This is a genomic window from Pantoea sp. RIT413, assembly GCF_003057675.2.
GTDB classification, from domain to species: domain Bacteria; phylum Pseudomonadota; class Gammaproteobacteria; order Enterobacterales; family Enterobacteriaceae; genus Pantoea; species Pantoea eucrina.
Genome location: NZ_QBJB02000015.1, coordinates 1 through 57,671, shown reverse-complemented (window position 1 = coordinate 57,671; position 57,671 = coordinate 1). Strand labels below are relative to the sequence as shown.

Here is a 57,671-nt window from a genome sequence, read left to right as displayed (position 1 = left end):
CCCTGTACCGTACCGCTGTTACTCAGCGCACCGCCGCGGAGCGTGACAGCTTTTTCTGCCAGCAGCCTGCCGCTGTTATTCAGGTTCTGTGCGTCAATCTGCGCTGCACCCTGAGACAGCAGATCGCCCTGATTATTCAGATCTCCGCTGACCGATGCCGTGAGGTCACTGCTGCTGAGCAGCGATCCCTGATGCTGCCAGCTTCCTGCGCTGACATGCGTGCTTTTACCCTGCAGCGTACCGGAAGTCTCCAGCGTGCCCGCACTCAGCAGCAGGTCTCCCCCGCTCAAAGCCTGACCGCCTGCGGACTGTTGCAGATGGTCAGTCGCCTGCGCATCCAGCGCCGTCGTACCCTGCCACAGTCCCTGATTGTTCAGCGCATCACCGCGAAGCGTGAGGCTGTCTGCCATCACCTTTCCGCTGTTCGTCAGGCTACCGGCTGTCACGCTGGCGTGTCCACCGGAGAGCAGGCTGCCGCTATTGTCCAGCAGCGTATCTGTGGTGCCGCTGAGGGAAGCGATGCCGTTGATCGTGCCCCGGGTGGAGAGTGAGGTGAAGTGATAGCCGAGGTGTTGACCCTGCCACACGCCTGCATTGCTGGCCGCCCCGCCCCTGAGGGAGAACGCATCACCGCTGATAAGCTGCCCATGGAGAAGGTTATCAAACTGGCTAAACTCTGCGGTCAGCAGCGAATCACCCTGCAACAGACCCTGGTTCTGCAGCTTTACCCCTGTGGTTTTTACCTGCTGTGCGGCGATAGTGCCTGCGTTATTCAGGGTGTTAGCCTGAATAACTGCCTGTTGCTGTGCCAGCAGTAGCCCATCCGCATCGTTATCAAGTGAACCATCCAGCATTGCGCTCAGATTTGTAGCTGTAATGCGGCCTTTATTAGTGACGCGCTGCCCGGTCAGACTCAGATCACCCGCCACCTGCAGCAGGCCGGCATTGGTGAGTGTCACTGGCGCAAATGAGAGGGAATCACCGGTGATCAATTTACCCGTAGCGGTATTGGTGACGTTCGCGCTGCTGAGCGAGAGCGCGCTGTTACCCTGAAGCAGGCCTGAGTTAGTCAGCTGTGGCGAGGTGATGTCCAGGCGGTCTGCTGCCAGCGTACCGCCGTTACTGAGTTCGCTGCTAAGCAGGTTTAGCGCCTGTTCGCTTATCAGCGTACCGCTGTTATCCAGCACGCCATTCACGCTGGCGCTAAGCTGGCTGGCTGCCCGGCTGCTGCCAGCGTTTTGCCAGTTTTCCAGTTTCAGGTCGAGCTGGTCCGCCTGAATACTGCCCTGATTGTTCAGCGCTGAGCCCCGGATGTCTGCTTTGCCTGCCGTCAGCAGCTGTCCGTTTTCCTGATTGACGAGCGTAGCGCCCTGTAATGCGAGGGCATCGGTACCCTGTATCAGCCCGCCGTTGACCAGATCGCCCTTCAGCGTTAGCGCCTGTGCAAGCAGCCAGCCGCTGTTGTCGGCGTTTCCCGTAATCTCAATGTGCTGCTGGCCCACTATTTTACCGCTGTTAGCGAGCGTGCTGGCAGCAATCGTTGCGTCGCCTTCACTCAGCGCACTACCGCTGTTCTGCCAGTCGCCTGCCCTCAGGTCAAGCTGCTGACCCTGCATCTGCCCGCGATTATCCAGCCGGTCCTGCTTCAGCGTCAGCTGCCCCCCACTCAGCACCGTGCCGCTGTTCGTCAGCTGCTCTCCTGTTGCCTGCAGCGTCTCTTTACCCTGCAGCAGGCCGCTGTTCCCGGCGGTGGTACTGCTGATATCAAGCTGACTGGCGGCTATCTGTCCGGCGTTGAAAAGCGTGCCACTGTTTAGCTGCATGGCGTTATCCGCCAGCAGCACTCCTCCCTGCTGATTACTGACGCTACCGTTGTCTGCGGTAAGGCTGGCAGCGCTGATTTCTCCGGCGTTGATAAGGCTGCCGCCGCTCAGTGTCAGGGCCGCACCGCTGGAGATCAGCCCGGCGTTATTCAGCTCCGGCAGATCGAGCCCGAAGCTGTTATCTGAGCTGACGATGCCCTTTGCCTGATTTGTGAGGCGCTGACCGCTGAAGCGGAGCGCCGTTGTCCCCTGAAGCAGGCCATTATTAATGGTTTCGCCGCTGTTTACGTCCAGTGCCTGCTGACCGAAAATAGTGCCGGTATTGGTCAGGCTGCCGGTCGTTAAGGTGCCTTCCGCCAGGCTCAGCGCTTTCCCGCTGTTCAGCCAGCGATCTGCATTAACATTAAGCCGCTGGCCCTGAAGTGAACCGGCGTTGCTGAGCGCAGCGGTATCCAGCATCAGCTGGTCTTCACTGAGCACGCTCCCGCTGTTGGTAAACTGCTGGCTCTCTGTCTGCAGCATCTCTTTGGCCTGCAGCGTACCGCTGTTATTAATGGCGTCGCTGCTGAGGGTAAGGCGAAGAGCCGCTAATTTCCCGCTGTTGGTCAATTCCTGGTTATTCAGCTGCAGCGTTTGTCCGGCAAGTAGCGAGCCATCCGCGTTATTCAGGATTGTATTATTCAGCGCAGTAAGATTCCCGGCGTTGATCTCACCTGAGTTTGTCAGGCGCTGACCGCTCAGCGTCAGCGTGGTGCCACTGCTGATCAGCCCGCTGTTGTTCAGCGTCGGAAGATTCAGTGAAAAGGCGTTATCAGAGCTCAGGGTGCCGCCGTTGAGATTGTTCAGGCTGTCGCCGCTGAAGCTTAATGCACCGGTTCCCTGCAGCAGCCCGCTGTTTTCAGTCTGCGCGCTGCTGATATTCAGTGCCGGTGCAGAGAGCACGCCCTGGTTAAGAAGTCTGTCGCTCACCGCTATCAGGCTGCGGGTCGCGGCGACGCTTGCCTCCTTGTGATTCTGTAAGCTATCCGCTTTTACCTTAATAGCACTTGCGGCCAGCGCGCCGCTGTTGTCCAGCTGCCGGGTATCAGCGGTAAGGCTGTCAGCCGCGGTAAACTGACCGCTGTTACTGATTTGGTTCTGAGCCTGAAGCTGAATGTTACGAGCGGCGTTGGCGCGGGTAGATTGATTCGCTGTCAGAGTAGATCCCTTCAGCCGGATATCGCCGCCCGCCGTCAGGGTGGTGCCGTTGCTGGTCAGGTGACCTTTAGCGGTTACGGCGATACCGGCGTCGCTGACAAGAGTACCCTGCCCCAGCGTGGCATCCTGCTGTGCACTGACGGTGATTTGCCCGGTGGCTTTGTTATCACCATTGAGCGCAACCGATGCGCCACTGGCCGTCAGGGCGCCGCTGCTCAGGCTGTTACTGAGCGTCAGCTTACCGTTTGTATCCAGCCTGATATCACCCTGCTTCGCAGCCAGATTGCCGAGGTTGATCCCCACGCCTTTCTCGCCCGACACCAGATGAATACGATTGGCATACATGCCGCCGAGCGCGCCGGTATCGACCGCGACCGACGGTGCGGGACCCTCTCCGGCTATCGGAGTGACGGAGCCGTCTGCGCCAACGCGGTTGGCCCCCACGGTGACGGAGAGATCCTTTGCGTAGATCCCGGCGTTGATTTCGGTCGCGCGCGCGACGATCGCTACCGCGTCGGCGCTGCTGCCGTCCAGCCCTTTGCCCTCAACGATGACCGATCCTTTCGTCACCTCCAGCGCGGAGAGCTTGCCGCTGACATCAAGTTGCGGCTTGCCGGTGGTAAGCGTAACGTTCGGCGTGTTGATAAAGCCGCAGCCGTTACAGGTGATGCCGTACGGGTTAGCCACCATGACGTTGGCAGCCTTACCCGCGACTTCGGTATAGCCCCGCAGCTGCGAGCGGCTGGCGCCCGTGACCTCATTGATAATCGCCTGCGCTTCATGGCCCGCTTTCAGATGAGGGTTATTCTGGATCAGCCCGCCAAGCTGCGTCCGGTTGAGCTGGCCGGTGGCGTTGTTGAGGATCACGCCTTCCTGGCCAACGTTGTACTGCTGATACTGATTGTGCGAGATACCGGCGCCGTTTGGTGTGGCAATGTTGACAACCGGCACACCGTTACCTGCTTTGTCCATCTGCGTGCCTGGCGTCACCGGGGTGATTTGCGCGGCTACAGCCGGCAGCACGGGTTGCATGGCCACCAGAGAGCAGATGAGATAGCTCAGTACACGACGGGCGAGGGAAACGGGTTGGCGATCGTCCATAATCTTAGCCTCTTAGAAAACCAGCCCGACGCGGGCGTAAATGCTGACGCGATCCGGCTGCAGATGGCCGGGATAGCTGAGCGGAATGCCCAGGGTGTACTGGGTATAGAAAAAACGGTTGCGGGTGCTGATACCCGCCGCGCTGCCCCACAGCGTGCCGGTGAACTCGCGGTTCTGCGCATCGCTCTTCAGCCAGCCGCCGTCGATTGCCGCCAGCGCGCTGACTTCGCCAATGACCGGCAGCGTGAACAGGTTGTAGTTCAGTTCGTTACGCAGATACCCCCCGGTGTCGCCGGAGAGATACTGCTCCTTAAAGCCGCGCACCGAACTTTCACCGCCGAGCGTCAGGCGCTCGCTGGCGTATAGCCGGTCAGGCGACCACTGACTGTAAACGCTGCTCAGCCACCACAGGCGGTTCGTTAGCGGACGCTGAAAGCTGCCGCTGAGGCTCCACTTGCGAAATTGCGCTTTCGGCAGGTCGCCGGTTTTGCCCGCATCACTTTCAGCGTCAAACCACGACATGCCGCGACTGAACGACGGGTTAAGCGTGGCCACGCCGCCAAAGATTTTCTGCGTATGATCCAGACCCGCCTGCAGGCTGGTGATTTTCCGGCTGCTGCCGGTGAGCAGCGTGTTATTGAGGAAGTTGTGGCTGCTGTAGTGGTTCAGTCCAAACCGGACGCCGGTTTTGATCTCGCCGTTGCGGAAAAGTACCCAGGAGCCGTTCAGGCGGTGTGCGACGTTGTCACCGTTGCTCAGCCAGGTGAAATCATTGTTGATGAAGCTGCTGTGATAGCTGCTCCAGCTGTAGCTATAGTCAAGCAGGCCATAGCCGTACGGTACGCTGAAGCCTGTCTGCAGACTCTGCGCATCGCGCCACTGGCTGAAGGCGCTGCTGCGCGCGCCGCTGATAAACCAGCGATCGGCGAGACCCAGCAGGTTATTGCCGGTAAGCGAGGCGTTTATCTGACCGGTACCGGTGCTTTTCTGTCCGCTGTTGTCAAAACCCAGCGAGGTACTGAGTGGAAATTCCGGCTTAGCCGTGAGGTTCACCACCGAATAACCTGCTTCAGGAGAGGGCTGAATTTCGATCTGCACCGGCATTGCGCGCACGCGGTTGATCTGCTCCATGCCCTGCTCAATATCGCGCAGATTGAGTATCTTTCCTTTCAGGCCGGGAAAAGCCATTAACAGCGCACGTGGGTGCTCACCGTCCAGGCGTATATCGTCGAGCTTCCCTTCCAGCACCGGAATAACCAGCTCACCGGAAGATAAATCCTGCTCAGTTAAAAACGCTCTGCTGGTAATATAACCGCGCTGCATATACCAGTCAGAAATTGAGTGGACCAGAGAATTAATATTGGTTAAGTTCAGGCAGCGATGGATATAGGGGGCGGTGATATTCTGCTGCTGGCTCTGCGATAATAAAGACGCGTTACGGATAACGATATGATGAACAGGGAAGCACGGACCGGATGTGCCTGACTCCCCGGCTGGGGCGGCCAGAGGCGACACCGCGTTCCACAGCGCATCGCGCTGATGCTGATCCTGCTGTAAACGTTGCTGCTGCTGATTCTGGATATAATCACGGTCGCCCGGATTCAACGGTGCCGCTGCTGCTGAAGCAGTTAATAAGCTGACGCTCAGCGCCAGTACCATCCCTGTATGTGCCATTATAAAGACTTAAGTTAAAGTGATTGTCTGTTTCCTGTCAGTTTGCCTGCACAGAATATCACCTTAACAATCAGAAAGTTCCTGATGGCGCTATAAAACGAGAATGCAATCGTAATATTACTTAAAGCATCGTTCCGGTCTGGCCTAACTCAAATATAAAGAGAGATATTTGCGAGTGCGGATGCAATCGGGAGTGTTTTCCAGATATATCGTCTTTTTCTCATTAGCGTTTGCACTGTGATTAAACGTAAACCTGCTCTGATTGGTTAATAAAACCGTATCAGGAGCCCGCTTAAAGAGAGCAGATATAGCTTATTTCGCCCGGTGCAGGGTGGAATGCGTAATTACCATTGCTAATCTAATGCTATCGAATTCTCTCACTGGCAGGATGATACACATCGCTGCGTTCGCGCTTTCCGACTGCGATGATCAGCTGATCGTCGATCACCTGATAAACCAGCCGGAACCCCGACGTTTGCAGTTTGATTTTATCCCGCGCAGTCTGGCAGATGCGCTATGGGGGTTATCGCAACACTTCTTCAGCTTTTTCGCAAACTGTTGCCTCTGCTCCGATCACAAGCGCCGCTATGCGTGACGCAGCCGGAGTGTGGCCGGCAGCACTCTGCGGTTACTGGCAGGCTCATCGCCAGCAATCAGCGCGCTCAGCAACGCAAAGCACTCCTGCGCCAGTCGCGGTACATCCTGTTCGACGGTATCAATCGCTACTGACAGTGAATCATAGAGATAGTGGTCATCAAAACTGGCGATGCGGATGTTGCTGTTGAGCAGATGATGCTGGCTCATGTAACGCAGCACCCCTTCCATCAAGCCGCAGGCGGCGGTGAAGATCGCCTGTGGCGGACGACCGAGTCGGGCGCAGAGCGCGGCAAACATCTCATAACCGCTGCTGGGGTGATAGTTACCATGAATAATCCACTCCGGTCGGGGCGTGACGCCCGCCAGCTCCAGCCCCTGCAGAAAGCCGGCAAGGCGATCGCGCGTCGGAGAGAGGCGCGCCTGACCGCCAAGGAAATAGATCTCTTCCGGATTAGCGCGCGCCAGTTGCGCCACTAATTCGGCAGTAGGCGTAACCGCATCCGTGATCACCAGCGGCAGCTGCGTATCATTCATATAGCGGTCAAACAGTACGACCGGCAGCTGTTCGCTGAGTTTTACATAGTCGCTGTCGCCGGACATGCTGGAGGCGACAATCAGCCCGTCCACCTGGCGGGCGACCAGGTTATCCACGACAACCCGCTCCTGGCCGGCATTTTCATCCGTACAGGAGATCAGCAGCTGTAGTCCCGCTTCGCGGCAAAGGTTTTCCAGTGCGTCTGAGAATACGGCAAAACCGTGATTGGTGATCTCCGGCACCACCAGACCCAGCGTATGGCTGCGATTATCGCGCAGCAGACGCGCATGAATACTGGCCTGATAATGATGCTCACGGGCCAGGGAGAGCACGCGCTCGCGCGTCTCTTTGGCGACGCGCAGCTCTTTACCCCGGCCGTTCAGCACCAGGCTGGCGGTCGCTTTCGAGACGCCAGCCAGCGCGGCGATATCGGTAATGGTTACGCGTTTGGTTTTTCTCACGTCATGGCATCAGTCAGGTAAACAATAACTTATTGTACCACGCAGCGTCGCAGCGGCCAGTAGCGCGCGGTAACTTCTGTGTCCCCGATCAGCCTGAGTTGCGCCTCCGCTGCCGGAAAATAGCGGCTGCTCATCACGCCCTCGCCTTCGTTGATAAAAATCTCTACGCTGGAGTGGTCGCATAAAATCTGCAGCTGCGTCACTGCTCCCCGCCAGTAGCGATAGTGCCACTCCCCGTTCGACAGGCTGCGACGCGCAAGACGCAGTCCGCTGCTATGCCACTCCAGCAGCAGCGTGTTGGCAAAATCAAGCGTGATACCGCCCGTACCGGTCAGCTCCAGCTCAAGCCGTCGCGCGGCAATAAAGGGGGCATCTGCAGCCAGACCCTGAAAAGCGTGCTCCTCACCGCGCAGCGCCTGCAGCTCAGCTACCGGCCGCTGGTAGAGTTTGCCGTCACGCGTTCCCAGCTCGCGGATACAGGTCATCTGGTGGATCCAGCCGCGGGCGATAGTAGGCTGATATCTCTCTTCACCGTCCGGCACCCCCATCCATGCTACCAGCAGGCGACGGCCATCGGCGGTCAGTGTGGTCTGCGGTGCGTAGAACTCAAAGCCGGCATCCAGCTCATGAAAGTCGCCGTGCGTAAAGCGGGCGGTGTCATAGTCCAGATCGCCTGCCAGCCATGCACTGGGATGCGCATTGAGAAAACGCTGTTCTTCAGGCGTGATCCCCTGCGGACAGCAGATAAGAAACGTACTGTCGCCCAGCGTGAAGAGATCGGGGCACTCCCACATATATCCTGCCGCACCCAGCCCGTTAAGGCCGCTGCCGGCAATCTCCCCGAGCCTGTGCCACGTGTGCATATCGTCAGAGCGCAGCAGCAGAACTTTGCCCTGCAGCGCATTGTCCTGTGCCCCCAGCACCATGTACCAGCTCTCACCATGCCGCCACACTTTTGGATCGCGGACGTGTCCGGTATACCCTTCAGGCAGCGCAATAACGGGTCCCAGCTTATCGAAACCTCCAGCTTCATTCTGTACCGCCAGGCACTGCCACGCGGTACGGCTGCCATCGTCAAACTTCACATTACCGGTGTAAACCAGCGTGAGCGCACCGTGATTGTCCACGGCGCTGCCGGAGTAGCAGCCGCTGCGGTCATACTCTTCATCCGGCATCAGCGCGATCGGCTCATGCTGCCACTGCAGCAGGTCCGCTGAACTCCAGTGCCCCCAGCATTTATGCTGATGCTGGCAGCTCAGCGGGTTCCATTGGTAGAAGAGGTGATAGCGTCCGTTAATGTGGATAAAGCCGTTAGGGTCGTTCAGCAAACCCGTTACAGGCGCAAGATGCCAGCCGGGATAGTGCGCATCGTTTAGCGCGCGCGGCTGACCGCGCATGACCGCCTGCAGGATAGCGGGGAACAGGTTTAATGAGGCCATTATTCTGCGTCCGTTTTGTATTTAAGCAGGTAAGAGATAACAAAGGCTGCGCTGAAAGCGATCACCATACCAATGGCGTAATTGAGCAGCGAGCTGGCCTGCACAATCGCCATGCCCGGAATACCGGTCAGGCCTACAGCCGTCATATAAACATGCACCGAGACAACCCATGCACCTCCCAGCGCACCGCCAATCAGCCCCGCTACGAAAGGTTTCATAAAGCGCAGGTTGATACCAAAAATGGCTGCTTCGGTAATCCCCAGCAGCGCCGAGAAGCCGGAGGGAAGCGCGATAGCTTTAATCTTAATATCTTTTGATTTTAACCATACCGCCAGGCACGCCCCGCCCTGTGCGACGTTAGCCATCGCCCAGATCGGCAGCAGGAAATTCACGCCGATAGACGGGTTGCCCAGCAGCCCCGCTTCAATAGCGTGAAAGCTGTGGTGTACGCCGGTGATCACAATGACAGAGTAGAGACCGCCAAACAGTAATCCCGCCAGCCAGCCGGCGTGGGCGATCAGCGTGCTCAGGACAAAGGAGATCCCGTCACCCAGCGCGCGCCCGGCCGGACCGATAATCAGCAGCGCTACAAAACCGGAGATAATCACCGTCAGGAATGGCGTCAGGATCAGATCCAGCGCGTCGGGGATCACCCGGCGTAGCTGTTTCTCCAGTACGCTCATGAACCATACCGCCAGCAGTACCGGGAACACCGTGCCCTGATAGCCAATCATCGCGACTTCGATACCAAAGAAGTTCATGGTATGGAAACCAGCCGCCACGCCCCAGGCGTTGGTCAGCGCCGGATGCGTCAGGATCCCGCCCAGCGTCGCCCCGAGAAACGGATTGCCGCCAAACTCACGTGCGGCAGTGAATCCGATCAGGATTGGCAGAATGATGAATGCCGCTGAGCTGCACATATCCAGCATGATATAGAGTGCATTTTCCGGATTAACCCAGCCGTAGGTTTTCACCATGCCGAGCAGCCCCATCAGCAGACCTGAGGCGACAATGGCCGGAATAATCGGAACAAAAATATTCGACAGCAGACGCGCAATACGCTGAAAAGGATTGAGTTTACGTGCAGCGATATCTGCTGCTTCTGACTTACTGGTTTCGCTGATGCCGGCTTCGCGGATAAAGGCAGCATACACCTTATTCACCACGCCGGTGCCAAAAATGACCTGCAGCTGTCCGGCATTGCGGAAGCACCCTTTTACGCCATCGAGTTTACCGATCGCGGCGGTATCTGCTTTGGCATCATCCACCAGTACCAGACGCAGACGGGTAGCGCAGTGCGCCGCGCTGGCAATATTTTCCCGGCCTCCCAGCAGCGGCAGCAGCGCGCGGGAGATCTGTACAACATCCATAGTAACCTCTGTTTTTCGTTGTTATGCCTGCCAGAATGTGGCCCCCGCAGGGGCCGGAGAATCAGAACCAGGTTTCCATCTGCACGCCAAAGTTCCACTCGCCGCCAGCTTTAAAGCCGCTGCTGCCAAAGGCGTCATCGCCCGCATAGTTATCCAGACGGTGATCCCAGTCCATCCAGCTGGCAAACAGACGGATTTCAGGGCGCTTGAGGAAGTCGCCGACGTCGCTGGCTTTCAGCGTCGGCGCTACGGTGAGCTTGTAAAAATTGCCACTCACGGCATTGCGGCTGTTGTAGCCTTCAGGCCGCAGATCCATGTACTGATATGAGCCTTCATACTGCATCTCAAAGTTCTGCGTGAATTCCTGAATCAGGCGCAGGTTCGCGGTCGCCCATTCATAGCTGTCGCCTTTGACGTAGCGATCTTTGCTGCTCTGTGCCAGCAGTGCTGGCGCAATATGCCAGCCGCCGCCCAGCGGCGTAATGCCGTAGCTTGCGAGGCGCCAGGTATCGGCTTCCGGCAGCAGCGCACCGTCAGATCCCAGCGTTTTCACTTCCGCGCCCAGACCGTGGCCGTAGAGCAGGGCCGTTTTAGCCGAGCCTTCGCGCAGGCCGTAGAAAGTATCGTTATGGATGCCCGCTAATACGTGCACGCCGGTGTTAGCCGCGTCGCTTTTCACGCGATTTCCTTCGATATCGGTGCGCTGGTCATTATCTTTAGCGCGCATGCCGCTGAGCATCAGCTGCAGCGGTCCGGTGAAGTTATTCAGTGAAAGAATGTAGTTCTGCGCGGTGTTTTCATTATTTTCGATATCACCAAAGGTACGTCCGTAAAGTGACAGGTTACTGCGTGTGGTTTCGCCCCACTTCATGTCGTAGATCCCGGCACCGGTACCCGCAAGAAACACGACGTCGGAGTCGATCCAGTGAATATCAAAGTTATCGCGATCGAAGCGTTTACCCGCCCAGACGGTAGAGTCTTTGAAAGCGCCGGAGAAAGTGGGCAGCTGCCCCAGCTCAACAAATGCCTGACGCAGGTTGAGATCGCTGCTGGCCGCTGTCCAGTCATTGTAAGTACGCTGCCCGTCCGCCAGCATCGCTTTAAAGCGGGTGGTGGCCCCGTTTGCCAGCGTCTGTTTGTGCTCCAGATTCAGTTCAACATAGGTGTCAGGCTCGTTGCCCAGCCGGCCCACATGTCCTCCGGTCTCGCCAGCCGGCGTAACGGTCGGACCACCCTGCGTTTTGGCCGCTGAACTGTTCATCAGCAGGCCGGAGCGGGCATAACCATGAAACTCAAATCCGCTATCCTCGCTGCCTGTCGTCGCGGGTGCGGCTTTTGCCGTACGCTGTTCAACCCGGGCAATCGCCGTCTGATTTTTCTGCTGGGCGGTGGCCAGCATTTGTGCCTGTTTTTCTGCTGCTTTTGCGCGGGTTTCTGCAAGGTCAGCACGCTGTTCTGCCGCCGCGAGACGTTTTTCCATTGCTGCAAGACGCGCTTCAATACTGCTCATATCGGTGGCGGACCACGCTGTTCCTGAACTTAATAAGGCGCTGAGGGTAAGGGCGAGGATGCTTTTTTTCATGGTATGGCGTCCCTGAGAGGTAGCTATTATCAGATATTGTTTTTTGCTAAACCGGTTTAGTAGCTGAATCCTGATGAACTTTGTTACTGTGCGCAACTGATTTTGCTAAACCGTTTTAAGTGATGTGAAGTACATCGCAAAATAGCGCAGGAAAACGCAAAGGGACGTCTCAGGTGGGTAATACATGGGGGAGAGAGAAGCAGGAGAAAGAGGGAAAAAAGAGCAGAGCCAGGCTCTGCTCCATGCGGTTACTCTTTAGCAATCGGCGTCTGATCGACAGTGACTTTTTCATCGCCCTGAATCTGCCCGATACGCTGTTCCGTTTTGCTGACGGCGTCAGCATCTTTCAGCAGCGTGTAAGTCAGCTCAAACGTGGTGCTCTGGCCCGGCTGTAGCTGCTTAACCCTGCCCTGCTCTTTTTCAATGGTGACCGGATAGGCATAGCTGGTACCGGGTTCAATACCGGTAACGTAGCCCTGTTTAAGCGTGTCGGTGTTTTTCCACATGGTCAGCACCGGCAGCTGGCGGGTATCAAACTCGATTGATGCCCCTTTATCGCCTTTGCTGTTAACCACTGCCGCCAGCGTTTTTCCGTTGCTGTCCGCTTTCGGCACCAGGTTAAATACCATCTCATCAAAATCTCTGGCGGGCGCATCATAGACGTTCCAGCTATTCAGCCCTTTCTGCGCGTAGTCGTTAAAAGGCGAGACAGATTTCAGCGGTGCGATAAAGCGGGCATCTTTCTCCAGAATCGGCGTGCCGAAATTGCTGTGATAGATGATCTGATAATCCTGCGGATAATCGCCGTGGTTGGTTAACACATCATGCAGTGTGAAGGCATCTGTACCCGGCACGTAACGCAGCTCTGTCCAGGTGGCGAGGTTCGATTTTTTGAACGTATGCTCTTTCAGCAGGCCGCGAATGCGGATTTCATGCGGGGCTTTATCATCCACGGTGACTTCAACCTGCGAAGCGGGTGTGTTGCCCGCTTTACCGTGCAGCGTATAGATGCGGCCATCTTTAGTGACCGGATGCCCGGTCCACTCATAGCCGCAGCGCACCATCATTTCATTAAAGCCATCAAGCCAGCCGAGACCGTTGCGGCTCTCCAGATTGATATAGGCCGGGTTGACCACTTCATCTACCGGCGAATCCCAGCCCAGACGCACGCCGTGTCCCCTGACGTACAGTAAATCCATTCCGCGCGTCGGGCTGAGCGCGATGGTCAGGCCCTCCGGACTGGTAATCGTAATGACTTTCGAACCTTCCTGTTTGCCGCCATGCAGCACTTTTTGTTCGATGCTGAACGGCTGGCCGCCCAGCTTCAGCGTTTTGCTGTCGATGTGCCAGTTTCCCTTCTCTGTACCTGCTTCAGCATCCGTCAGCACCCATGTCTGTGCTGCTGCCTGAACGCTGATCCCCGCCATGACCACACCGGCCAATAATGCTAATTTCATAATGATGCATCCTTTGCTGAATTGATTTAGCTAATGTCAGCTAAGCGTACAAACATGAAAAAAATGAAACCGTGAGGTGCTTCACTTCGGTCGGTTATGCCGTCAGCAATCTTAATAAAGTTGGCTTAGATCACGTTTTATAATGCTCAAACGGCGTTTTTGGCAGTTCAGAGAGCAAAGTTGAGCCGGAAAATCCGGCATTGGCTTTAATCGTTTCAGCTTTAAGGTGGGCTAAAGGAACGTGCGCTGGCTGACTCTCAGCAACGGGAGCAGCCCTGTCACGGAATAGTGTCGTTTACGGAAGGAAGTTTCGATGTAACGAACAGGCAGGTTTAGTAGTGATAGCGGCAGGATGCTATCAGCAGGGCATCATCGCTAACGGCATAGACAAGCCGATGTTCAGTTGTGATCCTCCGGGACCAGAACCCTGCAAGATTATGCTTTAGGGGTTCGGGCTTTCCCTTCCCCTCAAAAGGCGTCCTGCTGGCATCCTTGATGAGTTCATTTATTTTTTTTACCGTTTTTTTATCCGTATCCTGCCAGTAAAGATAATCTTCCCATGCTTCAGCAGACCATGTCAGTTTCACTCAATGACTTCCCTCTCCATACCGTTACCACTTTTAAGGCTTTCAATTGAGTCCATAAGTCTGCGTGCATTTTTCGGAGACCGAAGCAGGTATGCAGTCTCTTCAAGTGAATTGTACTCCTCAAGTGACATCAATACGCATGATTCACCATTCTGACGGGTAATAAGCACCGGGGCTCTGTCCTCAACCGTTTGCAGCATCGTTGCAGACAGATTCTGTCTTGCTTCACTGTAGCTTATTGCTTTCATATGAACCTCCAATCATTGTACTTATTATTGTACAGGGATTTTTATAAGGAAGAAAGTCAGTGAACAAAGCATTCAACGCTGCCCCCCGGTTTGCCCTGACATCAGCCCTGTAACCCATTCCTCACTGCAATCTTCAATTCCTTCTCCCGGCACGGTGCTAATGGCCTTCAAGCCCCCTTAATCAGGCAAGCTGCTGCTGCAGCTGATCAAGATAAGGCAGCGCGGTCATTGCGCCTTTCGCCGTGGTTGCCAGCCCGCCGCAGATCTGCGCGCGCTCCAGACACTCTCTGAGCTGCACGTCATCCTGCGGCAAACCCTGTCCGGCTAAATGCCACAGCAGCCCGGCAACAAAAGCGTCTCCGGCGCCGGTCGTATCTACACTGACAACCGGGCGCGTCGGATAGTGCTGCAGCGTGCCACGGGACCATGCCTGCACGCCCTGGCGCCCCTGGGTAACCAGAATAAGCCTGATAGCATATTGCTCAGCCAGCTGCTGCATACCTGCCGCGATATCGCTGGTGTTACAGATAAAGGTCAGCTCTTCTTCTGAAAGCTTTACTACGTCAGCAAGAGCCAGCGCACGGGCAAGCGCGTCGCGCAGCTCCGCTTCATCTGCCCATAAATCGTGCCGGATGTTGGGGTCAAAACTCACAAAGCCGCCCGCTTCATGCAGTTGCTGCATCGCCGTCAGCGTGGTGTTTCGTGAGGGATCTCTGAGCAGTGCAATCGAACAGCAGTGCAGCCATTCGCCCGCCCGGAAAGCTGGCAGCTCGTGCGTTTCGATAAACAGATCTGCTGAAGGACGCACCATAAAAGTAAAGTTGCGCTCACCGTCTGCGTCCAGCGCCACCACGACAACCGAGGTGCGCTGCGTGTTATCTGGCTGCATAAACTCGGTGTTTACCTGCTCGGCATTAAGCGTATCAATCAGGAACGTGCCAAAGGGATCGCCGCCTACTTTACCAATAAAGCCGCTGTTGCCCTGAAGCCTGGCGATACCCACCGCCACATTGGCGGGCGCACCGCCGGGACACTGAATCAATCTGTTATCACACTCCGGCAGCAGATCCACAACTGCATCGCCCAGACACCATACCCGTTTGACCATTTCACTTCTCCTGATCGCAAGCTAAATCGGTTTAGCAATAACATATTATTATGCACAAACGGAGAGGGTTAGAAAGGTTCAGGCCACTATTTTGCGAAAGTGTGCGGGTGATACCAGATTTTATGGGTGCAGAAGTTGATGGGCAGAGTGTTCAGAGGGTGGCTGAAAGCTAGCCGACAGGTACAACCCGGCAGCCAGCCGGGTTGTAAAACTTTATCAGGCTGCAGTCAGCAATGTGCGATCGGGGCCGCTTAGCATCACCGGTTTATCGTTGCGCAGTTTTTCACGATAGTTCCACTGCATCAGCTGCGAGATCCCTGCTCCACACCACATCATATGGTGATCGTGCCGATAAATTGAGGTGGCCGGCAACCCGGTCACATTCTCGGAAATCTCGACCCGGCAGCCCTGCCCGGTCAGGCGAATAGCTTCCAGCCAGATTTCGGTTGCGTCTGTCACGCTGATAGCTTCCAGAAAAACAGGGACAGTTTTACGACGCTCCGATGCACGCATGATACAGCGTGCGTGAAAAACCACGGCATCATGAAAGCGTGATTGCTTTATAACCGAATCTGCGCTGTTATCACTGCGCAACAGCAGGTTCAGCGGCTTCAGATAAGCGTTAACAAAATCATCACCGCTGTAGTCGCTGCCCATCTGTCGCATGCGCGCCTGCAAGGTACTATCCGGGCTGTCGCGCAGCTGGTCCGTCATCTCTTCCTGCCGGCATTGCCAGCGATTTTGCGGCAGCGGTGACCTGCCCTGCAGAAAGGCGTAAACTTCAGGCAGCGTGCTGCCGGTAGCCGTCAGGTCCAGCACGCTATAGATACGCGTTAGCTGTCCGCTGGTGTATTCACCATTATGCTGTGGCCGGGTAATCAGGCCTGCGCGCTTCCAGTTGCGTAAGGTGGCGGGTAAAAGGCCGGTGAGGTCGCAGATGGCCTCGACAGAATATAAACTCATTACAGGTCCCCCGATATCGGGTGTGGGTCAGCAGCTCAGAACGCTGCCGACGAACCCCTATTGTGCGCTTAGTTATCCGCAATTGATACCGTATTGACATTGATTTGCATAAAACTTGCAGCGTTCTGACTGTAAACCGCAGCGGCAGGAAAAACGCTCTGCCGTACCTTATCGCAGAATACGTTTTTGCTTTGCTGCATCCAGCCAGTCACGAAACTCCACCAGCAGCCAGTCGTAAAGCTGCTCATCGCTGATATTTCCGACATCATCAACCGGAAAAAAATGTGTATTGTCGATCAGGCGATCGGTAAAGGTATCCAGACGCTCCAGCACGCCATAATTATTGCCACCCAGGCCTAAGAATTTATAAAAAACTGGCAGTGTGGCGGACTCTCTGAGTTTCTCTTTGATAAGGCGTGTTTTATTGATGCCGCCATCGGTAATAAAGACCACATACACCGGTAGTGTGGCGTCGCGATAGGTATTGTTAATCGCTTCCAGTACCGGTGGCTCATTGTTCGTGCCGCCCAGACCCGGCAGGATTTCCCACATCGTCCGCCTGCCGTCGTTGCGAATACGATCGATGTAACCCTCAAGGTTATCCAGTGACACATCCTCGTACTGACGAAATTTTTCGCCAAACGCCCAGACCGGCATGCTGCCGTCATCATCAAACTGCACGGCCAGCGCCGCTACCCGCTCCAGCACCTTCTGCACATTACCGCGCTTAAACTGTGCCGTCATGGAGCCTGACGCATCCAGCACAAAGGCGACCTGCGCTTTAACTTCTGAGAGCCGGTGTTTCTCCAGACTGACGCGGATTGGTTTTGCCAGGCTGACCAGTTGCGGCAGTTTTTCAAGCTTCTTCTCCAGGCTAACCGCGGGTACTGATGCGATCACAGGTTCTGCTACATCCACGCCAAAATGCAGCGCCAGCGGATGAAGGCCTCCATCAAATCCCTGCCCGACCGCTCGCAGTTTCCACTGTTCGTTATGACGATAGAGATGGCAGACAATCAGGGCTTTCTCGCGTCGATCGCCGGGTGCGATATCGTAGCGATGTTCACCACACTGCAGAGTAAGCTGCTGTAAACCCCCTACTGTATCGCTGCCATCGATAACCAGCGTAACAGCAATACGCATGACGGCAGCGGGTAGCGCGTGAAGCTGAATCTGAAAACGCGCCTCTCCGGCATGGCTGTGCATGACAATACTGCGGTTTTCGTTATGCGGCTGGTTGAAAAAAATCATCGACGAATCACCGAGGACTTTTTCATTTGCGCCGAGCAAAAACGCTGAAGCATCAATGTCGCTGCTGAATCCAGGCCTGGTTTTCCAGGTCAGGCAGAGTTCAGGACACGTGCTATTAAGAGCAATATTCTGTCCGGTGGTCAGTTCCATATTTCACTCCCTGTGGGTGGTTAACAGACAAAAAAAAGCCCCTTCACGGGGAAGAGGCTCTTTTGCAGCAGTCCGTTACACGGATACGCCGTGCTGAGCTGCCAGCGCTTTCAGGCCGCCGGCAAAGCCCTGGCCCACCGCTTTAAATTTCCACTCACCGTTGTGACGATAGAGCTCGCCGAAGACCATGGCCGTTTCGGTGCTGGCATCTTCTGACAGATCGTAACGGGCGATTTCGCTGTTGTTGTCTTCGTTAACAATACGGATGTAGGCATTAGAGACCATACCGAAGTTCTGCTTACGCGCTTCCGCATCGTAGATGGTTACCGCAAAAACGGCTTTCTGCACGTCGGCGGGCACGGTAGCCAGCGAAATTTTTACCTGCTCATCGTCACCCTCGCCTTCACCGGTGCGGTTGTCGCCCTGATGCGCGACAGAGCCGTCCGGGCTGGTGGCGTTGTTGAAGAACACGAAGTGCTGATCGGATAACACTTTGCCGTCTGCGCCGACCAGAAAGACCGATGCATCCAGGTCAAACGCCTGACCATCGGTGACGCGTGAGTCCCAGCCCAGACCAGCAATCGCTTTGGTCATGGTTGGGGCTTCTTTGGACAGGTTTACGTTACCGCCTTTTGTCAGATTAACTGCCATGGTGAAATCCTCTTTGCTTGTGGCTGATGCCCGGCCAGACCGGGCAGATAATGGGTATGTGACTGCGGATCAGGACGCGTTGATACCATACTGCGCGCAGACTGAGGCCAGGCCGCCTGCATAGCCCTGACCAACGGCGCGGAATTTCCACTCGCCCGCGTGGCGATAGAGCTCGCCAAACAGCATTGCGGTTTCCGTGCTGGCATCTTCAGACAGATCGTAACGCGCGGCTTCCACGTTGCTGTCGTTGTTGACCAGACGGATAAAGGCGTTTGCCACCTGCCCGAATGACTGGCGGCGGGTTGCGGCATCATGAATGGTGACCACAAAAACAATTTTGGTCACGTCCTGCGGTACGCGGTCCAGTTCAACGATCAGCGATTCGTCATCCCCGTCACCTTCACCGGTACGGTTGTCACCGGTATGGGTCACGGAACCATCAGCCGATTTCAGATTGTTGTAAAAAATGAAGTCGTGATCGCCACGCACTTTGCCTGCATCGGTGAGCAGAAAAGCGGAGGCGTCAAGGTCAAAATCCTGACCGTCAGTGGAGCGGGTATCCCAGCCCAGACCAATTTTCACATTTTTCAGTGAAGGGTCGACTTTTGCCAGGGAGACGTTGCCGCCTTTAGAGAGAGTCACTGCCATGTTATTTTCCTCACGTCGTGCATACGCTGTATGCGGTATTCAATAGCGCGGCCGGGCCGCGCCCTGACTTACTCTGCCTGCTCTTCTTTTTTACCCGGGAACAGCAGGCTCGCGATAATCCCCAGTGCCAGCACGCCCAATACAACATAGAGGCTGGTGGTTGCGCCGATAGCGTAACCGTGATGGAAGAAGTGCTCGGTCGCGTTCAGGCCCAGCTTGAAGGCGATAAAGAACAGCAGCACGATCACCGCTTTTTCCAGATGCACCAGATACTGCTTCAGTCCTTCCAGCACGAAATAGAGTGTACGCAGACCAAGGATAGCGAACATCATGGCGCTGTACACAATCAGCGGCTCGCGGCTGACGGCGATCACGGCCGGCACCGAGTCGAACGCAAACATCACATCTGAAAGTTCAACCACAGCTAAACAGAGCAGCATCGGCGTAGCGTAGCGGGCCGCTTTGCTTACGCGACCTACCTGCACATCCGCGTTCTCCGGCTTAGCGAGTTCAGCATCGACCTCTTTCTGGCTCAGCACAAAGGCGCTGCCTTTGAGTTTTGGCCAGATCGGATAGAAACGTTTCACCATGCGGTAAGCGAAATGCTGAGAGTAATCTTCGATCTCATCATCGTCGTCGCCGCTTTTCAGCATCATCACCGCGGTCCAGCCTACGATAACGGCAAATACCACTTCCACCCACGGACCGAGCGCCAGCAGGCCGGTACCGATGGCAACAAAAACGCCGCGGAACACGATGGCACCGATAATGCCCCAGTAGAGTACGCGGTGACGGTAGTTATTAGGAATGGCAAACCAGGAGAAGATCGCCATCATGACAAACAGGTTGTCTACCGACAGGACTTTTTCCAGCGCATAGCCGGTCACAAACAGGCTGGCCACTTCCGCGCCGTGATGGACATACAGGAAGCCTGCAAAGGCCAGCGCCATCAGGATCCAGAATACTGACCAGCCCGCCGCGCTTTTCAGCGAAATAGGTTTGTCATGCCGGTGCATGAACAGGTCGATAAAAATAGCTCCGACAGAGAGCAGTAAAAACACCGCTACCGTTTCAATCGGAAACCCGATATGGGTCGATTCCATCTATTAGCTCCAGAAAAGTCAGTAACGGTTACAGGCCAAATTCAGCGGGCTGAAAGCCCAGCGCCTGAATAATTTCGCGGGCGTTAGCCTGCTCAGTGGCGTCAAAGTCACCGTCGCTTTTGGCCACGGCAATACCCACCCGGACCGCAAGCTGCGCCTGTTCCGGTTTATTTTTTAAGGCGAGGATATATTTCATTGTCTCACCCTTGCCCACTTCCATATCGAAAGAGAATGAGGTCACCAGCTTTTCAAAAAACTGGATCACCTCATTGGTATCAAAAATACTCAGCTCCGGAGAGGCGCGCAGAAATCCCATCATTTTCTGCTTCTCTTCGCTGCTGACGCCGTCGCTGGCAACAGCAATACGGGCACAGACGGCCACGGTGCCTTCGAGAAAGGCGCGGTTTTTGTAGCGGCTTACCTGTTTTGTCAGCTCGTCGCGGCCGGCGTTAAATTTGTCTTTAAGAGAGTTAAAAAAGCTCATAATTACTCCTGATTACTTGGAACCGGCGCGCCAGTTAAAGCCCCAGCCAAACGCCTGATCGAGTTCCTGATGGCCGCTGAAATAGCGGTTGATACGCTCTACGCGGATTGCGCCGTTGTCGTTAATCAGACGGGCAATCGCACACATGTTTTGCCGGTTGTTGCCTTCAGTAAGCGCGGTTTCCACCGGCGGCTGTCCCGGAACCTGAATGGTCACCATGCCGTCAGTGTTTTCCCAGCTCGGCACACCTTCATAGATAAAGGTAAAGATCAGGACTTCTTTGATCTGCTTCCATTCGCTGCCGTTGATATGGATCCACTCACCGTCGCTGACGGCGCCGGTACGGTCATCGCCCTTCAGCTCAACGAAGGGTTCGCTGCGGAAGCTGCCAAATTTGTTGCCCAGCGCCTGTACGATAGTGCGATAGCCATCTTTCAGCTCCACAAACGCAGCCAGATCAAGGTCAACACCTTTGTTATTGTTAAAGATGCCCTTCAGGAAACCGCCGCCGCTGTTGCCGGCAGCGCGCTGGTTCCAGTTCAGGTTGACGCGGATCTGACCATAGTCATCCTTTTTCGTCAGGCTGATGGAGGGCTTCTCTTTTGTCAGACTGACTTTGCTCAGATTTACGACGGGCTGTGGTGCTGGTGCCGGAGCCGGTGCGGGCGCAGCGCTGCTCTCATCCACTTCTATACCAAAGTGTTCAGCCAGCGGCTGCAGGCCGCCGTTAAAGCCCTGAGAGACAAAGCGGAACTTCCATTCGCCGTTACGACGATAAAGCTCGCCCAGGATCAGCGCAGCCTCACTGCGTCCGGTGGTATCAACATCACACTGCACCAGCACGCTTCCGCCGGCTTCGACCTGAATGGCGAGACGCGCCAGTGACGCAACGGTTTTGCCGGCATCACAGGTGGCGGTAAAGGCTATTTTCTGCACATCGATTTTCAGCGTTGCCAGATTAACGGTAAACATGGTTTCGTTGCCGGACGCGGAAAGACGCACTGTACTGTCATCATTTTCGCGCTGACCATAAAACACCATGTCCGAATCGCCGCGCACTTTGCCGTTGTCATAGAGACGAAACGCTGAGATATCGACCGGTACGCCAGAGGAGACACGCACCACCAGCGATTGATTAGGTACGGGGGCATTGCCCCCTGGCGTCAGGTTCATCAGTAGAGTACCGCCTGAATATCGGGGATCATGTCCTGAATGGTGCGGGCACGCGAAGCGTTGCCGTGCGCAGTAAAGTTCCACTCGCCGCCGCTGCGGCGCAGTGAAGCTATTACGACCGCCGTATGCGAGCCCTGCTCGGTCAGGGTAAATTTCGCCAGCTCTTTGCCCTGCTGATCAACAACGCGACAGAAGGCATTCGCTACATCGTTGAAGGTTTGCCCGGTAAAGCTGTTTACCGTCAGCACCAGGCTTTCAATGCTGGCTGGCAGACGCGACAGATCGGCTTTGATCACCTCATCATCGCCGTCGCCTTCGCCAGTACGGTTATCGCCGCTGTGGACTATTGAACCATCATTTGAACGAAGCTGGCGGAACCAGACGGTGTCCACCACGCCACCGTGCGCGTCAAGCAGCACGCAGCTGGCATCAAGATCAATGCTATCGCCCCCGCCGAGAAGTTTGCCAAAGAGTCCTTTCTTTTTGGCAGGATCCCAGCCGAGTCCGAACTGAATTTGAGAAATCGCACTGCTGGATTTCGCCAGCGAAATTGTCTGATTCTTACTTAAAGATACCATCACTTCTCCTTAATGAGTGGTTAGCTGCTGCAGTAAAAACGCCGATCAATTTAACAGCTCAGCAATCATAACATGAGTTTTATCCTGCGCAAGAAAACAATCATCATATGATTACTTTCAGTTGTGAATGTAATGTTTTATAAAGAATTATCTATTTTTATTGGTAAGGCGGTAACTGTCATTAATCTGTAAATGAAGCGAGGTGCTTTATTAGTTTATTCAATCATAATATGATTGCCTGAATGTTCTGGCGTTCACCTGACGGCGCCAGCAGGCCCTGCGCTGCAAAAATAAGGAATACAACACGATGAGTCAGCCGGATGCGATCTGGTTTATGGAAGGGGTTTCTTCCCAAAAAGATATTCTTGCGCTGGTGGCGCAGGCGCGACGTGCGGGCCGGCATGATTTCGTGCTGATTGCCTCTCACCGCTCCTCCCGCCCGGAAATTCTGGCGGAAGCAGATGTTGCTTATCTGGAACCTGAGGATGACGGTGCCCTATTCGCTTTTATCCGGCATGTCTGTCAGCAGCACCGGGTACGTGCCATCCACGCCGGCAAACGCGGAGCGTTGCTGGAGCAGCAGCGAACGGCTATTGAAGCGCTGGGTGTCAGGCTGGTAACAGGCGCTCGCGAGCGCGCCACCTTTACGCTCGCTGATAACAAAACCCGTTTTAGCGCGGAGATGAGCGCGCACGGTCTGCCTGCCGTACCTTCAATTGAAGTGCGCACGCCGGATGAGGTAGCGGCTGCAATAGCGCAGGTTGAGGCGCAGGGCCATCGACCCTGTATCAAACCGGTGCACGGCATCTATGGCATGGGGTTCTGGGTGCTGCGACGCGATGCGCATACCCTGAGCTTTTTTAACAACCCGGACAGCCGCCAGATCCATCCTGACGTGCTTATTGAGAGCCTGCGTCGTGCACAGCAGGCCGGTGAGTCGCTGCCGCTGCAGATTGTCATGCCCTGGCTTGCAGGTCCGGAACGCTCGGTAGATATGCTGGTGGAGAATGGCCGGGTCATTGCAGCCGTTGCGCGGCGCAAAGAGGGCTCAGTACAGGTTTTTGAACAGGAGACGCCCGCCTGGCGCCTGGCAGTTGCCTGTGCAGAGACGCTGCATGTGGATGGCCTGATTAATGTCCAGACCCGCAACGATGCTGAAGGCCATCCGGTGCTGCTGGAGGCTAACCTGCGTCCTTCTGGCGGTATCGGTTATACCGCGTTCAGCGGGATTAACCTGCCCGGCCTGTTTGCACTGCGTCAGCTGGAACTGATTTCCGCAGCGGACGCCATTGCGCAGCGTGCCGCGTTTAATCCGGTGCAGGTCATCCCGACCAATGCCGTTCAGCCTCTGCCACAGTGTGACCCTGTCACATGGTCTGCCAGCCCGGATGAGGAGTGCCGCTGATGACCGCTGCCTTACAGATCTATCAGCGCGAGCTGCCTGGCGGCACGCTGCGTGTAGAAACGACGAGCGAGACGCCACTGGAGACGCTGTTTGATATTGCCGCACGCCGCAATCCCAAACGGGCATTCCTTTTTGTCAGCAAAATACTGGGACGTCATATCCCGGTCAGTCCGGCCATCATGCGCGCCAGTTATGAGACGCTGGCAGCAAAACTGCCGCATGACCTTCCGGGGCCGGTGCTGTTTATCGGTATGGCCGAAACCGCCGTGGGCCTCGCCGCTGGCGTATTCCGCGCGGCCAGAGAGCAGATCGCTGAGCCGGTGTTCCTCACCAGCACCCGTCATCCGGTAGAAGGTGATTTGCTGTGTGAATTTAAAGAGGATCACAGTCACGCCACCGATCACCTTATCTATCTTCCGGCTGACGCTACGCTGCGCCGCCGTGCGCTGCAGGCGCGTACGCTGGTACTGATTGATGATGAAGCGACCACGGGCAATACGTTTCTGAATCTGCTGCAGGCGCTGCGCGAAGCGGGTCTGCAGGCGGTGACGCGTGTGGTCACCGTCACGCTCACCGACTGGAGCGGTGATGCCGTGCGTCATCACTGTCCGCTGCCGGTAGAGCCGGTTTCACTGGTTGCGGGCCGGTGGCACTGGACCCCACGCGCAGGGGCACCGGTACCGGTAATGCCTGCGGTAAACGTGACGGCGCAGGGCGCAGTGGCCCTCTCCGCCCGTCAGGACTGGGGACGGCTGGGGATGGCGGACGCTCACTGCCGCTTTGCAGACGATATGCACTCTGAGCCGGGCGAACGTATTCTGGTTCTGGGATCGGGAGAATTTATCTGGCCACCTTTTCTGCTGGCAGAGCGTCTGGAGCAGCAGGGTGCCTGCGTGCGCTTTGGTTCACTGACGCGCTCGCCGATCTCAGAAGGTCTGGCGATTAGCTCCATACTCGCTTTCAGCGATAACTACGGTCTTGGCATGCCAAATTTTGTCTATAACGTGGCGCATCAGCAGTTTGATCGGGTGATTATCTGTGTTGAAACGCCCGCGGAGGCTGTCTGTCCCACTCTGCTGGCAGGATTACAGCAGACGGCCCCCCGCATTGAGGTGATCGCTTATGAATAAGCCGGTTGTATTATGCGATCTGGATGACACGCTGTTCCAGACGAAAAGAAAAATGCTGACCGAAACCCTGCAGATCCCGGTTGAAGTGGGCGCCTACGATCGTGAGCTGCAGCCGCGCAGCTTTATGTCGCAGGAGCAGTCGATGCTGGTCTCCTGGCTGCTGCAGAGCGCAGAGCTGATCCCGGTGACCGCGCGCGGTACGGAAGAGACGGCGCGCGTGGCGCTGCCTTTTACATCCTGGAAAGTCATGACGCACGGCGCGGTTATCGCGTCACCTGACGGCAGCCTTAACCGCATCTGGCAGGATCGTATTATCAGCGAGCTGTCAGCCATGCGGGCACAGTTGGTTAGCTATCGCCAGCAGCTGAGCGATGCGCTGGATCGCGCCGGCCTTAATGCCTGGTGCCGCATGAACTATGAGTATGATGGTGTCCCGATCTATTTTGTGATGAAACATCGCGACAGCACGCAGATTGCCGAACTCTATGCGTTCAATGCGCAGATGCAGCAGCAGCTCGATACGCGGGGCTTTTATATCCATGCCAATGGCAACAATATCGCCTGGATCCCTGACTGCATTCAGAAGGGGCATGCGGTGGCGTGGCTGTTGCAGCAGCTGCGCGACACGCGTGGCCCATTCCCGGTAATGGGGCTGGGCGATAGCCTCAGCGATTTCAGCTTTATGCAGCACTGTGACTGGTTTGGCATGCCCGCCTGCAGCCAGTTTACTGACGCCATCCGCCGCCATATTTTTGACAAGGCCGACGCCCATGAAAAACCCTGAATTACAGCAGCTGCATGGCACCTATCTGCCCTCGGACGTGCAGTTTTTGCTGAATCCGGTTCAGCTTGAGATGACGCCGGTCGATGAGAAAGAGCGCCTGATCCAGTCCGGCCAGAAGCACTATTCCGAGATGCTGAGCCAGGAGCCGGCGCCGTCTGCGGCGCATCTGGAGATATTTAACTGCGCGCTGGAGATGGGCAGCGCCCGGCTTGCACGTGACGTTGTGACGCTGGCTAAAGGGCTGATAGCTCAGGCCGCCGGGCAACCTGTGATTCTGGTTAGCCTGGTACGGGCCGGCGTGCCACCTGGCGTGATGCTGCAGCGCGCACTGCGCGATATGGGCGTGGTATCGCATCACTACGGTATCAGTATTATCCGCGATCGCGGCATTGATGAAACCGCGCTGAGCCTGATTGAGGCGAAGCACGGCACAGAGGGCATCGTATTTGTGGATGGCTGGACCGGTAAGGGTGCCATCACCGGCCAGCTGATTGAGAGCCTGCGCGACCGGCCCGGCTACCCGCCGTTGCCGCGACTGGCGGTGCTGGCCGATCCGGCGGGCTGCGCCTGGCTTGCCGCCTCCGATGACGACTGGCTGATCCCGTTTGGCATTATGGGCGCGCCGGTTTCCGGCATGGTGTCACGTTCCCTGTGGAGCGCCTCTGGCCTGCACGGCTGCGTGCTGTGCGATCATCTGCTGGCGTATGACTGCAGTCTGCGCATGGTGGACACAGTAGACCGGTTCCGGCAGCAGCTGGATACGGCACAGATTGCTGCAGCGGTGCCTTACGCTACCCACCTTCGCAACCAGCAGGCGATTGCTCAGGCAGTGATTAATCAGCTGGCGGCGCAGTATCATATTCTTAACCGCAACCGTATCAAACCCGGCATTGCCGAAGCCACGCGCGCGGTGCTGCGCCGCGTGCCCGATCACGTCCTGGTCCGCAGTAAAACCGATCCGGATGTCGCCCTGCTGATGCATCTGGCCGCGCAAAAAGATATTCAGGTAAAAGAGATGGGCGATACGCTGGGGCAGTATCGTGCCGTAACCATTATCAGGAAGGTGTCGTGATATGAGCCTGCCACTCTCCCCCTGGATGCTGGGTGCCACGCTCTATATGCCTGCCACCCGCGGCGATCTGGCTGACGTGATCCTGCATGGAAAGATCCCCCAGCTGCGTTCGCTGGTGATCTGCCTGGAGGACGCCGTCAGCGAGCGGGATGTGACTCTGGCGCGGGATAACCTGCAGACTTTACTGCGCCAGCTTCAGCAGCAAACCCCCACGCACACCCCGCCGCTGGTGTTTATCCGGCCGCGCGATGAAGCCATGGCTGCCGCATTGCTGCACGATAGCGAATTGTCTGGTATCGACGGGTTTGTTTTACCGAAGTTTAATCAGGCTAACGTACTCTCCTGGTGGCGTCTGCTGGCGCCAACGTCGCTGCTGCTGATGCCGACGCTGGAAACGCGCGATGTTTTTGACAGTACCGCGATGCAACAGCTGGCAAGCCTGCTGGAACAGCACCCGTGCCGCGAGCGTATCCTGGCTCTGCGCATTGGCGGCAACGACCTGATGTCGGTTCTGGGACTGCGGCGCTCGCGCCACCTTACGCTCTATGAGGGGCCGCTGGGTTACGTGGTGAAAATGCTGGTGGCGACCTTTGCGTCGCGCGGGTTTGCGCTAACGGCCCCGGTGTGTGAACGCATCGAAGATGTGGCGCTGCTGGAGCGTGAGCTGGCGCTGGATGTGGCGCACGGGCTGGTCGGGAAAACGGCTATCCATCCGGCGCAGCTGGAGATCATTCAGCGCGGTCTGATGGCGGAGCAGAGCGACTACGAAGATGCGCTGCGCATCATGAATTCAGAACAGGCAGTATTTAAATCGCAGGGCGCAATGTGCGAACCTGCCACGCATCGCAACTGGGCTGCTGCTATGCTGGAGCGGTCTGCACACTGCGGTATTGTCAGCGCGTATACCGGCGCGGTTTACGCCCAGCGTCAGTGATCGCTATCTTTACTCTTTTAACGGTGTGCTATGCCTCTGAGCGCAAAACAGTACAGACAGTATCAGCTGGTCGCCTTGCTGAGCACGGGTAAACCCGTAGAAAAGGCGCTTTTACTGCAGCAAATGGCGTGCTCTGAGCCGACGTTTGTGCGCGATTTACGTGAAATCCGCACCAGCTATCAGGCAGAGATCAGGTTTAATAAATCCGCCGGTAACTATCAGATGACCGGCGCCGGATCGCTGACGCCTAAAATCGTTAAAATGATGCGTGAAAGTCTTGCGTTACATGACAGCGCGGGTGCAGGACAGAATCTCTCTGCGTCAGTGATACTCGACAAAGAGGCCAAAAAGTCGGTTTCTCTCTCCCTGCGCCTGTCGGTATTACGTAAAATTCAGCTTTACGCTAACCGCCATAATCTTAATCGCAGTCAGGTGATTGAGTGGCTGGTTGAACAGAATCTGGGTAAGGGAGGCAAGAAGTCTTAACGCACGGAAGTCAGGCCATTTGCTGAACAGTCCGGCGTTTTTCAGCCGGCCTGAGTCAGCCTGAAAACAGTAAAAAGCGAACAGCAAGTTACCCGCCAGATTGATAACCACTTCTGAACAGATTGTGGCTGATGTATGATGCCTGCCTGATTTCTGCCGCCTGCTCAGAACCGACTCTATGCGAAAAAACTCACTCAACGCTTCAGGCTCTTCACTGCTAAAAACCTCGCTCGGAAAAAGCATGATGCTGTTTCTGGTATTGATTAGCCTGTTTGTGGTGGCAATCAACGCCTGGTCGCTGTGGAACTCCTGGCAGCAGATCATGAGTGAGAAGAAAGATGATGCGCGCAATCTCTCTGTATCGCTGGCCAAACATGCTGAAGATTCGTTTCTGCAGGTTGAGATCACCTTAGCCGATGCGGTCAGGCAGTTGCGTCAGCGCGGCAATGAGTACGCGGCGACGCCGGCGTTTTTGCACCAGCTCAAAGAGCAGCAGAGTAAACTGCCGCAGTTGCATGGCCTGTTTGTCTATGATACTGACGGACACTGGATCGCCTCATCCGGTAACTTTGTGCCGACCAATGCCAGCAATGCCGATCGCGCCTACTTTTTATGGCACCGCAATCACAATGACACCAATCTGCTTATCAGCCGCGTTATCCGCAGCCGCTCTACCGGCGATCTGGTTATCCCGGTTTCAGTACGCCTGAACGACAGTCAGGGGAACTTTGCCGGTGTGGCGCTCGCCACGGTGCGCGTGGACTATTTCCGCCAGTATTACAGCTACTATGCGCTGGGCGATAAAGATACGCTGGGCCTCATTCTTGCTGACGCATCGGCCCTCTATATTCGCCCTTTCCCGGACGCCTATATTGGCAGAATGCTCTCCGCCAGCCCGCTGTTTAAAACTGAACTCAAATCTGCGTCCAGCGGCAACGCGACCTGGCGCTCCTCTCTTGATGGCATCGTGCGCGTTTACGGCTATGCGCGTCTGGAGCGCTATCCGCTGATTGTTACCGCCGGGTATGACCTTGCCGCAATACGCAAAGCGTGGCTTACCGGTAACCTGATTAATCTGCTGCTCAACCTGACGCTTCTGTTTGCCATTGCCGGCATGGGGCTTCTGGTGCTTCGCCAGGTAGGAACTAACGTCAGAAATCAGATTGAGCTGACCTTTGTGCGGGATGAACTTACCAGCATTAACCATACGCTGCAGTCGCTGGCACTGGTGGATGGTCTGACCGGGCTGGCCAACCGGCGACAGTTTGACGCCCTGCTCGACCAGGTGCTGCTGAAGTCATATAAAAGCGGCGATCCGGTGGCGCTGATCATGATCGATGTCGACTGTTTCAAGCATTATAACGATACTTACGGTCACGTTGCTGGCGATGAATGCCTGCAGGATGTGGCGCAGGCCCTGAAGAGCTGCGTGCATTATCATGGCGACGTTGTGGCGCGCTACGGTGGCGAAGAGTTCGCCATCATTCTGCCGAACACCGACTTTTCAGAAGCGCAAATTGTCGCCGGACAGGCGGTTAAGGCCGTAAGAGAGCTGGGGATTGCCCATGAGAGCAGCCTGGTCGCCGCAGGCGTGGTAACCGTGAGCGCAGGCTACTATTCACTGGTCTCTGCCGGGGAAGCGTCAGAAGCGGAACAGCTCAGACGCGAAGCGGACCAGGCGCTTTACCAGGCGAAACGCAGCGGCCGCGATCGGGCGTGCGGGCCGGTCTGACAGCGCTGAGCCAGGTAAAGAACCGTCAGATTCTGGCAAGTGGTTAATGCTCTGTCCAGACTTAGCCTGTTATTGCCAAAAAGGGGCCGGCTTATGCCTTCTGCATCGCGATTACGCTTCACCCTCAACGTTGTGCTGTTTACCCTGGCGCTGAACGGTGCGGCGCAGGCTGCCCGCCAGCCAGAACCGCTGTTTCAGACGCTGCAGCCAGCGCAGAATTCGCTGGAGAATTATCGCTGGCATAAGCGGCTGCTTGTGATCTTCGCCCCTTCTGACCGCGATACGGATTTCATACGGCAAATGGCGCTGTTGCAACAGCAGCAGGATGCGCTCAGGGAGCGTGATATCGTGGTGCTGAGCGATGTCCGCCCGGCGGACGGCGGCGCGCTGCGTGCGCAGCTTAATCCTGCCGGATTTGAAATTGTGCTGGTGGGTAAAGATGGTGGCATGAAACTGCGCGAGACCCGGCCGGTAAGCGCGGAGGCCCTGCTCTCACTGATTGACCGTATGCCGATGCGTCAGGCAGGCCAGAATTAGCGTAATAAAAAAGCGGGGCACTCAGGCCCCGCTCTGTTTACCGCTGCATATGCAGGATCACTCTTCCGGAAGGGCGTAAACCACAACCTGATCGCCGACCTGATCTTTCAGAATCGTATTACCACCCGCCACAAAGGCGACATACTGACGCCCTTTATACTCATAGACAGACGGGTTAGCAACGGCAGGTGCTTCTACCTGATCGGCCCACAGCTCTTCACCTGTGTCCACGGAGTAGGCGCGGACTTTGGCATCCATTGAGGCACCGATAAAGATCACGCCGCCTGCGGTGACTGCCGGACCACCAATCGTCGGTGAGCCCCAGCTTTCCGGCATAAAGAAGCCGTACTGCTGCGAAGCACCGACCGGACGACGCCACTTCACGTCACCGGTATGCATATCGATCGCCACGATTTCGCCAAACGGCGGCTGCCAGCACGGCATGCCCAGCCAGTTGTTTGCGACCATCAGACGCAGACCATACGGGGCACCTTCCTGAGGTGCAAAACCGCTTTCATTGCCCGAGCCGTTATCCGCTTTCTCATAATCTTCACGGCTGTAGAGCTTGATATACTGCACAATGTGCGAGGTGTTGACGATAGCGATCTGCTTCTGCGGATCGAACGCCACCCCACCCCACTGTACGCCGCCAGCGCTGTCAGGATAGGTCAGCACACCTTCGCCTTTGGTTGTAGGCGGCGAATACATGCCATCGTAGCTCAGCTTGTCCCACAGGCGGGAACACTGACCTGCTCCTACGATGTCAGCCAGCTTCCAGATAGCCGGCTTTTTCGACTGATCCAGCAGCGGAGCGGGTTTGGTCGGGAAAGGCTGCGTAGGGGCCAGTTTTTCACCCTGTACTGAACCATCGCCCTGCGGCACCGGGCGCTCTTCAATTGGCCAGACATCTTCACCGGTCAGGCGATTTACCACAAACAGGAAGCCCTGCTTGGTGGCCTGAACCAGCGCCGGGATCTGCTTACCATTTACGGTAATGTCCATCAGCGTCGGCGCAGAGTTGATATCGTAATCCCACACATCGTGATGCACCCACTGGCGCGACCAGACAACTTTACCGGTTTTGATATCCAGCGCGGTCGTTGAGGTACCCAGCGGAATAGACTCCGTGCGGTTGCCGCCCCAGTAGTTAGGCGATGGGGATGAAACAGGCAGATAGACCAGACCGTTGGCCTCATCTGCTGACATGTGAGTCCAGACGTTGGCGGTACCGGTGCGGGCGCGAACGTTTTCCGGAATCGCTTCAAAGGTCCATTCCAGCTTGCCGGTCTGGGCGTTTACGGTAAAGACCGTGCCTGGAGGGGCTTCTGCATATGCCCAGTCTTTACCTGCCCAGCCAATCATTAAATGATCGCCCACAACCGTAGGCGGCTGCAGAATAGAGAGCGGATACTTCGCGTTAACGGTATTCCACTGATCAATGTCTAACACGCCTTTATTGGCAAAGTTTTCGCACGGTTTGCCGGAGTCGGCATCCAGCGCCCAGAGCTTAGCGTCAACGGTGCCCATATAAACAATCTTCTGACACGCTTCGCCTGCTACCGGATTTTTAGCCTGCCAGTATGACACGCCGCGGTTTTTCAGGACCGGTTGCGTCAGTGCTTTACGCGGTGATTTGGTATCGTAATGCCACTTCTCTTTACCGGTACCCGGATCGAGCGCAATTAACCGATCGAACGGCGTGCCGACGTAAATAGTCTCATTGGCAAAAATTGGCGTAGCGGACCAGACCGTGGCAGGCGTATCCCCTTTTCCGTCTGAGACATCACCGGTATGAAACTCCCAGATCTTCTTCAGTTTGCTGACGTTTTCCGTCGTGATCTGCTTCAGCGGGCTATATTTCTGTGCGTTCAGCTGACCGTGAAAGCTGTCCCAGGTTGCGCCTGCCGGCACCAGTGGTGTAGCCGGGTTAGCAGCGGATTCCACTTTCTGTCCATCAAGCTTGCCGGTGGATGCATCATCGGTGGTTTTTGTGGTTCCCGCATCCTGCTGATCGGCAGCTTCCACATCCAGTTTTTGACGCGCGCCCATCGACGCTTCGGTGGCTTTATCTTCTGCGTGCAGTGAAAATGAACTCACCAGCAGCGCAAGTGCCGTCATACTGACTTTCATCAGCGGCGAATAGTTAGTGTTTTGCACAGGTGACTCCTCAGACTCTGACGCGTTGGGCATGGCGCCCTGTTTGTTTACTCAGCGCGATAAGCCCAATCAGGCCGACCACCATGGCTGCAGTAATGATGTACTGGTGCAGCAGCGCAGCGGAGAAGCCGATACCAAACAGCACCGCCAGCGTCACAACGATCCAGAAAACGCGCGCGCCGCCGGTGCTGCCGCGCAACAGCAGAGTCAGCAGCGCCAGTACCACGCTGGCAATAGCCACACCGAGTGCACCGATGGTGCCGGTTACGCCGGTCAGCGGCGTGAGCCAGGCCCAGAGCGCTACGCCAAAGCCAATAACGGCTGCGATGAGCAGCAATATGCTGCCCAGCCGTGAAGATTGAGAATGCAACATAGCAGGAGATCCCCCTGTTGAAAGACGTCATGTAAACCCACAGGCCGTGCGCAACGCTGAGCACAATAGCCTGCAAAAAAAGATAGCGCCGCTGCCGGATCGGGAGCCAGCAGCTGGTTTATCTAACGCAGTGAGTATAGATGAAGGAAAATAAAGTGCTCAGGTAAACAGGAGATAAATTAGCGCTGAGGCTTAGCTTAATTAATTCAAGATACACCATGCAGGATATTTTAATTTTTTTCTTACAAGCTGCGCGCCCTTAATTGCCCTGATTTGATTCAGGAGTAAATAAAGATAACCGGCCTGAAATTATGGCATGATAGCAGTCATTGTTTTTTATTAAATGGCTAACAGCATTGCTGTCGTGCATATCATATGCTGTTGCTTATGGGGCAGCGTCAGGCACGCAATGACAGGTGCTACTTCCGAAGAAAAGGCTCTAAATTAGCGGCGTTAAATGATTGCAGGAGTATTTGGTGGCGGCTAAGGAAAAAGACAGATCGTCGATGTTTAAATAACTGGATTTCATAAAACACCTAAAATCAATGACATAAATTTAACTTCATCTGAATGTTACTTGTTATTATTTGTCATGGAATGAGTTCAAAGCAATTTTATATCTTTACGCTTTCTTTAATAAGATATCACATAATATATGCGCGGTTTCACTTATTAAATATATTTATTCTAAATATCAGGGCTGGTGATAGCTATGCCTGCAGATGAAAACATATTATTTATAAATTAATCATAATGTAAAGCATGAGCATAAAAATCTTTGTCAGAGATTTTATATGCTCATATCGTATGGCATTATTTTGGAAATTTATAGCCTGCCGGACGAGTTGTATCCGCTCTGGAGCGGTTCAGAAAAGCCCTGATTCTGCATTTATCCGCCGCTTCCGGTTTCACTTTCACAGGCACGGTACAGACGTGAAGCCTGTCGCGGCTATCTATCCTGACTTCAAACAGCATGCGATCGTTGTCGGGCACAGGCAAATAGATCACCCGTTCCTGCATTAACTTTGCCTTCAGTTCAGGGGTTAAATAGCCTGAATGCATCAGGGAATTGGCAAAAGACTCAAGTAACTCACCGCCATTAAATGCCGGTTCAGCCATAACAGACTCCTTCTTATCGCATCGGTGATTGTTTTTTCACTACGCCCTGAAGCACGTCGACAGGATAATTGTCAACGCAAAACAGAAGTGTCGCCTTCGGTGCGAAACAGAGATTTCATGCTTTGATTCAGAGAATGCGTTTGACCGCCTCGCTATATACTTCCGAGCGTTCTCTTTTCCCAACAGAAATCACGAAGACAACAACTTTCTCGTCTATAACCTGGTATACAAGGCGATAGCCTGAAGACCGGAGCTTAATCTTGTAACAGTCAGGCATACCACGGAGCTTGTTCGCTTCAATCCGGGGTGACTCAAGTACTTCAGCCAACTTCTTTTTCAACTGTTCACGTACCGTCGAGCCCAGCTTTCGCCATTCCTTTAGTGCCCGCTCGTCAAAATCCAGTAAATACGCCATCAGAGCTCATCCAGCGTCACGCGTACTGGCTTAGGATTGCGAAGACGCTCTTTCACTATCTCCACGAGTTCAGCGTCTTCATCACTAAGGAGTGTCTGTTTGAACGGCAAACGTTCATTTTCAGCGATATATTCAAGCATGAGGCGAAGCGCTTCAGAGGGAGTAATACCCATTTTTTCAAGCGCGGCGTAAGAACGCGCTTTAAGTTCATCGTCAATACGCAGGTTTATGCTACCCATGTCTTACACCTCTTGTAACTACAAATGTCATTACAATTATTGCACTACAACATGCTTAGGGCAAGTCACGATGGACGTCAGAAAAGTAGCTGTAAGAACGCCGATCACAATCCGCTTTGTGCCAGAAGCGAACATTGTCAGTTCAACTGGTGCGAAGAGAGGGCTCTTCGAATACCTAAAATAACCTTAGTAAAAACAGTAACTGTCTCTTTGATCATGAGAAATTCCCCGGAAAATCGCCAGGGAACATTACAGCTTAGCGTTAACATCGACAGGATAAATATAGCGTATAACCGTCACGTTTTTTGATTGGGTTTCCTGATGCATGATCCCGGACAAATTAAATCTGCATATCGGCGCAACAGAGATGTTTTTATAAATTCATATAATACCCATTATATGAGGTTACTTTCATGGCGCTATTCACGTTAAGATAAGTGTCAGAGAATGCAGCCGATCGGGCTCAGCGAGCCGGCCAAATCGTTCAAAATTCAGGCGTCGCTACGTCGATTCTGCAAATAATTGCGGGGTAATCCTCTGCAGAAATCGCGTAGCGCTGCCGTTAATCTGAGCAGAAAGAGTGTATATGAGTGAAATAATTCCGGTTGCAGGCCTTATCGCTGCCGCCGATGAAGAGATAACGCAGCGGCTGAAAGAGTTTGTCAGTGATAAAGATGCTTTTTCTGACAACACGTGGCGTCAGCTGCTGAGCGTGATGCGTAGCTGCAGCCGCTGGGCTACTGAGCATGGCCGCTCATTTTTACCCATGTCTCCTGCCTGCCTGCGGGATTATCTGCTCTGGCTGCAGAGCAGCGGCAGAGCCTCTTCAACTATTGCAACGCACGCCGCGCTGATCTCTATGTTACACCGTAACGCCGGTCTGATGCCGCCTAACAGCGCCCCGCAGGTGTTTCGCGCTATCAAAAAAATCAACCGCACGGCGGTGATTCAGGGGGAACGCGCGGGTCAGGCGGTACCGTTTCGCATAACAGATTTGCTGACGCTGGATAGACTCTGGTCAGCGTCAGAGCGTCTTCAGCAGGTGCGCGATCTCGCTTTTCTGCACGTTGCTTACGCCACACTGCTGCGTATCAGTGAAGTGGGCCGGTTACGCGTCAGAGATATTACGCGCGCGGCTGACGGACGCATTATCCTTGATGTGGGCTGGACCAAAACTATTGTGATGACCGGCGGCCTGATTAAAGCGCTGGGGGATCTCTCTTCAGAACGGCTTACAACGTGGCTGCAACTTTCCGGCCTGATTAATGAGCCTGATGCTTATCTTTTTGGCCCGGTTCATCGTACTAACCGCGCCGCAGTCGCGAGCGTAAAACCGCTGTCAACGCGCGCGCTGGAAGATATCTTTGTTCGCGCCTGGCAGCAGGCAGGGCCGGGCAAAGACGCCGCCCCTAATAAAAATCGCTATCGCGGCTGGAGTGGCCACAGTACCCGCGTAGGGGCCGCTATCGATATGGCGGCGAAAAAGTACAGTACTGCGCAGATCATGCAGGAAGGAACGTGGAAAAAGCCGGAAACGGTTATGCGCTATATTCGTCACATCGATGCACATGATGGCGCAATGGTTAATTTTATGGATAACCACTTTTCACGGTAAGTTTTTTAGCGCGATGACTGACTACACTGGCAGAGCCACTATCAGCACAATATAAAATGGAGAAGACGTAATGAAAAAGTTCATACTTGGTGCGCTGTTGATGCTGCCTGCCGCTGGCATAATGGCAGCAGAGTGCGACAAGGCTGAAACACAGATGGAAATGAATGCGTGTGCGGCAGATGCGTACAGTGTCGCTGATAAAGCGCTGAACAGCAGCTATCGTCAGGTGCTGAAGCGGATGAGCGGCGATCAGAAAACGCTGCTTCAGACTGCGCAGCGGCGCTGGATAGCTTATCGCGATGCCGACTGCGATTTTATGACCTCCTCCACGCGCGGCGGCTCGATTCATCCGATGCTGATATCGCAATGCCTGCAGAACAAAACGGAGCAGCGAACCAAAGAGTTGCAGTCGCTGCTTAACTGCGAAGAGGGCGATCTCAGCTGCCCGCGCTAAGAAATAGTTACTTACGGTTGAAAACCGATCCCGCCTGAAGTTCTGGTCTGTCATGCCGATAATGTAGCAACAGGCATATGACGCTATACATCTCCTGTTTGCTGCTATCGGCAGCGTTCTGACAAAAAAACGTCTGTCTGAGTTAATTCGCTCGGGCAGGTATGCAGGACCTTTCTTCCGGCGACAGGCTATCTGTCTGACTGAACGTGTCCCCACTCTGCTGTGTCAAGCCGGCCACAGCATTCACAACAGGGGACTGACATTGCAACCCACACCTGACGCCGAAGCGGCGCGCCTTGAGGCGCTGGCACAGTATCAGCTGATGAATACGCCACCTTCTGACGCGCTGGACCGCCTTACCATGCTGGCAGCGCGGCTCTTTCGCGTACCCGTGGCGTTTATTTCGCTGATTGACAGTGAGCGGCAGTTTTTTAAATCGCGTCACGGACTCTCAATCTGCGAAACCTCACGCAGCGTCGCGTTTTGTCATTTTACCCTTGAACAGGACGATGTACTCTGCGTGCCGGATACCCGCCTGGACGCCCGTTTCAGCCATAACCCGCTGGTGCTGGGGTATCCCCATATTCGCTTCTATGCCGGTATTCCACTTACTACTCCGGGTGGCCACCGCATTGGCACCGTCTGCCTGATCGATACGCAGCCGCGCGCCGCGCTGAACGCAACCGATCGCCGGCATCTGGCCGCTATCGCCTCGCTGGTTATGGACCAGCTGGAAGTGCATCGTCTGGAACTGCTGCGGCACAGCAGTCAGCAGCGGCTGGAGGCGATCTCTTCAACCTCCTCTGATGCCATCATTTGCACCGATATCCGGCAGGGGGTCATATTCTGGAACCCCGCCGCGACCCGGCTGTTTGGCTATAGTGCGCAGGAGATGCTGGGTGAATATGTCGCGAATCTGGTTTCAGAACGCTCACAGACCGCCTACCGTCAGGAGCTGGCGCGCATGATGGCCGATCGGTCAGTTATCTCACAGCCGCGCCGGGTGCAAATCTGGGCCATGCGGCGCAGCGGGCAGGCGTTTCCGGCAGAGGTCTCGTTCTCCGGCTGGCAGGAAGATCGCGAGCGCCTGGTCGGCATGATCATCCGCGATGTTACCGATCGTCATGAAAGTGAAGCGCGGCTGTGTGAACTTGCGTCACTCGATATGCTCACGCGGCTGGCCAGCCGCAGTGCATTTATGGATCAGCTGGAGCAGCTGACGCGGGCGGACGTTCCGTTCACGCTGCTGATGGTCGACCTCGATGGCTTTAAAGAGGTCAACGATATGCTGGGGCATGCGGCGGGCGATGCGCTGCTGTGCCACGTCGCCGGACAAATCCGCACGGTCTGCGCTCAGGCAATCATGGCTGCCCGGCTTGGCGGGGATGAGTTCGTGATTCTGCTGCCCGGAGATAGCCAGGCCGCGCAGCATACCGCACTACAGCTGATAGAGGCGGTGCAGAGTCCTTTTAGCTACCAGGAGACGCCGGTGGTGGTAGGTGCCAGCCTGGGTATCGCTTCCTGGCCGCAGCATGGTCGCGATGCGTCGGCGATGATGTCTGCTGCCGATCTCGCACTCTACCAGGCGAAAGCAGCCGGTAAAGGCTGCAGCGTAGAGTTCGTCCCCGCGTTTCTTGAGGCGGAGCAGCAGCGACGTCGCTTTGAGCGCGAGCTGGAGGTCGCAGTGCGGCAGCACCAGTTTGTGCTCTATTATCAGCCACAGTTTGATGCAACAAGCCATGCGCTTACCGGCTGCGAAGCGCTGCTGCGCTGGCAGCATCCGACGCGCGGCCTGCTGCTGCCTGAGGCATTTATCGGCATGCTGATGAAAAGCTCGCTCTCAATAACGCTGGGTGAATGGGTGCTGCGCAGCGCGCTGCAGCAGGTCATGCTGTGGCAAAAGCGGCATCCGGCGCTGCGCGTCAGCATTAACCTGTTTCCCCGCCAGCTGGATGATATCCGGCTGGACAAATTACTGCGGGAACTCACCGGCAGCGATGCCAGTTTTGTCGATCTGGAAGTGGATGAGTCGATGCTGACAGCGCTGGTACAGGAAGTGCCGGCGCGCCTGAACGCTATCAGACAAACCGGCGCCAGTTTTATTATCGATCACTATGGCCGCGCGCTGGGTGCCATCAGTTTGCTGCAGCATGAATTTGTCACCGGCCTGAAGCTGGATAAGTCACTGACAGCGCAGCTGACAGAGAGTGGCCGCATCCGCATGATGTTCAGCGCGCTGGCGACGCTGGGAAAAAGCCTGCAGCTCAGGGTGCTGGCTGAAGGGGTGGAAAACAGCGCGCAGCGTATGCTGGTTAACCAGGCAGAATGCGATACGATTCAGGGGCATGCGCTGGGCGAACCGCTGAGTCCGGATGCCTTTCAGCAGCTGCTGCCCGGCAGCGCGGAGGCTCTGTGCTAATCGATTCTGCTGATGATGAGAGCCTGCGCCGTCGTGCCTTACAGGCGCTGCGCGAACCGGATGAGTGTCGTGACGATGTACTGGGTAAATTTGCCCGGCTGGCCAGCCAGGTGCTGGGGATCCCGGGATGTTTTGTTTCAGTACTGGATGAGCGCGATCAATATATCCGGGCGGCGCGCAATTTTACGCTGAAGCAGACCACGCGCGAAGAGTCGCTCTGCCGCTATGTGGTTGATGATGACAGCCCGATGGTCATCCCGGACACCTGGCTTGACGCCCGCTTTGTCACGCATCGCTTTGTCACCGGCTCGCCCTGGATCCGCTTCTACGCCGGCGTGCCGCTGAAAAATCGTGAAGGTATTGTCTTTGGTACCCTCTGCGTTACCGACGTTGAGCCGCACCCCTTCGGTACGGAGCAGCTGGAGACGCTCCGGCTGCTGGCAAATCTGGTGATCTCCTTCCTGGAGGCGTGGCACGCAGCCGGCTTCACCGACCCGGTTACCGGCCTGCCAAACCGGCAGCGGCTGATCCGCGATCTGCAGCATCTTGCCACGTCTGGCGATATCACGCCCCGGCGTCTGGTGCTGATTGAGTGTGTCGATATGCCGCGCGCCTGGGAGCTGGCGCGTTCAATGGGCGTCGGCCCGGTGGAAAGCCTGCTGAAAGATGTCGCCACGCTGCTGCCGCTGCGCCTGCGCCCGTCGCTGGGCGAACTGCTTTATACGGTCGCAACCGGACGGTTCGCGCTGCTCACCCGCACCAGCAGCCGCCTGAGCGCGGAGTGGATTGCCGGGCGGATGGAAGGAATAAGCGCTGATTTAGGCGAAGGGCTTTCCGTCGCGCTGACCACCCATACCGGTCAGGCAGATTTTACCGCTGGCTGCTTTAGCGGCAGTGAAATTCTGCGCCGAGCGGTCAGCGCGCTGCATGAAGCTATCGGGCGTAACCTGCCTTCCGTAGCCTACAGCGCGTCAGCAGAGGTGCAGCACAGCCGCGACTATACCCTGATGCATGAGTTCGCCGCCGCGCTGCGCAGCGAAGGCGGGCTTTATCTGGTTTATCAGCCAAAAATATGTCTGCAAACCGGCGCGCCGATTGGTCTGGAGGCGCTGATCCGCTGGCGTCATCCGGTTCATGGCGAGCTCTCTCCGGTGGCATTTGTCCCGCTGGCGGAGCAGACCGAGCTGCTGCAGGCGATGACCACGTGGGTCATTGACCAGACAATTGCGCGAATGGCGCGACTGCGCAATCACTGTACGCAGCTGCCCGTTACGGTCAATGTCAGCCTCAACGATTTTGCGCGTGAGGAGTTTGCCGCCGTGCTGGAGGAGCAGATGCAGCGCCACCGCCTGCCGACTTCTCTGCTGGGTATTGAGTGTCTGGAAACCGAACGCATTATCGAAAGCCCGATGGCAATGGCCGGGCTGATGCGGCTGAAACAGCGCGGCTTTGGCATTTCGCTGGATGATTTTGGCACCGGCTACAGCAACATCAGCTATCTGCGGCGTATGCCGCTGGATGTCATCAAGCTCGATCGCTCTCTGATCAGCGATCTCTCTTCAGATATGGCATCGCGTATCATCGCCCGCAGCATTATCAGCATGCTGAAAGAGCTGGACTATGTGGTACTGGCAGAAGGGGTCGAGAATGCGGAAACCGTCGATACTCTGACGGAGTATGGCTGCGATCAGGCACAGGGATACTTCTATGCCAGGCCCATGGCCGATCGGGAACTGGATGCGTGGCTGCTGTGGAAACTGCGTGAACAGTGCCGCTGAGCGAGCTGCGCATAATTGGAGAGTAAGCGAAAACTCGCGTTAAGGGGTTTTAGCAATGCGGCCACAAAAAGCTATGTAACAAACAAGGATCTCAGAGAGATCCTTTTTTCGGTAAAAACATTGCCTGTTTCATTGACAGCTGTTTGTCATAGTCGGGGAAATATTTGGTATATCTGCATGACTGCTATCCGGATAAGTTGCTGTCAGATTTCCTGGATGATCTGGTGGGTTTAATACAACAACTTTCATAAGATGAATAACAGGTTCAATAGCTATATGCTGTGTATTGCTCAGGTTAACCATGTTATCGATGTGATTAGCAACCATAGGGAAGAAATCTGTATTCAGAACCAATATTTTTTCGCTGAACACCTTCGCCCGACCGGTCCTGTAGCCGTCACTGGCACGAGCCACCACCCTCCTCGGCATCTCACAGACGGCGCATATTATCACCATCGGGCGCGCTGACATGTTCACAAGACAGCCATTACTCCACTGCTTCACGCCGCCTTTCCACTAAAAGCATCGCGAAAAAATCTTTAGAGTACGCTGCTCTTTGCACCCTACCAGTCGCCATACGGATAGGTTTTTCCCTTGATAAAATCGGGTGTCTTTCCGTAATAAACATACCCGTTAGGATGCTTCGTTATCCCTTTGCATATCAGCATATCATTCCCCGTCAGGGTGAGTTGCCGGGCAGGTTGCTGGCGTACAGATGGGTTCCCGTTATCCTCCAGCCAGACCCTTACTGTACCGCCGGGAGCCAGACCAACAGCCATTCTACTCCGGTAGTAAGGTTTACCCGGATGGTAGGGATCAGGAAATGCTGTAGTCATCTGCTGCCACGTCTCCTGTCCAAACCAGATCTCCGTTTCGTACGCCTTTTTATCGATAACCGAGTCCCAGCACACCGTCATTCGTACCGGCACTGCTTTTCCCCGATTAAAATACCCGCCATATCCCCCCATCACATCATGCCAGCGCCCGATGCTCAGATCACTGGAGTCCATAGGATCTAACCGGCGGAAGATACTCTCACGGGTATCACCGTCCTCCAGGTACACCATGGTCACCAGTGCCGGCAGGTTTTTCGGGTATATAAAACTGAAATTCCAGTTATCGTAAGGCAGTTTTTTCCCATACTGCTCTACGCCTGCCCGGCGGTCATGGCAGCCGGCAGTCAGCATCACGACCAGTGTGGCCACCATCAGCGGTAATTGTCTCATCCCTGCCTCCCTGGAAAAGCCCGTCCCCCGCCGCATTTTCACTAAAAGCATCGCGAAAAAGTCTTCAGAGTACGCTGCTCTTTGCACCCTACCAGTCGCCATACGGGTAGGTTTTTCCCTTTATAAAATCGGGAGTCTTTCCATAATAAACATATCCGTTAGGATGCTTCGTTACCCCTTTACATATCAGCATATTATTCCCCGTCAGAGTGAGCTGTCTGGCAGGATGCTGGAGCACAACAGGATCCCCGTTATTTTCCAACCAGACCCGTACTGTTCCCCCCGGTGCCAGTCCGATAATCATATTATCCCGGTAATACGTCTTTCCCGGCTGATAGGTATCAGGATAAGCATTCAGCATCTGCTGCCATGTCTCCCGGCTGAACCAGATCTCCGTCTCATACGCCTTTTTATCGATAACCGAGTCCCAGCACACTGTCATCCTCACAGGCAGCGCCTTGCCGATATTGAAATTGGCTGAAAAGCTACCTACGCGCTGGCTCCATTTCCCCACACTGCTCTGGCTGGGTTCTGTCTGATCAAGTCGCCGGAAAATACTCTCCCGGATATCTCCGTCCTCCAGATAAACCATTGTCACCAGCGCAGGCAGGTTTTTCGGGTGAAAAAAGTTAAACTGCCAGTGGTCGTAAGGCAGCTTTTTACCATAGTGCTCCACACCGTCTCCCAGCAGCGTCTTCACGCCTGCCCGGCGGTCATGGCAGCCGACAGTCAGCATCGCGACCAGCACGGCCACCATCAGCGGTAATCGTCTCATCCCGGCCTCCTCAGAACAGTCCGTCCAGCGCGTCTGCGTTCACACGCGCCCGATCTTCCCACTGCTGCTGGTCGTCCATCCGCCACACCGTCCGCATCCAGCCTTTGCCCGGAGCCATCGCCCACACGAACGAGCGCTGATCGGTCGGTGCATAGTGGTTTCGCAGAAAAACCTCTCCCGAGGACGGACTCACCCACAGGCTCAGATCCGAGTCGATGTTCCAGTTCGCCGAACAGTGCAGATAGCGCCCGATGGTCCGCATTTCATCCGCCGTAAAGCCCGCCGGCTCCGCGCCGCGCCGGACCGCCCGCCCCTGCGCGATTGCTTTATCACACAACGGGACCAGCTCTGCGGGAAGGACAGTGTCAGGGTTTTGCGGGTCAATATCCCTGAATAGCACCCCGGCGTCCTGTGCCGCATCAAGCATCACCCGCATGCACACCTTTTCCCAGTCGTTCGGCACCGCCCTGCGTGTCATAAACACCGCCGCGCCCGCATTCTTCTCAAAAATAAACGCCCGCGCCTTGTTCTGATTGACCAGCGGCCACGAAATCATTTTCGTCTCCACCTCGCCGTGCGGTATCAGATACTTCAGCGCTGGCAGCGAAGTCAGCTTCAGGCGCATCTTCTCCGCCTGACGGTACACTGCAGTCTGCGTCTCATCCGCGCTCTCCGGTATCACCTCAAAGTCCGGCATCGTCAGCAGGGAGATTTCATCTTCTCCCGCGTTGTAGCCCCCACCGATATCCGAGTGCGCCCCCGGCAGCGCCAGCTCCGGCCACATCCCCGCGATGCTGTTCAGGCTGAAGTTGTACCGGCACTCGTGCATCGCGCTTATCTGAAACACCTTCTGCGCCACTGAGGGGCGCAGTTCGAGATTCACCCCGGGGTTGCTGCGCCCGTTAACACCATAGAAGTTCAGCAGGCTGCCGATGGCGGCTACCGTGTCAAACAGCCCCAGAAAGCGCACCTCACCTGCCGGTTTTCCATGGTGCCCGGTCAACGCCAGCCCCTTGTCTATCGCGGCCGCTATCGCCGCGTCCTGGTGCATCACCCGGTTGGCAAAGTGCCGCGCCGCTGCTGCCCCGCGGCTGAACCCAAACACGTCAAACTGCACCTTCACGATCGCCACTTTGTCACGGTTAAGTTTGATAAAGCGGGTCAGCTCTGCACTGATCTTATCCAGTGCTTCATCGGTCTTTGTCACCACTCCCCCGAACTGCCGGATAAGGCTGCTGCCCAGCACCTTACCCGGCATCGAATCACTTTCCCCGTCCGCGGTCCCGATGCCGCTGACGTAAGCTTTCACCTGCGCCTCTGTGTCACTGTCGCTAAGTTCGTCACTGAGCTGATAAAGGTCAAACAGCCGCGAAATATTAGTGATTCCCCCCTGCCAGCTGGCATTGCCCAGCTTCGCTCTGACATGCTTTTCATACTTTGCGCACGCTTTGGCCCGCTCCTCGCCGATCAGCCCGGCACAGTGGGCATACGCCAGTCGCAAATCGTTAGCGTTAGCCCGGTTATTGCCCGTTCCATCAAAGAATATTCCCACCGTCAGCGTGATTCCTCTGACCGGCACACGCCGGCATCGGATGACTTTTTCACTGCACAGAACATCGGTATAGTGCGTATTGTCCCCTGCAATTTCATACCGGTGATAGCCAGTGTTGGCCGACACGTTCTTTCCATCTGCAGCCATGTAATATCCTTATAGTTTAGTTGGTTAACAAACTGCCATCATACACCATGATGCTCTATATCTGTGGCATAGAAATTTACGTCTGGAAACACCACAGAACGACAGTATCTGAGCGGGATTTAAGAAAACAGCGGGCGCTGGCGCATCCTGACTCGACTTAATCGTCACGAAGTCGCCATGCTGTTGCCATGAGGCATCGGAGGAACAGAGTGAAGCTGTGAATAAGGAGGATATTGCACGTCTCTCACCGCTATGCTGTGGGCATATCGATATGATGGGTCTTTAGAGTTCCATGCTGGCAGAGTGGGTGACCAGTAGCCGGTGGCTGCACCCATAAAAGAGGCGTCAGAGGAATAAAATATGGCTTAACGTGGATTTTCGCATCGCTAAGCTTTAGACCTCATCCGCCTCCGGTAACATATTGTGTTTCAGCAGAAGTGAATTACAGTCGCAACTACATGCTGATGCAAGAGTTCCCCACCGCACGGCGCGACGCCTCTTAGGTCTTAACTGAACACCATCCCGCCATCAATCAGCAGCGACTGTCCGGTCATATAATCTGAGTCGGGGCCAGCCAGAAACGCTACGCAGGCGGCAACGTCTTCCGGTTCTGACAGGCGCCCCAGCGTGATGCGTTTTGCAAATTCCTGTGTGCCATACCCCTCCGGCTGGCCTGCCGCTGCGGAAATTTGCCGATCGATAGCTTCCCACATCGGCGTTTTCACAATTCCCGGACAGAATGCGTTTACCGTAATGCCCGCCGGTGCGAGGTCGCGCGCGGCGGTTTGAGTCAGCCCGCGCACGGCAAATTTGCTGGAGCTGTAGACCGCCAGCTCCGGATTACCGGTGTGTCCCGCCTGCGAGCAGGCGTTGATAATTTTGCCGCCGTGCCCTTCTGCCGCAAAGGCCTGAACCGCCGCCTGAATGCCCCAGATCACCCCTTTCACATTGATGTTATAAACTTTATCCACCACCTCTTCGGTGATCTCCGCAATTGGCGTGGAGGGAGCGACCCCCGCGTTATTCACAATGACATCAAATCCGCCAAGCGCCTGACGTGCCTCCTCTGTTGCGCGAAAGACCTGGTCGCGCTTTGCCACGTCAGCCTGCAGCGCGATAGCCCTGCCGCCAGCGCTGACGATCTGGTCAGCCACCTGCTGCGCGGTTTGCGCATTGTAATCGCTGACCGCTACGGCAAACCCGTCCTGTGCCAGCCGCCGCGCAATCGCCGCGCCAATGCCCTGACCGGCCCCGGTCACAAATGCCACTCTGGTTTTCATCGTGTTCTCCTTTTTGAGATTATTAAAGCAGCTGGCTGAGGTGCAGCTGACCCATCAGCAGCGGGTTATCGCTGTAGTCGACCGGAATGGCGACCACGGCCGGACCGTTCACGTCCATTGCCCGGCGCAGCACTGGCTCCAGCTCTGCTGCGCTGTTAACGGAGAAGCCGGCAGCGCCAAACGCTTCAGCGTAGGCTTTGAAATCTACCGGGCCAAAGTTCACCCCGGAAACGCGCTGATATTTTTTCTCCTCCTGAATGGCCACCATGTTGTAAGCGTTATCCACCCAGATGATGTGCAGGATATTGGCGTTGAGCCGCACCGCCGTCTCAAGCTCCATGCTGGATTGCAGGAAGCCGCCATCGCCTGAGACCGACACCACTTTACGGGCAGGATCAACCAGCCAGGCCCCAATCGCCCACGGCAGCGCAACGCCCATAGCCTGCTGGCCGTTAGAAATCATGATTTGCCGTGCGCGGAAACTGTAGAGATAGCGGGCGATCCAGATATGAAAGCTGCCCATATCCACCGTCAGACTGACATCGCTGTTAATGATGTCCTGCATTGCACGCACGATACGCAGCGGATGCAGCGCAAACTGATCGAGGCTTGCGCCCTGCAGCGCCAGCAGCTGCCGCTGGTGCTGCCGGTCATCAAGAATGGCTGCTGCAGCGGCGCTGAGCTGCAGCGGCGAGTCAATACGTGCCGCGATGTTGCGTACGGTTTGTGCAATGTCTCCCACCAGCTCCGCATCGGGCAGATAGCGATTATCGGTCTCGGCGGGCAGCACATCGATATGCACCAGGAGTGCGTTGCCGCAGTTCCACATCGCCGGTTCATACTCTACCGGGCTGTAGCCGATGGTAATGATCAGGTCAGCCTGCTGCAGCAGACGATCGCCCGCCTGGTTATTAAACAGGCCGATTCGCCCGGCAAAGCGCGAGAAATGTTCCTGCCGTACCGCGCCCGCCGCCTGATAGGTACTGGTCACCGGAATATGGCTTCTGCTCAGCAGCTCATGGATGGCCGCGCTGTTCTCCGGCTGACTCGCCATCAGTCCCAGCAGGATCACCGGATTTTTTGCGCGGGCAATTTCGCGGCTTACCGCATCCACCAGCGAGTCTGGCGCGGCGCCCAGCGTAACGCGTGCCTTATGCTGCAGCAGGCTGCCGGTCACCGGCTGATCGACGATATCCTGCGGCAGGCTAAGGAACGCCCCGCCGCCGCGCCCGTTTTCCGCGTGACGAAACGCGTTAGACACGCATTCTGCCAGGGCAGACGCGTCGGTGACTTCGACGGCAAATCGGGTGACCGGGCGAAATATCGATACCGTATCCATGCTCTGGTGAACCTGTTTTGCGCTATCCGACCGTTTTACCGCGCCGCCAATCGCCACCACCGGATCGCCCTCGCTGGTGGCGGTTGCCATACCGGTTACCAGGTTGGAACAGCCAGGCCCGGAGGTGACCAGCGCGACGCCTGCGTTACCGGTGAGCCGCCCGACCGCTGCCGCCATAAAAGCGGCATTTGCCTCATGACGCACCGGGATCAGTTCAATGCGCGAATCCACCAGCGAATCGAAGACTTTGTCGATTTTCGCACCGGGAATGCCAAACACGTGTTTTACGCCCTGGGTTTCCAGCTGCGCGACGACCAGATCTGCCCCGCTGCGCCAGCTCGTTTGGGTTTTATCTTCTTTCATCATTACCTCGGTTATTAACTCTCAACGGAGCGGATAGCTTCATCCAGGTTGTCAGGGTTCAGGTTGGCCTGCAGAAAGTCGCGATCCTGCGGTAAGTCGATCACCAGTTTGCTGATTGCGCCAAAGGTCAGCGTGCCCTGCGCCAGCACATAGTCGAGAATGTGGCCACCGCCCTGCCGGTCATCGGTAATAAAATGCTCGTGATAGCCCGCGACATTGATGCCCTGCATATATTGCGGCGTGCGAAAACCGATCAGTTCGCCGGTGCGCTGACGAAAATCAAACGTGGGCTGATTGCCCAGTACGTCAGGCATTGAACGATAGGGGCGGCACTGGCAGGGCACGGTGCGCGTCTGCACCGAGACAAAGTCGCCGCTGATACGCAGCGCGCAAAAATGATTATCCGAGGTAATCACGCTGTCGATGACGCGGTGTACCTCTTCACGACTGCTTTTTTCGCTGAAATGGTGCTGATGTTCCGGAGTGAAAAAGGTCATGACCGCAAACGGGGATTGCTGATCCGGATGGGCCGGGCGGGCGCTGCCGTCAGCACGTAGCTGCCAGACCTGGCGATCAAAGGCGACCAGTTCACCATCAAGCTGATTAAAGGTGCCGAGACCAAAGTCGCCCTTCTCCAGCAGTCGGGCAACGGTCGTCGTGCCGTCATAGACGCCGTGCAGCAGTGCGCTCATCAGCGAGGTCTGATAGATAACCTTTTCTGCTGATTGACTGGCCAGCTGATCAGCGGTTTTCCTGAGCTGTTCTTCACATGAACAACCAGATACAAAATCATACATTTACTGCCTCGCAAACTGATAGTTAAGCCGTGTTAATATCAGAATGAGCCAGCCTGCTCACAGAATCCAATAGCGAAAGCTGCCAGCTTTGAGACGTTTTTGATATGGAACTGCGCCATCTGCGTTATTTTGTTGCCGTTGCCGAAACGCTGCACTTTACCCGTGCAGCTGAGATGCTCGGTATTTCTCAGCCACCGTTAAGTCAGCAGATCCAGCGTCTGGAGCATGAGATAGGGACGCCGCTGCTGAAGCGCCTGACGCGCGGCGTTGAGCTGACGGAAGCGGGGCGCGCATTTTTGCCCGATGCGCTGCAGATTGTGCAGCTGGCAGACCACGCGCTGGAGAAAGCGCGCGGCGTGGCGCGGGGAATGAGCGGTCAGATGTCGCTGGGTTTTGCCAGCTCCGTTGCGTTTGGCACGCCGGTGTTTGAACTTATCGGGCGCTTCAGAGCGCGCTATCCGGCGATGGAGCTTATCACCCGCGAAGAGAATATGGCGCTGCTGATGCAGGATCTGCGTGACGGCCTGCTGGATGCCGCGTTTATCCGCCTGCCGTGCGAAAGCAGCAAAGCCTTCAATCTGCGGGTTATCTCGACTGAACGTATGATGATTGCGCTGCCGGCCGGGCATGCGCTGAGCCAGCAGGCAAGCCTGGCGCTGACGCAGCTGGCGGAAGAGACGCTGATTATGTTTCCGCGCGAGGTGGCGCCCAGCCTCTATGAGCTGATTGTCAGTACCTGCCTGCGCGCCGGCTTTTGCGCCAGTCGCTTTCAGCAGGCGCCGCAGATCGCCTCTTCGCTGGGTATGGTCGCGGCCGGCAGCGGCATTGCGCTGGTGCCTGCCTCGCTCTGCTGTATCAGCAATCCGCAGCTGCGGTTTTGCGAGATCGAAAACAATACGCTGTTTACGGATATCGCGTTTGCCTGGCGGCGTAATCACCCCAGCAGAAGCGTGCTGCATCTGCTGAGCCTGGTCAGCGAAGGGTGACGGATCAGACCTGACCGCTGTTTACCCGGCGTCCGATATCCTTCAGCTGAGAATATTTTTCCAGCAGCTGAGGAGCGTCATCAAGGCTCATGGCAAACATCCACATATAGGTCATGACAGAGTAGACGTGACCCGCCTCCACGCCGCCTCTCAGGCTCATCACCAGGATGGTACTGCCAAACAGCAGTGCGGCTACGCTGCCGATGGCCAGATAGCCGAACGCTTCGCGATCGGAGAGGCAGATCCGCAGCCGGGCCAGGACGCGATAGTGCCGTACCAGCGGTGAGGCGGACGCGTGACTCACCATATCGACCTCTTTTTCCAGCCGGTTATTCAGGCGCAGAAACAGCTGCTCATTCTTACGTGTGAATCCTTTCAGGAACAGCGCAAAAAACAGCAGAATGCCGAGGCACGCCACGCCTGACCAGAACTCAATCAGCAGCAGCATACCCGCCGCGCCGGCGATGGAGGCTACTGAGGTGATCAGCACCGGCAGATGCTTTTCAAAAAAGTCGACAAACTCACGTGACAGCGTCACGCGCGCGGCCACCATTGAAGCGCGGTTATTTTCACGTCGCTGAGCGAGGATCACCGGGACGGCCATTTCTGCATAAATGCGGGCAAAGGTGCGGGTATCAACGCTGCGTCGTGCGGCACCAATCAGCCACATAACCAGTACCATCACGGCATAGAGCACCGCATGCAGCGCGTTACCCGCCAGAATGGCGTTGACGGCAAAACCCGCCAGTAACGGATAAAGCAGGTAGAGTGCGTTTTCGGCAACCACCAGCCCGAGCGTAATAATCAGTTTTTTATTGTGGCGCATTCCCAGCATTTTAAGCATGGCCGCCGCGCCTGTCGGAGCCAGCTGAGGATGTTTTGCACTGAGGGTTTTCATAGATTCATCTGAGGTTATTAAATATTTGAGCGGCTGCTCAAATTGAGAGTGAGTCTATTTGAGCAACTGCTCAAAGTCAATCTGCGGTCAGGCTGAAACCGGAAGAATCGGGCGCAGCCAGTCGTGCGCCCGGGGGAAGACAGATTAACGTTCGGCCGAAAGCTTTTGCAGCACTTTCAGTTCGTCAACGGCGGCCTGCATCGCATCCATACCGGCCGTCATCGTGCGCAGGCTCTGCAGCTGTTGTGAAATGTCAGCCCGTTCACTGCGCGTCTGCTGGCTCATGGCTGCGATAGCATCCGCCGCGTGCAGGCTGCGATCGGCCATGTCACTGGCGGTCTGCACCGTATGACTGGCCACGCTGCGGATGCGGGAAATGGTGCCGACGGCGTCGCTGATATTGCTGGCGGTCGCTTCCGCCTGCTCTTTTGACGAATGCGCCAGCCGCCGGACCTCGCCGGCGACCACGGCAAAGCCGCGCCCTGCTTCGCCTGCGCGTGCGGCCTCGACGGCGGCGTTCAGCGCCAGGATATTGGTCTGAAACGCGATGTTGCTGATGCCGTGTGTGATGACATTAATGCCATCAGAGATCCGCTCCAGATCGTCCAGCCCCTCACCCAGCTGACTTTGTGCCTGCTGACTTTCGCTGGCAATAGCGCTGATTGCGCGAATGCTGTTCTCTGCCATGCTCAGCGTTTCACTCTGGCTGTGCGTCGCCGCTTCCAGCGCGGGCAGCGCCTGTACAATGGGCGCCAGCTCCTGCTGATAGCTGACCACGCGCCCCAGCACCCGGGTCTGAATGCCGTTCAGCGCCTCCCAGCGGCGCAGCGCGCGCTGTGCGTAGTGCGCGGCATATCCGGCATACTCTACCGGAAACTGCGCCATCGCCTTCACGTCGCGGTTGAAAAATACCAGCGCCGAGAGCGTCTGATTAATCGGCACGCCGAGAATTTCACCAAAGCTGGAAAACCCGGCCGCCGGGATGCCTTTAAAGAAATGTGCGCTCTGCAGGGCGTTCAGATTTCCCTGCCGCCGCAGAATGCAGTCATTCATCATCACAGCGGCGGGCCTGCCGTGGCGTGAGACAAACTTTTCCCAGTCCTGCAGCGTCGTCGCTTTGAAGTCGCGCTCCTGCATCAGCCAGAGGCGGTCGCCAAATTCCAGATCGCAGAAGAAATACACCCGCCCGGCCTCGATTTTCGCAACCGAGCGTATGAAATATTCATCGCCGGCTTTAACAGCAAACGTCAGCCCCTGCAGACGCTGACTCAGCTGCTGTTCACTGCAGCCAAGCTGCTCTGCCAGTGCGGCAGTGAACGGCTGCTGCTGTCCCTGAGAGGTAAAGACAGAGGTCACGGTACGCGTCAGCGGATCGGCCTCGGCGATCAGCCAGCTTTTATCCAGCGGCGTAAAATTCTGGCTTTTGAACGGCGCAAATGATTTACCGGCCGCCATGCGGCAGAACACCACCACCGCTTTCCCCTGCAGCACCCGTCCACCTGCACCTATCCACGTACCATCAAACGTCACGCGCCCGCCTGCAGAACCGCCGATGGCCAGGCAGGGAAAGCGGCCGCTGTTATACCAGGCCTGCATAAAAAAGCCTTCTGAGGCAGATAAGCCGTCGCAGTAGATCATCGCAAAGGTGCGATCGGCAGAGAGCGGCATACGCAGCTGAAGGGCGGTCAGGTCGCGCTGGATGGCGCTGATACGGTCGGTAACGCTGTGCGTATCCTCCAGATGCAAATCGATGATATGCGTTTCATGTTCAGCGACCAGTGAATCAGGCAGCCAGAGCCAGCTGCCCTCCTGCCCGTTACCGTCACAGTAAGTGCTGTGTTTACCGCTGGCGCTCAGCGCGCCGTTGGATGACAGCGTAATGACCGTTAAGGCGGCGGAATTGAAACGTTGCCATGCCTGGCTGACGCGATAAAAGTCCGCTTCCGGTGGCACGAAGGTCAGTAAAATACCGGCCGCGCGCGAGGAAAGACCTATATCACCCGGCGACGCAGGCAGGTTCTGGCAATCAAAGAGACCATCTGAAGGCTGAGATCGTGCGTTAAAACGGGCGCGGCTAAACATCGTCTTCATTAAAGACATATTCTTATATTTCCTGCTGTAAGCTGTTGCGCACTGAAACTGCGCATCCTGGTGTGGTTAAAAGAGGGCTAAAAGCAGGGTCCGTTCGCAATCAGAACTCATCATTGAGTGACCGCTCCTGCACGCTGATCTGTGCAGAAGCGGACCAGGGTTATCGACCTGTCGGGCACAATCTTCAGCAATTGCTGTTATAGACCACACCAATGGTTAAACGCTGCAATCGCCGGCATATCTGCTACCATGCGCCCTGTATTGTGGCCGGAATGCAAAAAGCGCAGATGAAGAAAAATACCGACGAGTTAAAGCACCGTATTCTTGATACCGCTGTGGCGCTGTTTATTGAAAAAGGCATTGCCGGCGTCACGACCCGTGACGTCACCGAGCAACTTGGCCTGTCGCGCAGCCATATCTATCACTACTTCAGTAACTGGCAGGCGCTCTCGCTGGCGGCGCTTGAGCGCTTTATGGCGCAGGAGATCGCACAGTTCACGCGCGAAGCTGAGGAACTGGCACCGGAACAGCAGCTTCTCCGGCTGGCAGAGATCTACCTGCCCGATAGTGTGGATGCAACGTGGAAGCTCTACGATTCACTCTGGCAGATGGCGGCGAACAATGAGGTCTGGGCCGCACTCGCTGAAAAGAATATCGCCAGCTGGAGCGCACTGATTGGCGGCATGATCCAGCAGGGAGTGGAGCAGCAGCGCTTTCACACCGCTGATGCAGCCCGGGTGACCCGCCAGCTCAGCGCTATGCTCAATGGTTACGCTGAGGTGCTGAGCATCACTCCCTCAGCAGAGAAGCATCGGCAGGCGATGATGGATATCACCGCGTTTATCCGGCTGGCGCTGCGGCCGGCCTCAGGGGGCCAGCGCTAACGCCAGCGCCGCTTCGCAGTGGATCTGCGTGGTATCAAAGACGGGAACCGACACATTACGCGGATTAAGCAGCATCCCGACCTCGGTACAGCCGAGGATCATGCAATCCGCGCCCTGCGCTACCAGCCGTTCAGCCACCTGCTCAAACGCCTCGCGGCTGGCTGTCGTGGTGATATCTTTGCACAACTCATCATAAATAATGTGGTGCACTCTGGCGCGATCGTCGTTGTCCGGGATAAGCGGCTGCAGCCCGGCCGTTTCCAGCCGCTGACGATAGAACTGCTGTTCCATGGTAAAGGCGGTGGCGATCAGGCCCGGCGCGCGCAGTCCCGACGCTACGATGCGCTCAGCGGTAGCATCGGCGATATGCAGCAGCGGAACAGCGACATCTTTCATCATGATGTCAGCCAGTTTGTGCATAGTGTTAGTGGCCAGCACGATAAAATCTGCGCCGCCGCGTGCCAGCGCGTGCGCCTCTGCGTTGAGGATCTCCCCGGCCGCCGCCCACTGCCCGCTCGCCTGCAGCTGCTCAATGCGCGCAAAGTCGAGCGATCGAATCAGCAGCTCCGGCGAGTGCAGGCCACCCAGCTGCTGGCGCGTCAGCTCGCATAGCTGACGATAGTAGGTTTGCGTTGAGGCGGCAGACATTCCGCCCAGAATACCAATGGTTTTCATCGTTTGTGATTTTCCTTCTCTGCGCTGCCAGACAGCTATGCACGCTGCGTATATATCGACTATGGTGTTTTATCGCACACTCAAAGCGACGATGTCATTCGCAGGCTCACTTTTTCCAGGATCATCAGCGCTATTCGCCTCTGTGCTGCAGCAAGCCTCCTGATGCCGGCTGAGGTGCGCCTGACGATCGGTGTATAACAACAGAGAACACAATGTCCAAAACACAATGGTTACTGCGCCAGCTGACTAAACAGCTCTGGTTTCGCAGCTCGCTGTTTGCCGTACTGGCGGTGATCACCGCGCTGGTGGCTATTGCGGTGAAACCGTTTATTCCTGCCTCCGTATCGGGCCTGATTGGCAGTGAAGCCGTAGATGAGATTCTGGCTATCCTCGCCTCCAGTATGCTGGCGGTGACGACGTTTTCGCTGAATATCATGGTGACAGCCTATAACTCCGCGAGCAGCAGCGTGACGCCGCGTGCTACCAGTCTGCTGATGGAAGATCGCACCACGCAGAATGTGCTGGCGACGTTCATCGGCTCCTTTCTCTACAGCCTGGTGGGGATCATTGCGCTGGGTATGGGCGCATACGGCACACAGGGGCGGGTGGTGCTGTTCTTTGTGACGCTGCTGGTGATCGCCATGATTGTGATCACCCTGCTGCGCTGGATCCAGCATCTCGCTAATTTTGGCAGCCTGGGCGAAACCTCTCAGCGTGTCGAGCAGGCGACCCGCGCGGCGCTGACTGAACGATTGCAGAACCCCTGTATGGGCGGCTCGGCCTGGCAGGGTGATCTGCCCGCCGCGGCACGACCCCATCCGCTTCTGCCGGAGAGTATTGGTTACCTGCAGCATATCGATTTGCAACGGCTTAACGACCGGGCTGACGCGCAGCAGGTGCATCTCTATCTGGCTGCTCAGCCCGGCAGCTTTGTTCATCCGGGATCGCCTCTGCTATGGTGCACCCAGCCGATGTCTGAAGAAGATCAGCACCATCTGAAGAGTGCATTTACCATCGGTGAGCAGCGCTCTTATGAGCAGGACCCGCGCTTTGGCCTCTGCGTGCTCGCAGAAATCGCCTCACGCGCGCTTTCCCCCGCAGTTAACGATCCCGGCACCGCCATAGATATCGTTGGCCGGGCTGTCAGACTATTCGGCCACCCTGTTCCTCCGGCTTCTGATGAAGTAGCCTGGCCGCGCATATTTATCCGGCCCGCCCAAATCAGCGATATGTTTGATGATGTGTTCACCGCCATCGGACGCGATGGCGCAGGCCTGGCTGAGGTACAAATTCGTCTGCAGAAATCGCTTCAGGCGCTGGCGCTGATTGCGCCGCATCGTTACGCCGCTGATGCACAGCGCCATGCCAGGCTAGCACTGTCACGTGCAAACATGGCTATGAACTGCGCAGCTGATAAAACCGCCGTGGAGCGTGCAGCCATCTGGGCGCTTCCGGAAAAAATCTCCTGTGATTAGCCTGGTTTTTAAGCACCTGCTGGCGTTTCGCTTTTACTCTTTCATACTGATTGTTACATTTGGTCTTCATTCACGTTATGCAGGATACTTATGCCAACATCAGAAACGGACATCCAAAAAAAGCGAAGTCAGATTAACCCACCGGTCTTTTTCACTTCAGCCGCCCTGATTTTTATCCTGGTCGCCTTTGCCGCGCTCTTTCCTGAACAGGCGGATACCCAGCTCACCGCCCTGCAGACGTCGCTGTTTGCCAATGCCAGCTGGTTTTATATTCTCGCCGTTGCGCTGATACTGCTGACCGTGATCTACCTGGGGGTGTCGCGCTATGGCGATATCAAACTCGGGCCCGATCACGCTGAGCCCGATTTCAGTTATCACTCCTGGTTTGCCATGCTTTTTTCTGCCGGCATGGGGATAGGCCTGATGTTTTTCGGCGTAGCTGAGCCGGTGATGCACTACATGGCACCGCCGTCAGGCGAGCCGGAAACCGTCAATGCGGCGCGGGAAGCGTTGCGTATCACGTTCTTCCACTGGGGCCTGCACGCCTGGTCGATATATGCGATTGTGGCGCTCATCCTGGCCTTCTTTAGCTATCGTCATGGATTACCGCTGACACTGCGCTCAGCGCTCTATCCGATTATCGGTAACCGCATCTATGGCTGGATGGGTCACGCCGTGGATATTTTTGCGGTGATTGGTACGGTGCTGGGTGTGGCTACCTCGCTGGGCTACGGCGTACTGCAGGTTAACGCCGGTCTCAATCATCTGTTTGGTTTACCGGTCAGCGCCACCATGCAGGTGATTCTGATTGTGGTGATTACCGCCCTGGCGACACTGTCCGTTGTCTCCGGACTGGACAAAGGTATCCGTATTTTATCGGAAATCAACCTCGGTCTGGCGGTGCTGCTGCTGATCCTGGTCGGCACGCTGGGGCCGACGGTCCTGCTGCTGAAGTCGTTTGTGGAGAATACCGGCGGCTATCTTTCCGAGCTGGTGACAAAAACCTTCAACCTCTATGCCTATGAGCCTAAATCGAGTAAGTGGCTGGGCGGCTGGACGCTGTTCTACTGGGGCTGGTGGCTGGCGTGGTCACCCTTTGTCGGCATGTTTATCGCCCGCGTATCGCGCGGTCGTACCATCCGTGAATTCGTCACCGGCGTGCTGTTCGTGCCGGCGGGCTTTACGCTGCTCTGGATGACCTTCTTTGGTAACAGCGCAATCTGGATGATCATGCAGCAGGGTGCCACCGATCTGGCGCAGACGGTGATGAGCGATCAAACGCTCGCGCTGTTTAATTTTCTGGAGCATTTTCCTTTCAGCTTTGCTCTCTCCTGCATTGCCGTCGCCATGGTAGTGGTCTTCTTTGTCACGTCCGCGGATTCCGGGGCGATGGTGGTGGATACGCTCGCGTCAGGGGGCACCGATCAAACGCCAGTCTGGCAGCGTATTTTCTGGTCCGCGCTGATGGGCGTCGTAGCCATCACCTTACTGTTAGCTGGCGGCATGAAAGCGCTGCAGGTTGTGACTATCGCCAGCGCCCTGCCGTTTGCCATTATCCTGCTGATGTCGATGTATGGGTTGCTTAAAGCGCTTCGTATCGATGCCTGGAAGCGGGACAGCAAGCAGATTGCGACCATCGCGCCCACGGCTGCACGCAATCCGATTCCGTGGCAGCGTCGTTTACGTAATATCGCCTATTTCCCGAAGCGCTCGCAGGTGAAACGCTTTATGACGGAAGTGATCTATCCGGCGATGGAGATGGTCGAGCAGGAGCTGGCAAAGCAAAATACCCCGTCGCATACCCGTGCCGATGAAGACGATCGCGTGCGGTTTGAGGTGGATCTGGGACAGGAGCTTAACTTCGTTTACGAAGTCCGCGCGCGTCCCTATCTGCAGCCTGCCTTTGCGCTGGCGGGTATGTCAGCCAGCGATAAGGCAGAAGAGCAGAAATATTACCGTGCGGTGGTCTACCTCAAAGAGGGTGGCCAGGATTATGACGTGATGGGCTGGAATCAGGAGCAGATCATCAACGATATCCTCGACCAGTATGAGAAGCACCTGCACTTCCTGCACATTGTGCGTTAGTGACGGCATGACAAAAGAGGAGCCTGGCTCCTCTTTTTTGTTGTTCGGCCACTTTTTTTTGCTGCTATGATGGGCCTCTGCCTTTTTCAGGATGAAACCATGAGCAGCACCCTGACCACCCTTCTCCGCTATAAATTATCAATTTGCGCGTAAGACCTCGCCCAATCGGGCGGGGATATAAGCGCGGTAACTGCGTAACATCCCCTGGCCTTCTTACATAATGCGCCGTAATATGTAAAGCATGAAACGCGCATATAAATACAGATTCT

49 protein-coding genes and 2 pseudogenes (1 of these 51 running past the window's edge) are annotated in these 57,671 nt (G+C 56.0%); 17 read left to right on the top strand and 34 right to left on the bottom strand.

Annotated elements, in window-relative coordinates:
• The 19 genes and pseudogenes from DBY66_RS15515 to DBY66_RS15425 all read right to left on the bottom strand — a co-directional run.
• A protein-coding gene (locus tag DBY66_RS15515) for a hemagglutinin repeat-containing protein (protein ID WP_108570189.1) crosses the window boundary here: on the bottom strand, nucleotides 1–4,121 show its beginning. It extends 7,567 nt beyond the left edge of the window; 4,121 of the gene's 11,688 nt are visible here — the first part of the coding sequence; the start codon lies at nucleotides 4,119–4,121; its stop codon lies off the left edge, out of view.
• A 12-nt stretch (nucleotides 4,122–4,133) separates the two neighbouring features.
• The gene (locus DBY66_RS15510) at nucleotides 4,134–5,795 is read right to left on the bottom strand and encodes a ShlB/FhaC/HecB family hemolysin secretion/activation protein (RefSeq protein ID WP_223811814.1); all 1,662 of its coding nucleotides are present in this window, start codon (nucleotides 5,793–5,795) and stop codon (nucleotides 4,134–4,136) included.
• Nucleotides 5,796–6,159: 364 nt separating this feature from the next.
• A pseudogene (locus DBY66_RS15505) lies at nucleotides 6,160–6,359 on the bottom strand (type II toxin-antitoxin system RelE/ParE family toxin); the annotation flags it as partial.
• Nucleotides 6,360–6,380: 21 nt separating this feature from the next.
• Nucleotides 6,381–7,388, bottom strand: coding sequence for a substrate-binding domain-containing protein (locus DBY66_RS15500; RefSeq protein ID WP_065648032.1), 1,008 nt, complete (start codon nucleotides 7,386–7,388; stop codon nucleotides 6,381–6,383).
• 29 nt (nucleotides 7,389–7,417) lie between these two features.
• Complete coding sequence (locus DBY66_RS15495) at nucleotides 7,418–8,827, bottom strand: sucrose-6-phosphate hydrolase (protein WP_108570191.1); 1,410 nt, start codon at nucleotides 8,825–8,827, stop codon at nucleotides 7,418–7,420.
• On the bottom strand, nucleotides 8,827–10,197 hold the full coding sequence (locus tag DBY66_RS15490; protein ID WP_065648030.1) for a sucrose-specific PTS transporter subunit IIBC: 1,371 nt from the start codon (nucleotides 10,195–10,197) through the stop codon (nucleotides 8,827–8,829). The genes DBY66_RS15495 and DBY66_RS15490 overlap by 1 nt, the downstream gene beginning before the upstream one ends.
• A 61-nt stretch (nucleotides 10,198–10,258) precedes the next feature.
• Nucleotides 10,259–11,779 carry a carbohydrate porin gene (locus tag DBY66_RS15485; protein WP_108570192.1) on the bottom strand — a complete coding sequence of 507 codons (1,521 nt, stop codon included), beginning with the start codon at nucleotides 11,777–11,779 and terminating at the stop codon, nucleotides 10,259–10,261.
• A 248-nt stretch (nucleotides 11,780–12,027) separates the two neighbouring features.
• Nucleotides 12,028–13,236 carry an aldose 1-epimerase family protein gene (locus tag DBY66_RS15480; protein ID WP_108570193.1) on the bottom strand — a complete coding sequence of 403 codons (1,209 nt, stop codon included), beginning with the start codon at nucleotides 13,234–13,236 and terminating at the stop codon, nucleotides 12,028–12,030.
• Nucleotides 13,237–13,568: 332 nt separating this feature from the next.
• Nucleotides 13,569–13,823 carry a Txe/YoeB family addiction module toxin gene (locus tag DBY66_RS15475; protein ID WP_108570194.1) on the bottom strand — a complete coding sequence of 85 codons (255 nt, stop codon included), beginning with the start codon at nucleotides 13,821–13,823 and terminating at the stop codon, nucleotides 13,569–13,571.
• Nucleotides 13,820–14,071, bottom strand: a complete 252-nt coding sequence (gene yefM / locus DBY66_RS15470; protein WP_108570195.1) for a YoeB-YefM toxin-antitoxin system antitoxin YefM — start codon at nucleotides 14,069–14,071, stop codon at nucleotides 13,820–13,822. The genes DBY66_RS15475 and yefM overlap by 4 nt, the downstream gene beginning before the upstream one ends.
• A 181-nt stretch (nucleotides 14,072–14,252) precedes the next feature.
• Complete coding sequence (locus tag DBY66_RS15465; RefSeq protein ID WP_104085946.1) at nucleotides 14,253–15,179, bottom strand: aminoimidazole riboside kinase; 927 nt, start codon at nucleotides 15,177–15,179, stop codon at nucleotides 14,253–14,255.
• Nucleotides 15,180–15,395: 216 nt separating this feature from the next.
• Nucleotides 15,396–16,142 (bottom strand): MerR family transcriptional regulator, encoded by a 747-nt coding sequence (locus DBY66_RS15460; RefSeq protein ID WP_108570196.1) that lies wholly within the window; start codon nucleotides 16,140–16,142, stop codon nucleotides 15,396–15,398.
• Between the two features lie 168 nt (nucleotides 16,143–16,310).
• Nucleotides 16,311–17,543: a VWA domain-containing protein gene (locus tag DBY66_RS15455; RefSeq protein WP_065648023.1), complete on the bottom strand. Its 1,233-nt coding sequence runs from the start codon at nucleotides 17,541–17,543 to the stop codon at nucleotides 16,311–16,313.
• 75 nt (nucleotides 17,544–17,618) lie between these two features.
• On the bottom strand, nucleotides 17,619–18,194 hold the full coding sequence (locus DBY66_RS15450; RefSeq protein WP_040113372.1) for a TerD family protein: 576 nt from the start codon (nucleotides 18,192–18,194) through the stop codon (nucleotides 17,619–17,621).
• Between the two features lie 69 nt (nucleotides 18,195–18,263).
• Complete coding sequence (locus DBY66_RS15445) at nucleotides 18,264–18,842, bottom strand: TerD family protein (RefSeq protein ID WP_040113371.1); 579 nt, start codon at nucleotides 18,840–18,842, stop codon at nucleotides 18,264–18,266.
• Nucleotides 18,843–18,910: 68 nt separating this feature from the next.
• Entirely contained in the window at nucleotides 18,911–19,945 is a 1,035-nt protein-coding gene (locus tag DBY66_RS15440) for a TerC/Alx family metal homeostasis membrane protein (protein ID WP_065648022.1), read from the bottom strand.
• A 28-nt stretch (nucleotides 19,946–19,973) separates the two neighbouring features.
• The gene (locus tag DBY66_RS15435) at nucleotides 19,974–20,429 is read right to left on the bottom strand and encodes a tellurite resistance TerB family protein (RefSeq protein ID WP_065648021.1); all 456 of its coding nucleotides are present in this window, start codon (nucleotides 20,427–20,429) and stop codon (nucleotides 19,974–19,976) included.
• A 12-nt stretch (nucleotides 20,430–20,441) separates the two neighbouring features.
• The gene (locus DBY66_RS15430; protein WP_108570197.1) at nucleotides 20,442–21,602 is read right to left on the bottom strand and encodes a TerD family protein; all 1,161 of its coding nucleotides are present in this window, start codon (nucleotides 21,600–21,602) and stop codon (nucleotides 20,442–20,444) included.
• A complete protein-coding gene (locus tag DBY66_RS15425; protein ID WP_094111573.1) occupies nucleotides 21,602–22,180 on the bottom strand; it encodes a TerD family protein in 579 nt (192 codons plus the stop codon). The genes DBY66_RS15430 and DBY66_RS15425 overlap by 1 nt, the downstream gene beginning before the upstream one ends.
• A 307-nt stretch (nucleotides 22,181–22,487) precedes the next feature.
• Between DBY66_RS15425 and DBY66_RS15420 the strand changes: the two genes are divergently transcribed.
• The 8 genes from DBY66_RS15420 to DBY66_RS15385 all read left to right on the top strand — a co-directional run bounded on the left by DBY66_RS15420 (nucleotide 22,488) and on the right by DBY66_RS15385 (nucleotide 30,260).
• Nucleotides 22,488–23,585 carry an ATP-grasp domain-containing protein gene (locus DBY66_RS15420; protein ID WP_065648018.1) on the top strand — a complete coding sequence of 366 codons (1,098 nt, stop codon included), beginning with the start codon at nucleotides 22,488–22,490 and terminating at the stop codon, nucleotides 23,583–23,585.
• Nucleotides 23,585–24,715, top strand: a complete 1,131-nt coding sequence (locus tag DBY66_RS15415) for a phosphoribosyltransferase domain-containing protein (protein WP_065648053.1) — start codon at nucleotides 23,585–23,587, stop codon at nucleotides 24,713–24,715. Before DBY66_RS15420 ends, DBY66_RS15415 begins: the two co-directional genes overlap by 1 nt.
• Complete coding sequence (locus tag DBY66_RS15410) at nucleotides 24,708–25,499, top strand: hypothetical protein (RefSeq protein ID WP_108570198.1); 792 nt, start codon at nucleotides 24,708–24,710, stop codon at nucleotides 25,497–25,499. Before DBY66_RS15415 ends, DBY66_RS15410 begins: the two co-directional genes overlap by 8 nt.
• Nucleotides 25,486–26,571, top strand: a complete 1,086-nt coding sequence (locus tag DBY66_RS15405) for a cysteine protease StiP family protein (protein WP_108570199.1) — start codon at nucleotides 25,486–25,488, stop codon at nucleotides 26,569–26,571. Before DBY66_RS15410 ends, DBY66_RS15405 begins: the two co-directional genes overlap by 14 nt.
• A 1-nt stretch (nucleotide 26,572) precedes the next feature.
• Entirely contained in the window at nucleotides 26,573–27,505 is a 933-nt protein-coding gene (locus tag DBY66_RS15400; protein WP_065648015.1) for an HpcH/HpaI aldolase/citrate lyase family protein, read from the top strand.
• A 30-nt stretch (nucleotides 27,506–27,535) separates the two neighbouring features.
• Entirely contained in the window at nucleotides 27,536–27,991 is a 456-nt protein-coding gene (locus tag DBY66_RS15395) for a hypothetical protein (protein WP_065648014.1), read from the top strand.
• 178 nt (nucleotides 27,992–28,169) lie between these two features.
• A complete protein-coding gene (locus DBY66_RS15390) occupies nucleotides 28,170–29,723 on the top strand; it encodes a sensor domain-containing diguanylate cyclase (RefSeq protein ID WP_233207455.1) in 1,554 nt (517 codons plus the stop codon).
• Nucleotides 29,724–29,816: 93 nt separating this feature from the next.
• Nucleotides 29,817–30,260, top strand: coding sequence for a DUF4174 domain-containing protein (locus DBY66_RS15385; RefSeq protein ID WP_104085941.1), 444 nt, complete (start codon nucleotides 29,817–29,819; stop codon nucleotides 30,258–30,260).
• Nucleotides 30,261–30,317: 57 nt separating this feature from the next.
• On the opposite strand, the gene DBY66_RS15380 is transcribed toward DBY66_RS15385, so the two are convergent.
• The 5 genes from DBY66_RS15380 to relB all read right to left on the bottom strand — a co-directional run bounded on the left by DBY66_RS15380 (nucleotide 30,318) and on the right by relB (nucleotide 34,563).
• The gene (locus DBY66_RS15380) at nucleotides 30,318–32,417 is read right to left on the bottom strand and encodes a pyrroloquinoline quinone-dependent dehydrogenase (protein WP_108570200.1); all 2,100 of its coding nucleotides are present in this window, start codon (nucleotides 32,415–32,417) and stop codon (nucleotides 30,318–30,320) included.
• A gap of 10 nt (nucleotides 32,418–32,427) precedes the next feature.
• Nucleotides 32,428–32,790, bottom strand: a complete 363-nt coding sequence (locus DBY66_RS15375; RefSeq protein ID WP_065648011.1) for a hypothetical protein — start codon at nucleotides 32,788–32,790, stop codon at nucleotides 32,428–32,430.
• 813 nt (nucleotides 32,791–33,603) lie between these two features.
• Nucleotides 33,604–33,909, bottom strand: a complete 306-nt coding sequence (locus DBY66_RS15370; protein WP_065648010.1) for a hypothetical protein — start codon at nucleotides 33,907–33,909, stop codon at nucleotides 33,604–33,606.
• A 127-nt stretch (nucleotides 33,910–34,036) separates the two neighbouring features.
• A complete protein-coding gene (gene relE / locus DBY66_RS15365) occupies nucleotides 34,037–34,324 on the bottom strand; it encodes a type II toxin-antitoxin system mRNA interferase RelE (protein WP_040113359.1) in 288 nt (95 codons plus the stop codon).
• Nucleotides 34,324–34,563 carry a type II toxin-antitoxin system antitoxin RelB gene (relB, locus tag DBY66_RS15360; RefSeq protein ID WP_065648009.1) on the bottom strand — a complete coding sequence of 80 codons (240 nt, stop codon included), beginning with the start codon at nucleotides 34,561–34,563 and terminating at the stop codon, nucleotides 34,324–34,326. The genes relE and relB overlap by 1 nt, the downstream gene beginning before the upstream one ends.
• A gap of 24 nt (nucleotides 34,564–34,587) precedes the next feature.
• On the opposite strand from relB, the pseudogene DBY66_RS18040 reads away from it, so the two are divergent.
• The 5 genes and pseudogenes from DBY66_RS18040 to DBY66_RS15340 all read left to right on the top strand — a co-directional run.
• Nucleotides 34,588–34,699, top strand: a pseudogene (locus DBY66_RS18040) (hypothetical protein); the annotation flags it as partial.
• 450 nt (nucleotides 34,700–35,149) lie between these two features.
• A complete protein-coding gene (locus DBY66_RS15355) occupies nucleotides 35,150–36,178 on the top strand; it encodes a tyrosine-type recombinase/integrase (RefSeq protein WP_104085940.1) in 1,029 nt (342 codons plus the stop codon).
• Nucleotides 36,179–36,248: 70 nt separating this feature from the next.
• The gene (locus tag DBY66_RS15350) at nucleotides 36,249–36,632 is read left to right on the top strand and encodes a lysozyme inhibitor LprI family protein (protein WP_108570201.1); all 384 of its coding nucleotides are present in this window, start codon (nucleotides 36,249–36,251) and stop codon (nucleotides 36,630–36,632) included.
• A gap of 322 nt (nucleotides 36,633–36,954) precedes the next feature.
• Nucleotides 36,955–39,051 carry an EAL domain-containing protein gene (locus DBY66_RS15345; RefSeq protein ID WP_108570212.1) on the top strand — a complete coding sequence of 699 codons (2,097 nt, stop codon included), beginning with the start codon at nucleotides 36,955–36,957 and terminating at the stop codon, nucleotides 39,049–39,051.
• Nucleotides 39,045–40,829 carry an EAL domain-containing protein gene (locus DBY66_RS15340; protein WP_233207454.1) on the top strand — a complete coding sequence of 595 codons (1,785 nt, stop codon included), beginning with the start codon at nucleotides 39,045–39,047 and terminating at the stop codon, nucleotides 40,827–40,829. The genes DBY66_RS15345 and DBY66_RS15340 overlap by 7 nt, the downstream gene beginning before the upstream one ends.
• Nucleotides 40,830–40,958: 129 nt before the next feature.
• Here the strand turns inward: DBY66_RS15340 and DBY66_RS17810 are convergent, their stop codons facing one another.
• The 7 genes from DBY66_RS17810 to budA all read right to left on the bottom strand — a co-directional run bounded on the left by DBY66_RS17810 (nucleotide 40,959) and on the right by budA (nucleotide 48,308).
• On the bottom strand, nucleotides 40,959–41,243 hold the full coding sequence (locus tag DBY66_RS17810; RefSeq protein ID WP_146745186.1) for a hypothetical protein: 285 nt from the start codon (nucleotides 41,241–41,243) through the stop codon (nucleotides 40,959–40,961).
• A 149-nt stretch (nucleotides 41,244–41,392) separates the two neighbouring features.
• Nucleotides 41,393–42,055, bottom strand: a complete 663-nt coding sequence (locus tag DBY66_RS15335; RefSeq protein ID WP_108570213.1) for a DUF2931 family protein — start codon at nucleotides 42,053–42,055, stop codon at nucleotides 41,393–41,395.
• 88 nt (nucleotides 42,056–42,143) lie between these two features.
• The gene (locus DBY66_RS15330; RefSeq protein ID WP_233499592.1) at nucleotides 42,144–42,812 is read right to left on the bottom strand and encodes a DUF2931 family protein; all 669 of its coding nucleotides are present in this window, start codon (nucleotides 42,810–42,812) and stop codon (nucleotides 42,144–42,146) included.
• Between the two features lie 28 nt (nucleotides 42,813–42,840).
• On the bottom strand, nucleotides 42,841–44,508 hold the full coding sequence (locus DBY66_RS15325; protein WP_233499591.1) for a DUF2235 domain-containing protein: 1,668 nt from the start codon (nucleotides 44,506–44,508) through the stop codon (nucleotides 42,841–42,843).
• Nucleotides 44,509–45,035: 527 nt separating this feature from the next.
• Nucleotides 45,036–45,809, bottom strand: a complete 774-nt coding sequence (locus DBY66_RS15320; RefSeq protein ID WP_104085935.1) for a (S)-acetoin forming diacetyl reductase — start codon at nucleotides 45,807–45,809, stop codon at nucleotides 45,036–45,038.
• Between the two features lie 22 nt (nucleotides 45,810–45,831).
• Nucleotides 45,832–47,511 (bottom strand): acetolactate synthase AlsS, encoded by a 1,680-nt coding sequence (gene alsS, locus DBY66_RS15315; protein ID WP_108570204.1) that lies wholly within the window; start codon nucleotides 47,509–47,511, stop codon nucleotides 45,832–45,834.
• A gap of 14 nt (nucleotides 47,512–47,525) precedes the next feature.
• The gene (gene budA, locus DBY66_RS15310) at nucleotides 47,526–48,308 is read right to left on the bottom strand and encodes an acetolactate decarboxylase (RefSeq protein ID WP_104085934.1); all 783 of its coding nucleotides are present in this window, start codon (nucleotides 48,306–48,308) and stop codon (nucleotides 47,526–47,528) included.
• Nucleotides 48,309–48,412: 104 nt separating this feature from the next.
• Here budA and DBY66_RS15305 point away from each other — a divergent pair, with 104 nt between their 5' ends.
• Complete coding sequence (locus DBY66_RS15305) at nucleotides 48,413–49,294, top strand: LysR family transcriptional regulator (RefSeq protein ID WP_104085933.1); 882 nt, start codon at nucleotides 48,413–48,415, stop codon at nucleotides 49,292–49,294.
• Between the two features lie 4 nt (nucleotides 49,295–49,298).
• Here the strand turns inward: DBY66_RS15305 and DBY66_RS15300 are convergent, their stop codons facing one another.
• Together DBY66_RS15300 and DBY66_RS15295 are read right to left on the bottom strand one after the other, a co-directional pair.
• Nucleotides 49,299–50,192 (bottom strand): ABC transporter six-transmembrane domain-containing protein, encoded by an 894-nt coding sequence (locus DBY66_RS15300; protein ID WP_108570205.1) that lies wholly within the window; start codon nucleotides 50,190–50,192, stop codon nucleotides 49,299–49,301.
• 144 nt (nucleotides 50,193–50,336) lie between these two features.
• Entirely contained in the window at nucleotides 50,337–52,292 is a 1,956-nt protein-coding gene (locus tag DBY66_RS15295) for a methyl-accepting chemotaxis protein (RefSeq protein WP_108570206.1), read from the bottom strand.
• A gap of 278 nt (nucleotides 52,293–52,570) precedes the next feature.
• Between DBY66_RS15295 and DBY66_RS15290 the strand changes: the two genes are divergently transcribed.
• The gene (locus tag DBY66_RS15290; RefSeq protein ID WP_104085980.1) at nucleotides 52,571–53,167 is read left to right on the top strand and encodes a TetR/AcrR family transcriptional regulator; all 597 of its coding nucleotides are present in this window, start codon (nucleotides 52,571–52,573) and stop codon (nucleotides 53,165–53,167) included.
• On the opposite strand, the gene DBY66_RS15285 is transcribed toward DBY66_RS15290, so the two are convergent.
• Complete coding sequence (locus DBY66_RS15285; RefSeq protein ID WP_108570207.1) at nucleotides 53,150–53,842, bottom strand: aspartate/glutamate racemase family protein; 693 nt, start codon at nucleotides 53,840–53,842, stop codon at nucleotides 53,150–53,152. The genes DBY66_RS15290 and DBY66_RS15285 overlap by 18 nt on opposite strands.
• Nucleotides 53,843–54,054: 212 nt before the next feature.
• Between DBY66_RS15285 and DBY66_RS15280 the strand changes: the two genes are divergently transcribed.
• A complete protein-coding gene (locus DBY66_RS15280; RefSeq protein ID WP_108570208.1) occupies nucleotides 54,055–55,317 on the top strand; it encodes a DUF2254 domain-containing protein in 1,263 nt (420 codons plus the stop codon).
• Nucleotides 55,318–55,407: 90 nt separating this feature from the next.
• The gene (gene betT / locus DBY66_RS15275) at nucleotides 55,408–57,402 is read left to right on the top strand and encodes a choline BCCT transporter BetT (RefSeq protein WP_108570209.1); all 1,995 of its coding nucleotides are present in this window, start codon (nucleotides 55,408–55,410) and stop codon (nucleotides 57,400–57,402) included.
• Nucleotides 57,403–57,671 lie beyond the last annotated feature (269 nt).

What these genes read in the sequence shown, in the direction of transcription:
- DBY66_RS15300 (WP_108570205.1), bottom strand. Translation starts at nt 50,192, where the DNA reads ATGAAAACCCTCAGTGCAAAACATCCTCAGCTGGCTCCGACAGGCGCG.
- DBY66_RS15495 (WP_108570191.1), bottom strand. Translation starts at nt 8,827, where the DNA reads ATGGCCTCATTAAACCTGTTCCCCGCTATCCTGCAGGCGGTCATGCGC.
- DBY66_RS15280 (WP_108570208.1), top strand. Translation starts at nt 54,055, where the DNA reads ATGTCCAAAACACAATGGTTACTGCGCCAGCTGACTAAACAGCTCTGG.
- DBY66_RS15430 (WP_108570197.1), bottom strand. Translation starts at nt 21,602, where the DNA reads ATGAACCTGACGCCAGGGGGCAATGCCCCCGTACCTAATCAATCGCTG.
- DBY66_RS15510 (WP_223811814.1), bottom strand. Translation starts at nt 5,795, where the DNA reads ATGGCACATACAGGGATGGTACTGGCGCTGAGCGTCAGCTTATTAACT.
- DBY66_RS15295 (WP_108570206.1), bottom strand. Translation starts at nt 52,292, where the DNA reads ATGTCTTTAATGAAGACGATGTTTAGCCGCGCCCGTTTTAACGCACGA.
- DBY66_RS15485 (WP_108570192.1), bottom strand. Translation starts at nt 11,779, where the DNA reads ATGAAAAAAAGCATCCTCGCCCTTACCCTCAGCGCCTTATTAAGTTCA.
- DBY66_RS15390 (WP_233207455.1), top strand. Translation starts at nt 28,170, where the DNA reads ATGCGAAAAAACTCACTCAACGCTTCAGGCTCTTCACTGCTAAAAACC.
- DBY66_RS15450 (WP_040113372.1), bottom strand. Translation starts at nt 18,194, where the DNA reads ATGGCAGTTAATCTGACAAAAGGCGGTAACGTAAACCTGTCCAAAGAA.
- DBY66_RS15415 (WP_065648053.1), top strand. Translation starts at nt 23,585, where the DNA reads ATGACCGCTGCCTTACAGATCTATCAGCGCGAGCTGCCTGGCGGCACG.
- DBY66_RS15350 (WP_108570201.1), top strand. Translation starts at nt 36,249, where the DNA reads ATGAAAAAGTTCATACTTGGTGCGCTGTTGATGCTGCCTGCCGCTGGC.
- DBY66_RS15490 (WP_065648030.1), bottom strand. Translation starts at nt 10,197, where the DNA reads ATGGATGTTGTACAGATCTCCCGCGCGCTGCTGCCGCTGCTGGGAGGC.
- DBY66_RS15330 (WP_233499592.1), bottom strand. Translation starts at nt 42,812, where the DNA reads ATGGTGGCCGTGCTGGTCGCGATGCTGACTGTCGGCTGCCATGACCGC.
- DBY66_RS15305 (WP_104085933.1), top strand. Translation starts at nt 48,413, where the DNA reads ATGGAACTGCGCCATCTGCGTTATTTTGTTGCCGTTGCCGAAACGCTG.
- DBY66_RS15480 (WP_108570193.1), bottom strand. Translation starts at nt 13,236, where the DNA reads ATGAAATTAGCATTATTGGCCGGTGTGGTCATGGCGGGGATCAGCGTT.
- relB (WP_065648009.1), bottom strand. Translation starts at nt 34,563, where the DNA reads ATGGGTAGCATAAACCTGCGTATTGACGATGAACTTAAAGCGCGTTCT.
- DBY66_RS15335 (WP_108570213.1), bottom strand. Translation starts at nt 42,055, where the DNA reads ATGAGACAATTACCGCTGATGGTGGCCACACTGGTCGTGATGCTGACT.
- DBY66_RS15460 (WP_108570196.1), bottom strand. Translation starts at nt 16,142, where the DNA reads ATGAGTTTATATTCTGTCGAGGCCATCTGCGACCTCACCGGCCTTTTA.
- yefM (WP_108570195.1), bottom strand. Translation starts at nt 14,071, where the DNA reads ATGAAAGCAATAAGCTACAGTGAAGCAAGACAGAATCTGTCTGCAACG.
- DBY66_RS15320 (WP_104085935.1), bottom strand. Translation starts at nt 45,809, where the DNA reads ATGAAAACCAGAGTGGCATTTGTGACCGGGGCCGGTCAGGGCATTGGC.
- DBY66_RS15375 (WP_065648011.1), bottom strand. Translation starts at nt 32,790, where the DNA reads ATGTTGCATTCTCAATCTTCACGGCTGGGCAGCATATTGCTGCTCATC.
- DBY66_RS15345 (WP_108570212.1), top strand. Translation starts at nt 36,955, where the DNA reads ATGAATACGCCACCTTCTGACGCGCTGGACCGCCTTACCATGCTGGCA.
- DBY66_RS15405 (WP_108570199.1), top strand. Translation starts at nt 25,486, where the DNA reads ATGAAAAACCCTGAATTACAGCAGCTGCATGGCACCTATCTGCCCTCG.
- DBY66_RS15355 (WP_104085940.1), top strand. Translation starts at nt 35,150, where the DNA reads ATGAGTGAAATAATTCCGGTTGCAGGCCTTATCGCTGCCGCCGATGAA.
- alsS (WP_108570204.1), bottom strand. Translation starts at nt 47,511, where the DNA reads ATGAAAGAAGATAAAACCCAAACGAGCTGGCGCAGCGGGGCAGATCTG.
- DBY66_RS15395 (WP_065648014.1), top strand. Translation starts at nt 27,536, where the DNA reads ATGCCTCTGAGCGCAAAACAGTACAGACAGTATCAGCTGGTCGCCTTG.
- DBY66_RS15420 (WP_065648018.1), top strand. Translation starts at nt 22,488, where the DNA reads ATGAGTCAGCCGGATGCGATCTGGTTTATGGAAGGGGTTTCTTCCCAA.
- budA (WP_104085934.1), bottom strand. Translation starts at nt 48,308, where the DNA reads ATGTATGATTTTGTATCTGGTTGTTCATGTGAAGAACAGCTCAGGAAA.
- DBY66_RS15385 (WP_104085941.1), top strand. Translation starts at nt 29,817, where the DNA reads ATGCCTTCTGCATCGCGATTACGCTTCACCCTCAACGTTGTGCTGTTT.
- DBY66_RS15370 (WP_065648010.1), bottom strand. Translation starts at nt 33,909, where the DNA reads ATGGCTGAACCGGCATTTAATGGCGGTGAGTTACTTGAGTCTTTTGCC.
- DBY66_RS15290 (WP_104085980.1), top strand. Translation starts at nt 52,571, where the DNA reads ATGAAGAAAAATACCGACGAGTTAAAGCACCGTATTCTTGATACCGCT.
- DBY66_RS15445 (WP_040113371.1), bottom strand. Translation starts at nt 18,842, where the DNA reads ATGGCAGTGACTCTCTCTAAAGGCGGCAACGTCTCCCTGGCAAAAGTC.
- DBY66_RS15465 (WP_104085946.1), bottom strand. Translation starts at nt 15,179, where the DNA reads ATGGTCAAACGGGTATGGTGTCTGGGCGATGCAGTTGTGGATCTGCTG.
- DBY66_RS15425 (WP_094111573.1), bottom strand. Translation starts at nt 22,180, where the DNA reads ATGGTATCTTTAAGTAAGAATCAGACAATTTCGCTGGCGAAATCCAGC.
- DBY66_RS15285 (WP_108570207.1), bottom strand. Translation starts at nt 53,842, where the DNA reads ATGAAAACCATTGGTATTCTGGGCGGAATGTCTGCCGCCTCAACGCAA.
- DBY66_RS15440 (WP_065648022.1), bottom strand. Translation starts at nt 19,945, where the DNA reads ATGGAATCGACCCATATCGGGTTTCCGATTGAAACGGTAGCGGTGTTT.
- DBY66_RS15435 (WP_065648021.1), bottom strand. Translation starts at nt 20,429, where the DNA reads ATGAGCTTTTTTAACTCTCTTAAAGACAAATTTAACGCCGGCCGCGAC.
- DBY66_RS15410 (WP_108570198.1), top strand. Translation starts at nt 24,708, where the DNA reads ATGAATAAGCCGGTTGTATTATGCGATCTGGATGACACGCTGTTCCAG.
- betT (WP_108570209.1), top strand. Translation starts at nt 55,408, where the DNA reads ATGCCAACATCAGAAACGGACATCCAAAAAAAGCGAAGTCAGATTAAC.
- DBY66_RS15400 (WP_065648015.1), top strand. Translation starts at nt 26,573, where the DNA reads ATGAGCCTGCCACTCTCCCCCTGGATGCTGGGTGCCACGCTCTATATG.
- relE (WP_040113359.1), bottom strand. Translation starts at nt 34,324, where the DNA reads ATGGCGTATTTACTGGATTTTGACGAGCGGGCACTAAAGGAATGGCGA.
- DBY66_RS15455 (WP_065648023.1), bottom strand. Translation starts at nt 17,543, where the DNA reads ATGGAACTGACCACCGGACAGAATATTGCTCTTAATAGCACGTGTCCT.